The 57671-nt window shown below is 63.0% G+C and carries 48 protein-coding genes (2 of these 48 running past the window's edge); 19 read left to right on the top strand and 29 right to left on the bottom strand.

Going from position 1 to position 57671, the window contains the following annotated elements; genetic code table 11:
* Together ACP15O_RS09340 and ACP15O_RS09335 are read left to right on the top strand one after the other, a co-directional pair.
* On the top strand, nucleotides 1-2236 hold the 3' portion of the coding sequence (locus tag ACP15O_RS09340; RefSeq protein WP_425095811.1) for a xanthine dehydrogenase family protein molybdopterin-binding subunit. The gene continues 5 nt to the left of window position 1, outside the view; the window shows 2236 of its 2241 coding nt (coding positions 6-2241); its start codon lies off the left edge, out of view; it ends in the stop codon at nucleotides 2234-2236.
* Nucleotides 2237-2369: 133 nt separating this feature from the next.
* Complete coding sequence (locus ACP15O_RS09335) at nucleotides 2370-4796, top strand: Hint domain-containing protein (protein WP_425095810.1); 2427 nt, start codon at nucleotides 2370-2372, stop codon at nucleotides 4794-4796.
* A gap of 1 nt (nucleotide 4797) precedes the next feature.
* On the opposite strand, the gene ACP15O_RS09330 is transcribed toward ACP15O_RS09335, so the two are convergent.
* From ACP15O_RS09330 to ACP15O_RS09320, 3 genes are all read right to left on the bottom strand, one after another.
* Nucleotides 4798-5574 (bottom strand): gamma-glutamyl-gamma-aminobutyrate hydrolase family protein, encoded by a 777-nt coding sequence (locus ACP15O_RS09330; RefSeq protein ID WP_425095809.1) that lies wholly within the window; start codon nucleotides 5572-5574, stop codon nucleotides 4798-4800.
* Nucleotides 5575-5689: 115 nt separating this feature from the next.
* Entirely contained in the window at nucleotides 5690-6118 is a 429-nt protein-coding gene (locus ACP15O_RS09325) for a GlcG/HbpS family heme-binding protein (RefSeq protein ID WP_425095808.1), read from the bottom strand.
* Nucleotides 6119-6169: 51 nt separating this feature from the next.
* Nucleotides 6170-8326, bottom strand: coding sequence for a malate synthase G (locus tag ACP15O_RS09320; protein WP_425095807.1), 2157 nt, complete (start codon nucleotides 8324-8326; stop codon nucleotides 6170-6172).
* Between the two features lie 234 nt (nucleotides 8327-8560).
* On the opposite strand from ACP15O_RS09320, the gene pepN reads away from it, so the two are divergent.
* The 9 genes from pepN (at nucleotide 8561) to ACP15O_RS09275 (ending at nucleotide 18382) form a co-directional block, all read left to right on the top strand.
* Nucleotides 8561-11113: an aminopeptidase N gene (gene pepN / locus ACP15O_RS09315; protein ID WP_425095806.1), complete on the top strand. Its 2553-nt coding sequence runs from the start codon at nucleotides 8561-8563 to the stop codon at nucleotides 11111-11113.
* A gap of 129 nt (nucleotides 11114-11242) precedes the next feature.
* Nucleotides 11243-11686 carry a hypothetical protein gene (locus ACP15O_RS09310; protein ID WP_425095805.1) on the top strand — a complete coding sequence of 148 codons (444 nt, stop codon included), beginning with the start codon at nucleotides 11243-11245 and terminating at the stop codon, nucleotides 11684-11686.
* A gap of 24 nt (nucleotides 11687-11710) precedes the next feature.
* Nucleotides 11711-12448 carry an SDR family oxidoreductase gene (locus ACP15O_RS09305; RefSeq protein ID WP_425095804.1) on the top strand — a complete coding sequence of 246 codons (738 nt, stop codon included), beginning with the start codon at nucleotides 11711-11713 and terminating at the stop codon, nucleotides 12446-12448.
* A gap of 139 nt (nucleotides 12449-12587) precedes the next feature.
* A complete protein-coding gene (locus ACP15O_RS09300; RefSeq protein ID WP_425095803.1) occupies nucleotides 12588-13895 on the top strand; it encodes a hypothetical protein in 1308 nt (435 codons plus the stop codon).
* Between the two features lie 90 nt (nucleotides 13896-13985).
* On the top strand, nucleotides 13986-15500 hold the full coding sequence (gatB, locus tag ACP15O_RS09295; protein WP_425095802.1) for an Asp-tRNA(Asn)/Glu-tRNA(Gln) amidotransferase subunit GatB: 1515 nt from the start codon (nucleotides 13986-13988) through the stop codon (nucleotides 15498-15500).
* A gap of 14 nt (nucleotides 15501-15514) precedes the next feature.
* On the top strand, nucleotides 15515-16486 hold the full coding sequence (locus tag ACP15O_RS09290; RefSeq protein ID WP_425095801.1) for a hypothetical protein: 972 nt from the start codon (nucleotides 15515-15517) through the stop codon (nucleotides 16484-16486).
* A gap of 71 nt (nucleotides 16487-16557) precedes the next feature.
* Nucleotides 16558-17037 carry a thioesterase family protein gene (locus tag ACP15O_RS09285; protein ID WP_425095800.1) on the top strand — a complete coding sequence of 160 codons (480 nt, stop codon included), beginning with the start codon at nucleotides 16558-16560 and terminating at the stop codon, nucleotides 17035-17037.
* 66 nt (nucleotides 17038-17103) lie between these two features.
* On the top strand, nucleotides 17104-17634 hold the full coding sequence (locus ACP15O_RS09280; RefSeq protein WP_425095799.1) for a DUF4177 domain-containing protein: 531 nt from the start codon (nucleotides 17104-17106) through the stop codon (nucleotides 17632-17634).
* A gap of 124 nt (nucleotides 17635-17758) precedes the next feature.
* Entirely contained in the window at nucleotides 17759-18382 is a 624-nt protein-coding gene (locus ACP15O_RS09275) for a DnaJ domain-containing protein (RefSeq protein ID WP_425095798.1), read from the top strand.
* Here ACP15O_RS09275 and msrB read toward each other — a convergent pair whose 3' ends face one another.
* Nucleotides 18383-18856, bottom strand: a complete 474-nt coding sequence (gene msrB / locus ACP15O_RS09270; RefSeq protein WP_425095797.1) for a peptide-methionine (R)-S-oxide reductase MsrB — start codon at nucleotides 18854-18856, stop codon at nucleotides 18383-18385. It lies immediately after the preceding gene.
* 232 nt (nucleotides 18857-19088) lie between these two features.
* On the opposite strand from msrB, the gene cobS reads away from it, so the two are divergent.
* Nucleotides 19089-20060 (top strand): cobaltochelatase subunit CobS, encoded by a 972-nt coding sequence (gene cobS / locus ACP15O_RS09265; protein ID WP_425095796.1) that lies wholly within the window; start codon nucleotides 19089-19091, stop codon nucleotides 20058-20060.
* A 141-nt stretch (nucleotides 20061-20201) separates the two neighbouring features.
* On the top strand, nucleotides 20202-20588 hold the full coding sequence (locus ACP15O_RS09260; RefSeq protein WP_425095795.1) for a hypothetical protein: 387 nt from the start codon (nucleotides 20202-20204) through the stop codon (nucleotides 20586-20588).
* Between the two features lie 2 nt (nucleotides 20589-20590).
* Here ACP15O_RS09260 and ACP15O_RS09255 read toward each other — a convergent pair whose 3' ends face one another.
* A complete protein-coding gene (locus ACP15O_RS09255) occupies nucleotides 20591-21361 on the bottom strand; it encodes a hypothetical protein (RefSeq protein ID WP_425095794.1) in 771 nt (256 codons plus the stop codon).
* A 147-nt stretch (nucleotides 21362-21508) separates the two neighbouring features.
* Between ACP15O_RS09255 and cobT the strand changes: the two genes are divergently transcribed.
* The 3 genes from cobT (at nucleotide 21509) to ACP15O_RS09240 (ending at nucleotide 25617) form a co-directional block, all read left to right on the top strand.
* The gene (gene cobT, locus ACP15O_RS09250; RefSeq protein WP_425095793.1) at nucleotides 21509-23383 is read left to right on the top strand and encodes a cobaltochelatase subunit CobT; all 1875 of its coding nucleotides are present in this window, start codon (nucleotides 21509-21511) and stop codon (nucleotides 23381-23383) included.
* A gap of 23 nt (nucleotides 23384-23406) precedes the next feature.
* On the top strand, nucleotides 23407-25209 hold the full coding sequence (locus tag ACP15O_RS09245; protein WP_425095792.1) for an aminopeptidase P family protein: 1803 nt from the start codon (nucleotides 23407-23409) through the stop codon (nucleotides 25207-25209).
* A 75-nt stretch (nucleotides 25210-25284) separates the two neighbouring features.
* Nucleotides 25285-25617: a DUF427 domain-containing protein gene (locus ACP15O_RS09240; protein WP_425095791.1), complete on the top strand. Its 333-nt coding sequence runs from the start codon at nucleotides 25285-25287 to the stop codon at nucleotides 25615-25617.
* Here ACP15O_RS09240 and ACP15O_RS09235 read toward each other — a convergent pair.
* A complete protein-coding gene (locus ACP15O_RS09235; RefSeq protein WP_425095789.1) occupies nucleotides 25614-27299 on the bottom strand; it encodes a chloride channel protein in 1686 nt (561 codons plus the stop codon). The two genes, ACP15O_RS09240 and ACP15O_RS09235, sit on opposite strands and share 4 nt — an antisense overlap.
* An 85-nt stretch (nucleotides 27300-27384) precedes the next feature.
* Here ACP15O_RS09235 and ACP15O_RS09230 point away from each other — a divergent pair, with 85 nt between their 5' ends.
* On the top strand, nucleotides 27385-28758 hold the full coding sequence (locus tag ACP15O_RS09230) for an FAD-binding oxidoreductase (RefSeq protein ID WP_425095788.1): 1374 nt from the start codon (nucleotides 27385-27387) through the stop codon (nucleotides 28756-28758).
* Between the two features lie 2 nt (nucleotides 28759-28760).
* Here the strand turns inward: ACP15O_RS09230 and recN are convergent, their stop codons facing one another.
* The 14 genes from recN to ftsW all read right to left on the bottom strand — a co-directional run bounded on the left by recN (nucleotide 28761) and on the right by ftsW (nucleotide 45055).
* Nucleotides 28761-30410, bottom strand: coding sequence for a DNA repair protein RecN (recN, locus tag ACP15O_RS09225; protein ID WP_425095787.1), 1650 nt, complete (start codon nucleotides 30408-30410; stop codon nucleotides 28761-28763).
* A 24-nt stretch (nucleotides 30411-30434) separates the two neighbouring features.
* Nucleotides 30435-31283: an outer membrane protein assembly factor BamD gene (locus ACP15O_RS09220; protein WP_425095786.1), complete on the bottom strand. Its 849-nt coding sequence runs from the start codon at nucleotides 31281-31283 to the stop codon at nucleotides 30435-30437.
* A 126-nt stretch (nucleotides 31284-31409) separates the two neighbouring features.
* Nucleotides 31410-32330 (bottom strand): UDP-3-O-acyl-N-acetylglucosamine deacetylase, encoded by a 921-nt coding sequence (gene lpxC, locus ACP15O_RS09215; RefSeq protein WP_425095785.1) that lies wholly within the window; start codon nucleotides 32328-32330, stop codon nucleotides 31410-31412.
* A 208-nt stretch (nucleotides 32331-32538) separates the two neighbouring features.
* Nucleotides 32539-34188, bottom strand: coding sequence for a cell division protein FtsZ (gene ftsZ, locus ACP15O_RS09210; protein WP_425095784.1), 1650 nt, complete (start codon nucleotides 34186-34188; stop codon nucleotides 32539-32541).
* 370 nt (nucleotides 34189-34558) lie between these two features.
* A complete protein-coding gene (locus ACP15O_RS09205; RefSeq protein WP_425095783.1) occupies nucleotides 34559-35557 on the bottom strand; it encodes a calcium-binding protein in 999 nt (332 codons plus the stop codon).
* Nucleotides 35558-35716: 159 nt separating this feature from the next.
* Nucleotides 35717-37057, bottom strand: coding sequence for a cell division protein FtsA (ftsA, locus tag ACP15O_RS09200; RefSeq protein ID WP_425095782.1), 1341 nt, complete (start codon nucleotides 37055-37057; stop codon nucleotides 35717-35719).
* Between the two features lie 6 nt (nucleotides 37058-37063).
* Nucleotides 37064-37930, bottom strand: coding sequence for a cell division protein FtsQ/DivIB (locus tag ACP15O_RS09195; protein WP_425095781.1), 867 nt, complete (start codon nucleotides 37928-37930; stop codon nucleotides 37064-37066).
* Nucleotides 37918-38796, bottom strand: a complete 879-nt coding sequence (locus tag ACP15O_RS09190; RefSeq protein ID WP_425095780.1) for a D-alanine--D-alanine ligase — start codon at nucleotides 38794-38796, stop codon at nucleotides 37918-37920. Before ACP15O_RS09190 ends, ACP15O_RS09195 begins: the two co-directional genes overlap by 13 nt.
* Before the next feature lie 130 nt (nucleotides 38797-38926).
* Entirely contained in the window at nucleotides 38927-39850 is a 924-nt protein-coding gene (gene murB, locus ACP15O_RS09185) for a UDP-N-acetylmuramate dehydrogenase (RefSeq protein ID WP_425095779.1), read from the bottom strand.
* Entirely contained in the window at nucleotides 39837-40100 is a 264-nt protein-coding gene (locus ACP15O_RS09180; RefSeq protein WP_425095778.1) for a DUF2484 family protein, read from the bottom strand. The genes murB and ACP15O_RS09180 overlap by 14 nt, the downstream gene beginning before the upstream one ends.
* Entirely contained in the window at nucleotides 40097-41308 is a 1212-nt protein-coding gene (locus ACP15O_RS09175; RefSeq protein ID WP_425095777.1) for an APC family permease, read from the bottom strand. Before ACP15O_RS09175 ends, ACP15O_RS09180 begins: the two co-directional genes overlap by 4 nt.
* Nucleotides 41309-41392: 84 nt before the next feature.
* A complete protein-coding gene (murC, locus tag ACP15O_RS09170) occupies nucleotides 41393-42793 on the bottom strand; it encodes a UDP-N-acetylmuramate--L-alanine ligase (RefSeq protein WP_425095776.1) in 1401 nt (466 codons plus the stop codon).
* Between the two features lie 4 nt (nucleotides 42794-42797).
* The gene (locus ACP15O_RS09165; RefSeq protein ID WP_425095775.1) at nucleotides 42798-43892 is read right to left on the bottom strand and encodes a UDP-N-acetylglucosamine--N-acetylmuramyl-(pentapeptide) pyrophosphoryl-undecaprenol N-acetylglucosamine transferase; all 1095 of its coding nucleotides are present in this window, start codon (nucleotides 43890-43892) and stop codon (nucleotides 42798-42800) included.
* On the bottom strand, nucleotides 43889-45055 hold the full coding sequence (gene ftsW / locus ACP15O_RS09160) for a putative lipid II flippase FtsW (RefSeq protein WP_425095774.1): 1167 nt from the start codon (nucleotides 45053-45055) through the stop codon (nucleotides 43889-43891). Before ftsW ends, ACP15O_RS09165 begins: the two co-directional genes overlap by 4 nt.
* A gap of 170 nt (nucleotides 45056-45225) precedes the next feature.
* On the opposite strand from ftsW, the gene ACP15O_RS09155 reads away from it, so the two are divergent.
* Complete coding sequence (locus ACP15O_RS09155; RefSeq protein WP_425095772.1) at nucleotides 45226-46410, top strand: BaiN/RdsA family NAD(P)/FAD-dependent oxidoreductase; 1185 nt, start codon at nucleotides 45226-45228, stop codon at nucleotides 46408-46410.
* On the opposite strand, the gene murD is transcribed toward ACP15O_RS09155, so the two are convergent.
* From murD to ACP15O_RS09110, 9 genes are all read right to left on the bottom strand, one after another.
* Nucleotides 46407-47810, bottom strand: a complete 1404-nt coding sequence (gene murD / locus ACP15O_RS09150) for a UDP-N-acetylmuramoyl-L-alanine--D-glutamate ligase (protein ID WP_425095771.1) — start codon at nucleotides 47808-47810, stop codon at nucleotides 46407-46409. The genes ACP15O_RS09155 and murD overlap by 4 nt on opposite strands.
* Nucleotides 47811-47923: 113 nt before the next feature.
* Nucleotides 47924-49006 (bottom strand): phospho-N-acetylmuramoyl-pentapeptide-transferase, encoded by a 1083-nt coding sequence (mraY, locus tag ACP15O_RS09145; RefSeq protein WP_425095770.1) that lies wholly within the window; start codon nucleotides 49004-49006, stop codon nucleotides 47924-47926.
* 48 nt (nucleotides 49007-49054) lie between these two features.
* Entirely contained in the window at nucleotides 49055-50488 is a 1434-nt protein-coding gene (locus ACP15O_RS09140; protein WP_425095769.1) for a UDP-N-acetylmuramoyl-tripeptide--D-alanyl-D-alanine ligase, read from the bottom strand.
* A complete protein-coding gene (locus ACP15O_RS09135) occupies nucleotides 50485-51969 on the bottom strand; it encodes a UDP-N-acetylmuramoyl-L-alanyl-D-glutamate--2,6-diaminopimelate ligase (protein WP_425095768.1) in 1485 nt (494 codons plus the stop codon). The genes ACP15O_RS09140 and ACP15O_RS09135 overlap by 4 nt, the downstream gene beginning before the upstream one ends.
* A 17-nt stretch (nucleotides 51970-51986) precedes the next feature.
* The gene (locus ACP15O_RS09130) at nucleotides 51987-53771 is read right to left on the bottom strand and encodes a peptidoglycan D,D-transpeptidase FtsI family protein (protein ID WP_425095767.1); all 1785 of its coding nucleotides are present in this window, start codon (nucleotides 53769-53771) and stop codon (nucleotides 51987-51989) included.
* Nucleotides 53768-54115 carry a cell division protein FtsL gene (gene ftsL / locus ACP15O_RS09125; protein ID WP_425095766.1) on the bottom strand — a complete coding sequence of 116 codons (348 nt, stop codon included), beginning with the start codon at nucleotides 54113-54115 and terminating at the stop codon, nucleotides 53768-53770. The genes ACP15O_RS09130 and ftsL overlap by 4 nt, the downstream gene beginning before the upstream one ends.
* Complete coding sequence (gene rsmH / locus ACP15O_RS09120; protein ID WP_425095765.1) at nucleotides 54115-55092, bottom strand: 16S rRNA (cytosine(1402)-N(4))-methyltransferase RsmH; 978 nt, start codon at nucleotides 55090-55092, stop codon at nucleotides 54115-54117. Before rsmH ends, ftsL begins: the two co-directional genes overlap by 1 nt.
* Complete coding sequence (locus ACP15O_RS09115) at nucleotides 55092-55586, bottom strand: division/cell wall cluster transcriptional repressor MraZ (RefSeq protein ID WP_425095917.1); 495 nt, start codon at nucleotides 55584-55586, stop codon at nucleotides 55092-55094. Before ACP15O_RS09115 ends, rsmH begins: the two co-directional genes overlap by 1 nt.
* 662 nt (nucleotides 55587-56248) lie before the next feature.
* A complete protein-coding gene (locus ACP15O_RS09110; RefSeq protein ID WP_425095764.1) occupies nucleotides 56249-57319 on the bottom strand; it encodes an Mrp/NBP35 family ATP-binding protein in 1071 nt (356 codons plus the stop codon).
* A 255-nt stretch (nucleotides 57320-57574) separates the two neighbouring features.
* Between ACP15O_RS09110 and ACP15O_RS09105 the strand changes: the two genes are divergently transcribed.
* A protein-coding gene (locus tag ACP15O_RS09105) for a DUF1127 domain-containing protein (protein ID WP_425095763.1) crosses the window boundary here: on the top strand, nucleotides 57575-57671 show its beginning. It continues 122 nt past the right edge of the window; the window shows 97 of its 219 coding nt (coding positions 1-97); its start codon is at nucleotides 57575-57577; the stop codon falls past the right edge of the window.

The raw sequence follows: 57671 nt of genomic DNA, 5'->3' as shown, positions 1-57671 counted from the left end.
ACGCATTGGAAAAATCACCCGCCGCAGTTTTCTGGTCGGCTCTGCCGCAATCGCCGGGGGCGTTGCCTTTGGGGTGTATAAGATCAAGGAAACCCCGCCCAACCCGCTGACCCCGGCCCAGGGGCAGACCGCGCTGACCCCCTATATCCTGATCGACCAGTCCGGCATCCGCATCATCACCCCGCGCGCCGAAATGGGCCAGGGGGTGCATACCACTCTGGCCGCGCTGGTCGCCGAGGAACTGGACGTGGACATGGCAGACATCACCACCCTGCATGGCCCACCGGGCAAGGCCTATGCGAATGTGGCTGTGCTGGGCAGTTCTTTGCCCTTCAAGGAATACGCCAAAAGCGATTTCCAGCACGGGCTGTCCGATGCCGTCGGCCAGGTGGGCAAGCTGCTGTCGTTGCAGATCACCGGCGGCTCGACCAGCGTCGTTGACGGCTATGAGCGAATGCGCGCCGCCGGGGCCAGCGCCCGAGAAGCGCTGAAACTGGCGGCTGCTGAAAAACTGGGCATTCCCGCCGCGCGCCTGAAAACCAAGGCCGGCCATGTGATCGCCCCGGACGGAGCGCGGCTCAGCTATCTTGCGCTGGCCCCGGCTGCTGCCGGGATCGCGCCGCCTCAGGTGGCTTTGCGTCCGAAATCCGAGTGGAAACAGCTGGGCAAATCCATCCCCCGTGTGGACATGCTGGAAAAATCCACGGGCAGGGCCACGTTCGGCCTGGATGTGCGCCTGCCGGGGATGAAATTCGCCGCCCTGCGCGCCAATCCGCATCTGGACGGGGACATGCGCGGCTTTGACCCGGCGCAGGCGCGCGCCATGCCAGGGGTCGAGGGCGTGTACGATCTGGGCAATGCCATCGCCGTAGTGGCGCGCAACAGCTGGCTGGCGATGCAGGCGGCGCAGGCTATGGACGTCGATTGGGGCCCTTCTCCGCATCCGCAAACCATGGCGCAGATCGACGCCGCGCTGGACGCCGCACTGGAGGGACGGGCAAACTCGACCCTGCGCAATGACGGCGACGTCGGCAACCTGCCCGCAGGCGCCACCGAAATCACCGCCGAATACCGCCTGCCCTATCTGGCCCATGCCACGATGGAGCCGATGAACGCCACCGCCCTTTATGAGCGCGATAAGCTGACGATCTGGGCCGGCAATCAATCGCCCGTGATCGTGCAGCGCAAATGCGCGAAAATCGCCGGGCTGGATCCGGAGTCCGTGACGGTTCACACCACTTATATGGGCGGCGGTTTTGGCCGGCGCGGCGAGGTGGACTATGCCCAGGCCGCCACCCGTCTGGCGATCCAGATGCCGGGCACGCCGGTGCAGCTGATGTGGTCTCGCGAAGAGGACATGACCCATGATTTCTATCGCCCCGGCGCGGTGGCGCGTTTCCGCGGGGCGGTAAAGGACGGCAAGGCAGTGATGCTGGACGGGCAGATCGCGGCGCAGTCTGCCTCGGTTCAGGCGGGGGGACGGATGACCGGCCTGCCCGTCAGCGGCCCCGATAAGGTGCTGGTCGAGGGCGCCTTTGACCAGCCCTACAGCATCCCCAACTACCGCATTCGCGGCTATGTTGCGGATCTGGATCTGCCGATCGGGTTCTGGCGCTCGGTCGGGGCGTCGTTCAACGGGTTCTTTCACGATACGTTCATCGACGAGCTGGCCCATGCCGCCGGCCGTGACCCGCTGGAATTCCGCCTAGAGATGATGCGCGCCGAAAACCCCGACTCTGCCGCCGTTCTGGAAACCGTGCGCGACATGTCCGGCTGGACCGGCAAAACCCCCAGGGGCGTGGGGCGCGGCGTGGGGTATACCTGGTCCTTCGGCACGCCCGTCGCCGAGGTGATCGAGCTCAGGGATGAGGACGGCGAAATCCGCATCGCCCGCGCCTGGATTGCGGCGGATGTGGGCGTTTTGCTGGACCCTTCGATTGCGCAGGCGCAGCTGGAGGGCGGGATGCTCTATGGTCTGTCCGCCGCCGTGCATGGTAAAATCACCTTTGAAAACGGTGCCGCCGAGCAGCAGAATTTCCCTGATTATGACGCGATCCGCATACATAACGCGCCGAAAACCGAAACCCGGATTCTGCAACGCAAACCGCATATTTCAGGGGTCGGAGAGCCCGGCACCCCGCCCTCGATGCCTGCGCTGGCCAATGCGCTGTTCGATCTGACCGGAACCCGCGCCCGCACATTGCCGCTGATTGACCAATTCCCCCTGCTGATCTAAGCCCGTGCCGCGCCCCGCACTGCCTTGCGAAAATAGCCATTTTGCCATAAAATGACCAAAACCGCCCGATAGATGGCGGATGTCAGGTAAGCAGTAAGCGGGGCGGCACGCCCCCAAAGGCAGGAGCAGTATCATGCCCACCGGGTATTTGGTCTCATTAGGGGACAACACGCTGGACACCGGCGACGTTCTTGGCACATCCACGATCAGCTTCACCACGGCCACAACGCTGGGCAGCGGCAGCATCTCGTTCGATGGCGAGCTGTTCAGGCGCTATTGGGTGACTGACTACAACCTGACGGGCACCTATTACGAGGGCACGGACGGCAACGTCTACTTTGTCCCCGACACCGTCCCGCGCCGGATGACCGCCGGCGAGGTCGACAACCACCCCACCTATAGCAACGCCGATGGTGTGGTCGAAGGCACCGGTGGCGATGATGTCATGGATGCCTCTTACGTGGATTCCGACGGCGATCAGATCGACAGCGGCAGCGGAACGGGCGTGGACGGGATGGGCGATTCCGTCGAAGGCGGCGACGGCAACGACACCATCGACGCGGGCGCGGGCGATGACACGATCACCGGCGGCGGCGGCAGCGATTCGATCCTGGGCGGGGCGGGCAATGACCAGATCGTCGGCGACGGCGTGAACACGGCCAGCTCGACCTCGGAGTTTCTGGACTGGAGCGCCGCAGGCGCCGACGAAGAGGACGTCTCGGGCGGGTTCACCCAGACCACCGGGGTGATGGATGTCACCATCGGCTTTACCAATGACGGCAATGCCACCGGGTTTTCGATTGAGAGCACCACCTCGAACTATGTCGGCACGGGCGAGCCGTTCGATCCGAACTCCACCCTGTCGCTGACCGGATCGGGCGTGGGGGATACCTCGACCACGACAATCTCGTTCGAAACGAACGACCCCGATTCCTACGCCGATAACGTGCAGAACGTCACCTTTCGGATCAACGACATCGACGGCAGCAACAACAGCTGGCAGGATGTCATCACGATCACCGCCGTGGACGCCAATGGCAACACCGTCACCGTGTCGCTGAGCGGGACAGGCGATGACGCCCTGTCCGGCGGCACGATCACGGCAGGGCTCAGCCCGGACAGCTACTCGGATGCGGATGGCTCGGTTCTGGTGACCATTCCCGGCCCGCTGCAATCCATCACGATTGATTATGACAACGGGTTCGGCAACGGCCAGGCGCTGGCGATTTCCGACATCCATTTCGAAACCATCCCGGTTCAGCCCGGCGATGACACGATCGACGGCGGCGCGGGCGATGATCTGATCAGCGGCGAGGATGGCGACGACAGCCTGATCGGCGGCGAGGGCAGCGATACGATCTCGGGCGGGGCGGGCGATGACACCATCGCCGGCGGCGATGGGGCCGACAGCCTGAGCGGCGGCTCGGGCATGGATTTTCTGGATTACTCGACCTCGGACGCCGGGGTGAACATCGACCTGAGCACCAACACCGCCTCGGGCGGGGATGCCGACGGAGACACGCTGGCCGGCGGTCTGGACGGGATCATCGGCTCGGCCTGGGATGACACGCTGACCGGCTATGACGGTCAGGGCGCGGACTGGACGAATGAATTCTACGGCGGCGCGGGCAATGATCTTCTGGATGGCGCGGGCGGCGATGACTATCTGGACGGCGGCGCCGATGACGACACCCTGATCGGCGGCGCGGGCGCGGATACGTTGCTGGGCGGCACGGGCGATGACCTGCTGGTGCTGGGCGGCGGCGACAGCGCCGTGGGCGGCGAAGGCGACGACGTGTTCCAGATCTCGGGCGGTGGCGGCACCATCACCATTGACGGCGGCGAGGGCAGCGAAGGCGCGGGCGACACGCTGGATTTCGGCGGCACGATCGACTGGGGCTCGATCACCTATACCAGCACCGATCCGGGCAACCTGTCGGGGACGGTCACGCTGGATGACGGCACCGTCGTGAATTTTGAAAACATCGAGACCGTGGTGATCTGCTTCAAGGCGGGCACCCGGATCGACACCCCCCATGGCGCGCGCCGGATCGAGGATCTGCGCGCCGGCGATCTGGTGATCACGCGGGACAATGGCGTGCAGCCGATCCGCTGGGCCGGGCGGCGTCGGGTGCCGGGCACGGGCGAGTTTGCCCCGATCCGCTTTGCCACCGGGGCCGTGGGCAACCGGCGCCCGCTGATCGTGTCACCGCAGCACCGGATGCTGCATCAATCCTCGGCCGCAACGTTGCTGTTCGACTCGTCCGAAGTGCTGGTGGCCGCGCGGCATCTGGTCAATGGCGGCTCGATCCGGCAGGTGCAGCGCGACGAGGTGGATTATGTCCACATCCTGTTCGACCGGCACGAAATCATCTTTGCCGAGGGCACGCCCAGCGAAAGCTTCCACCCTGGGGCCTATGGTCTGAACGGTGTGATGGGCCCCGCCCGAGAAGAGCTGTTCGCGCTCTTCCCCGAGCTGCGCGCCGATCCCGACAGTTTCGGTGACACCGCCCGCCGTTGCCTGCGCGAATACGAGGCACGGCTGCTGCAACCCGCATAGGTCAGGCGGTGCGCAGGCTCCGCGCCTTTTTCTGATCGGCCCAGGCGTGCACGGCCGCGCCAAAGGCCGTGAACAACGGACGCGAGACCGGATCGTTCGCCGCGTCCCATTCGGGATGCCACTGCACCGACATGGTGAAGCCCGGCGCGCCCTCGACATAGATCGCCTCGGGGGTGCCATCGGGGGCGTAGCCGTCAATCACGATGCGCGCACCGGCGGTCTTGATCCCCTGCCCGTGCAACGTGTTGGTCATGACCTCTTGCGCACCCATCAGATGATGGAACCGGCCCCCTTCGGCAAAGCTGACCTTGTGGCGCAGGGCGAATTTTTCCTCAAGCGTGCCATCGGGCGGCATCCGGTGGTTCATCCGGCCCGGCAGATCGCGGATTTCAGGATATAACGAGCCCCCCATGGCGACGTTAACCTCTTGAAATCCTCGGCAAATCCCCAGAAACGGCTGCCCGCGCTCAACACAGGCCCGCACCAGGGGCAGCGTGATCGCATCGCGGCTGCGGTCGAAATCACCATGCGCTTCGGTGGCCGGTTCGCCATATTCCTCGGGGTGGACATTGGGGCGCCCGCCGGTCAGCAGGAACCCGTCGCAGGTATCCAGCAGTTCCTCGACCGAGACAAAACGCGGATCGGGGGCAATCAGCATCGGCAGGCAACCGGACACGCAGGACACGGCCTCGGTGTTCATTTCGCCGCCCGCATGGACGGGATAGCTGTCATTGAGCAGGTATTGATTGCCGATAATACCAACGAGAGGACGGGTCATGTTGCGCCTTTTGCTGCTTTTGCCCGCAGCTTATATGGCCCAGGAAGGTTAAAAAACAAGAAACCTGCGCATTGGCGCACACTCTGCCCGCAGATGACGCGAAACCGCGCAGAGCCTAGGCCTCGGCCACCAGCCCCATGCCTTCGATCCCGGCGATGGCCGCCAGCGCATCATTATCCGAGCTGTCCCCCGTCACCCCGACCGCCCCCAGGATCGCGCCTTTCTTATCGCGCACCAGAACGCCGCCGGGCACCGGGATGACCTGCCCGCCATAGGCCCCGTTCACGGCGGTCATGAAATAGGCCTGCGCCTCGGCGCGCGCCATCTGCGCCTTGCCCGCCATGCCCAGCATCACACAGCCATAGGCCTTGCCTTGCGCGATGGCGAAACGGCCCGGCGCGGCCCCGTCGCTGCGTTCAAAGGCAATCACGTGACCGCCCGCATCCAGCACTACCACGCTCAGCGGGTTCATATCCGCCGCCGTGCCCGTGTCCAGCGCCTTGCGGATGATGCCCCGCGCTTTCCTAAGAGAGATCCCAGCCATTTTCGTTTCCCCTACCTTATGTTCACAATGTCCACTTGCGTTCCGATACGCTTAGCCTGCGGATTTCAGTTCAAGCCTGCGCTGATGCAGGACCGGCTCGGTATAGCCCGAAGGCTGCACGCGCCCTTTGAACACCAAATCACATGCGGCCTGAAAGGCAAGCCCATTGAAATCCGGTGCCATCGGGCAATAGGCGGGATCGCCCGCGTTCTGCTGATCGACGACCTGGGCCATCTTGCGCATTGCCTCCATCACCCGTGCCTCGGTGACAACGCCATGATGCAGCCAGTTGGCCAGCGCCTGAGAGCTGATCCGGCAGGTCGCGCGGTCCTCCATCAAACCGATGTCATTGATGTCCGGCACTTTCGAGCACCCCACCCCCTGATCGACCCAGCGCACCACATAGCCCAGGATCCCCTGAGCGTTGTTTTCCACTTCGCGGGTGATTTCCGCGTCGCTGAAGTTGCGCCCCGTGGCCACCGGGATGGTCAGCAGGTCGGCCAGAGTGCCGCGCGCACCGCCGGCCTTGATCTGATCCTGACGGGCCAGCACGTCCACCGTGTGGTAATGCGTGGCGTGCAGCGTGGCGGCGGTGGGCGATGGCACCCAGGCGCAGTTCGCGCCCGACATTGGGTGACCGATCTTGGCCTCAAGCATGTCGGCCATCTTATCGGGCATGGCCCACATGCCCTTGCCGATCTGCGCGCGCCCCTGCAACCCGCAGGCCAGGCCGATGTCCACGTTGCGATCCTCGTAGGACGTGATCCAGGGGGTCGATTTCATCTCGCCCTTGGGCAGGAAGGGGCCGGCCTCCATGCTGGTGTGAATCTCGTCGCCGGTGCGGTCCAGAAAGCCCGTGTTGATAAAGGCCACCCGCGATTTGGCCGCGCGGATACATTCCTTGAGATTGACCGAGGTGCGGCGCTCTTCGTCCATGATGCCCAGTTTGACGGTGTTCTGCGGCAGGCCCAGGATGGCCTCGACCATGGAGAAAATCTCATCGGCAAAGGCGACCTCTTCGGGGCCGTGCATCTTGGGTTTGACCACATAGACCGATCCGGTGACGGAATTGCGCATCCCATCGGTTTTGCGCAGATCGTGCATGGCGATCAGCGTGGTGCACAGCGCATCCATCAGCCCCTCGCCAATCTCATGCCCGTCGCGGTCCAGAATCGCCGGATTGGTCATCAGATGCCCCACATTGCGCACCAGCATCAGGCTGCGGCATTTGACGGGCACAGGCGCGCCATCGGGGCCGGTATAGGTGAAATCGCCGTGCATTTTACGGGTGATCGTCTGCCCGCCCTTTTCAAAGGTTTCGCTCAGATCGCCCTTCATCAGGCCCAGCCAGTTGCCATAGGCCAGCACCTTATCTGGGGCATCCACGGCCGCCACGCTGTCCTCGCAGTCCATGATTGCAGAAAGAGCGGATTCCAGGTTCACGCTGGCGATGCCTGCGGGATCCGTCTCTCCGATCTGATTTTCGGGATTCACCAGGATTTCAATCCCCAGCCCGTTGTTTTTGAACAGGAACATGGCCCATTCATCCATTTCCGCATGGCCGGCATATTGCGCAGGGTTCTTCAGCGAAACCGGGGCGCCGCTGGCCTGAATCACCAGCGCATGTCCATCTGCGGTCAGCTTATCCACATCGGCCCAGGTCGCGCCGTCCAGCGGGACAGCCTGATCCAGAAACGCCTTGGCCCAGGCGATCACCCGCGCGCCGCGCGCCGCGTCATACCCCTCGCCCGCAGGCAGATCCCCCAGCGCATCCGTACCATAGAGCGCATCATACAAAGACCCCCACCGCGCATTCGCCGCATTCAACGCAAAACGCGCGTTCATGATGGGCACCACCAGCTGAGGGCCGGGGATCTGCGCGATCTCGGGGTCCACATTCTGCGTGTCGATCTGGAAATCGGGCCCCTCGGGCACCAGATAGCCGATCTTTGTCAGATAGTCCCGATAGGCGGCGGCATCATGCACCTGCCCGCGCCGCGCCTCATGCCAGGCGTCCAGTTTTTGCTGCATTTCCTCTCGTTTTTGCAGCAATTCGCGGTTTTTCGGCCCCAGCTCATGGGTCAGGCGCGACAAGCCCGCCCAGAAATCGTCAGATGAGACACCCGTGCCCGGCAAGGCGTCGCGCTCGATGAATTCCACCAGTTCCGGCGCGACATGCAGCCCGTATTTGTCGATGCGATTGGACATTCCTCTCCCCTTTTCTGGCGACGCTCGTGTTCCTGAATAGAACGGAAGTTTCCTATAGGCAACATATGTGGTCAAATCTTTTTACCAATTCTTCTCAAGCTGCTTCAAAAAATAGCGGATAATCCCCGAAGGCCGGGGCCAGGGCCCCCTGCTCCAACGGGCACCAGACAGACCATTGAAGCCCGCCGCCGATCCTCCTAACGTCGGGCGCACATCAATCAGCCCGAGGCCCCCATGAAAGACGCAGCCCCCCAAACCATCTACCTGTCCGACTATGCGCCCTTTGGCTATATCGTGGAGAAGGTCGAGCTGACGTTCCGTCTGGCCCCCAATGCCACCCGTGTGATCAGCCGCATCGCCTTTCGCCCCAATCCAGACGCCCAGACACAGGACTTTTTCCTGCATGGGGAACAGCTGCACCTGATCTGGGCCAAAATCGACGGGGCCGAGGTTTCCCCCCAACTGACCGATCAGGGCCTGCGCTGCGACGTGCCCGACGCGCCGTTCGTATGGGAATCCGAGGTTGAAATCAGCCCCGCGACGAACACCGCGCTGGAGGGGCTTTATATGTCGAACGGCATGTATTGCACCCAATGCGAGGCCGAGGGCTTTCGCAAGATCACCTATTACCCCGACCGCCCCGACGTCATGAGCGTCTTTACCGTGCGCATCGAGGGCCCCGAGCCCGTGCTGCTGTCCAACGGCAACCCCACGGCCAGCGGCGAGGGCTGGGCCGAATGGCACGATCCGTGGCCCAAACCGGCCTATCTGTTCGCGCTGGTCGCCGGCGATCTGATCGCGCATCCGGGCAGCTTCACCACCAAATCGGGCAAGGATGTCGCGCTGAACATCTATGTCCGTCCGGGGGACGAGGGCAAATGCGCCTTCGGCATGGAGGCGCTGAAAGCCTCGATGAAATGGGACGAGGATGTCTATGGCCGTGAATACGATCTGGATATTTTCAACATCGTCGCCGTGGATGATTTCAACATGGGCGCGATGGAGAACAAGGGGCTGAATATTTTCAACTCGTCCTGCGTTCTGGCCTCGCCGGACACGTCCACCGATGCGAATTTCGAACGGATCGAAGCAATCATCGCCCATGAATATTTCCACAACTGGACCGGCAACCGCATCACCTGCCGCGACTGGTTTCAGCTGTGCCTGAAAGAGGGGCTGACGGTCTATCGCGATGCGCAATTCACCGCCGATATGCGCTCGGAACCCGTGAAACGGATCGAGGACGTGATCGCCCTGCGCGCCCGCCAGTTCCGCGAAGATAACGGCCCTCTGGCCCACCCGGTACGCCCCGAAAGCTTTGTCGAGATTAACAACTTCTACACCGCCACCGTCTATGAAAAAGGCGCCGAGCTGATCGGGATGCTGAAAACGCTGGTTGGCGACGCGGACTATTACAAGGCGCTGGATCTGTACTTTGACCGTCACGATGGCGACGCCGCCACGATCGAGGATTGGCTACAGGTGTTTCAGGACGCAACGGGCCGCGATCTGACCCAATTCAAGCGCTGGTATGCGCAGGCCGGCACTCCGCGCCTGACGGTGACTGACGCATACGCCGATGGCACCTATACGCTGACGTTCCGCCAACACACGCCGCCCACCCCCGGCCAGGATGTCAAAGACCCGCGCGTCATCCCCATCGCGGTGGGCCTGCTGAACCCCAATGGCGACGAGGTGGTCCCGACCACCGTGCTGGAGATGACCGAAGCCGAGCAATCGTTCCGCTTTGAGGGGCTGGGCGCGCGCCCCGTGCCCTCGATCCTGCGGGGGTTCTCGGCCCCGGTGATCCTTGAGCGCGCAACCACGAACGAGGAACGCACCTTTCTGCTGGCGCATGACACGGACCCGTTCAATCGCTGGGAATCGGGCCGGGCCTTGGCGCGCGACGGGCTGATCCGCATGATCCGCGAAGGTGCCGCCCCCGACGATGCCTACCTGGGGGCCCTGAGCGCGCTGATGCGCGACGACAGTCTGGATCCGGCCTTCCGCGCGCTGGCCGGTGGCCTGCCCAGCCAGGACGAGCTGGCCCAGACGCTGTTCGACATGGGGGACACCCCCGATCCGCAGGCAATCTGGCAGGCGCTGGAGACCCTGAAACAGGCCAAGGCACAACACATGCAAGACCTGCTGCCGCGGCTTTATGCGCAATATCAGGTTCAGGGCAGCTATCGCCCCGACGCCGCCCAATCCGGCGCACGGGCTCTGGCCAACGCGGCGCTATCGCTGATCACCCGCCTGGACGGCGGCGCGCAGGCGCAGAAACAATATGACGCGGCCGATAATATGACACAGCAGCTGGCCGCATTCGGCTGCCTGCTGTCGGCAGGAAAGGGCCAGACGGCGACGCAGGCCTTCTATGATCAATGGCAGCAGGACCGGCTGGTGATCGACAAGTGGTTCTCGATGCAGATCGTGCAGGCGGATCCTGAAAGGGCGGTCAAGGTGGCCTCGGCGCTGACACAACACGCTGATTTCACCATGAAAAACCCCAACAGGTTCCGCGCCACGCTGGGCGCGCTGGCCATGAGCCCCGCCGCCTTCCACCAGGCCAGCGGCGCAGGCTATGCCCTGCTGGCCGACTGGCTGATCCGGCTGGACCCGCTGAACCCGCAGACAACGGCGCGGATGTGCTCGGCCTTTGAGACATGGAAACGCTATGATTCGGCGCGCCAAAGCCTGATTGCCGCCCAGCTGGACCGGATCCTGGCCCAGCCCGGTCTTAGCCGGGACACGACAGAAATGCTGGAGCGTATCCGAAAGGCGTAAACACCCCAAAACCATACGCATTCGAACTGAAGCCTTCCCGCCACAGGCCCGACAAAAAGAGCCGGGCGAGCGGTTTTTTGCGGCCTGTTAACCTTAAATTTCCATCCCATGTGGCGTCATACTTCTGTCATGAACAGAATTGCGGAATATCATTGGCGGGGGCTGGATCCTTTGCACGCGACGGGGCTGGCGGCCGTCACCCTGGCCTGGGCGGCGCTGCTGCTGGTGGCGCGTATTCTGCCCGATTGGCAGATGATCCTGCTGACCGGCGCGGTGGCACTGGGGACGGCCTGGTACTGGCGCAGTATCATGAGCCGCAAACGCTCGGGCGCGTGGATGACCGAAACCCATCTGAACATATATTACGGCAGCAAACACTGGTCCTTTCCCCTGTCGGGAATTCGGGCGGTCGGGGCGCGCTCGGCCCCGTTTTTCGCCCGCGCCCCGCATCTGGAACTGACCGGCGGGCGCCGCGTGCAATTGCCGCTGACCTGCCTGCCCATGGCCCCCGAACTGCGCCGCTGGTTCACCGGCAAATCAATCCGGGTTGACGCGAAGGTGACGCTAAGCTGATTGTCTGGCTCAAAGGAGAGCGAGATGACACAGCACACCATTGTGATTACCGGGGCCAGCACCGGCATTGGGGCTGCCTGCGCCCGTCTGGCCGCACAAGAAGGCCATGACGTCATCCTGACCTATCGCAGTGACGCGCGCGCGGCCCGGCAGGTGGCGCAGGATGTTGCGGCGCGGGGGCAAGAGGCACGGGTCTACCAGTGCGATGTCACGTCCGAGGCACAGATAGAGGCCCTGTTCGCGGATCTGCCCCAGGATTTGCCGATTCACCTGGTCAATAACGCCGGGATCGTGGGGGAGAAGGCGGCGCTTGCGGATCTGACGGCCAGGCGCTTGCAGACGATGTTTTCCGTCAATGTGATCGGCACGATCCTGACCACGCAAAAGGCCGTGGCCCATATGCGCCGCTGCGGCGTTCCGGGGCATATCGTGAATATCTCTTCTGCGGCGGCGCGGCTGGGAGCGGCCAACCAGTACATCGATTATGCCGCAACCAAAGGCGCAATCGACACGCTGACCCTGGGCCTGGCCGATGAGCTGGCGCCCGAGGGAATCCGCGTCAATTCCGTCCGGCCCGGCCTGATCGACACCGCGATCCACGCAAAGGGCGGCGATCCGGACCGGCTGGACAGACTCGGCCATAGCATCCCGTTGGGCCGCCCCGGCTCTGCCGAAGAGGTGGCCGAATCCGTGCTGTGGCTGCTGTCCGACAGGGCCTCTTATGTGACCAAAAGTTTACTCGACGTCACCGGAGGGCGCTAGCCCACCCAAAAACACCACCCAAGGGCGATTCTGCGCAATCAATACACGCTTTTACCCGAAAACCTGCCCGACTTGGCCATGTTTCGGCCCAAAACTCTTGGTTGTTTAGGGATGCACACACCTGGACACCCGATTTGGAATGAAAAGCCTGTTAAAAACCCCAGCCCGCCTGAACCTGGGCTCTGCGCGTCTGTTTCGACGCCCCCCCCGCCTGGATCGCACCGGCGGCGAAACTCAGGCAGCGCAGCCGCTGCCGCTGCCGCCCCCCGGACCGATGCCGATCCGCCTGCAACGCGCGCTGGACATCCCCGTGACCACCACCAGCAAGGAACAATCGCGGCGCGAATATGTGATCTCGCGCGGGCAATTTCTGGCCCGTCAGGACATGTGGGAAGAGCTGGGCCAGGAACTGCGCCATCACGATCGCAAACGCGCCCGGACCGCCGCAGACATGCCGCTGGCCGATCTGCTATCCTATGGCGCGCGCGCCGATGTGGTCGAGCCCCTGATCCGTCAGATCAAGGCCGGCCGCATCAACCCCGCAGATGTCGAAGACCTGCCCGCGCTGGCCCATCTGGAATACGCGCTGGAGGATTGCCCCAAGGATTACGGCGTTGCTCTGGTGGTGTTGCAGGCTTTGCAGGATCTGGCCTGGGCCTTTCATGGGATCGAGCCGAAATCCGAACCCTCGAAGCCACGCGCCAAGGCATTTCACGCCCTGATGAGCAGCGCAGCCGAGATTCTGGACAGATTCGATGCGTTCGAGCAGAACAGCCCTGCTCTGGCCGCGGCGCGCTGCGCGCTGCTGCCCGCGCAGCAAACGCCACAAACCCGTGTGGTGGACGATTACGAAGACCTGATTGATCTGGACCCGCACAACCCCAGCCACATGCGCGCCTTTGGCCGGTATATGCTGCCGCGCTGGTTCGGCTCGTATCAGCAGCTAGAGGTGCAGGCCCGCCGAATGACCGCCCTGACCGAAGATGTCTGGGGGGCCGGCGGCTATACCTGGACCTGTCTGGATGCCCTGCGGCTGGATGCTCAGGTGCTGGACCTGATGGACCCCGATCTGTTCATCGAAGGGATGCACCACATTCTGCAACGGCGGGACGATCAGCATACGGCGAACCTTTTTGCGGCGTTTTGCGCGGTAACGATGCATAACGCGCGCCTTCGCAGCTCTGAGCACCAGCCGCAGATCGACGCCCTGCGCGCCGCCTTCGACTGGATCCTGAACGAACACCTGCGCGAGGTGCACCCCCTGGTCTGGGCCCTGGCCGAGCGGGATTCGATGACCGAAGAAGACCTGGTGTATAACGAACAGCTGGCCGAAAAAGGCAAAGGCAGCGCCTTTCGCCGCATCGCCCGGCATTTTGAAACCGATATCCGGAACGGCGCGCGTGTCGTTTTCGGTGAAAAAGGCCCCCAAATCCTGCCTCGGGCCTGACGCCTGGGGGGCAAAGGGCACTGCACCCCTTGCCCCTTTGGCACCCCTGTCCTAGAACGCACAGAAATGCTGCGACAAAGGGCGGATACGATGCTGGACCTGACATATGAGACCCCGAAACCCAAGGTGATTGCCGGCGCCAAACACGATTGGGAGCTGGTGATCGGCATGGAGGTCCATGCGCAGGTCAGCTCGAATGCGAAACTGTTCTCGGGGGCGTCCACCAAATTCGGCGCGGAACCGAACGCAAATGTCGCCTTTGTGGACGCGGCCATGCCCGGCATGTTGCCCGTGATCAACGAATTCTGCGTCGAACAGGCCGTGCGCACCGGGCTGGGCCTGAAGGCCGAAATCAACCTGAAATCCGCCTTCGACCGGAAAAACTATTTCTACCCGGATTTGCCGCAGGGCTATCAGATTTCGCAGCTCTATCACCCCATCGTGGGCGAGGGCGAGATTCTGGTGGACATGGGCCCCGGCGTCGCGCGTCTGGTACGTGTGGAACGCATCCACCTGGAACAGGACGCGGGCAAATCCGTGCATGACATGGATCCCAACATGTCCTTCGTGGACCTGAACCGCACCGGCGTCGCCCTGATGGAGATCGTCAGCCGCCCCGACATCCGCGGCCCCGAAGAGGCCGCCGCCTATGTCACCAAGCTGCGCCAGATCCTGCGCTATCTGGGCACCTGCGATGGCAATATGCAAAACGGCAGCCTGCGCGCGGATGTGAACGTGTCCATCTGCCGCCCCGGCCAGTACGAAAAATACATGGAAACGCAGGATTTCAGCCACTTGGGCACGCGCTGCGAGATCAAGAACATGAACTCGATGCGGTTCATCCAGGCCGCGATCGAGGTCGAGGCACGCCGCCAGATCTCCATCGTCGAGGCCGGCGGTGAAGTGGTGCAGGAAACCCGCCTGTACGACCCCGACAAGAACGAGACCCGCTCGATGCGGTCCAAGGAAGATGCGCATGATTACCGCTACTTCCCCGATCCCGATCTGCTGCCGCTGGAGATCGAACAGGGCTGGGTGGATGACATCGCCGCCAGCCTGCCCGAATTGCCCGACGCGAAAAAAGCCCGCTTCATGGAGGGTTTCGGCCTGTCCGAATATGACGCCAGCGTGCTGACCGCCGAAGTGCCCAATGCCGCCTTCTTTGAAGAGGTCGCAGCCACCGCAGGCGATGGCAAACTGGCCGCGAACTGGGTTATCAACGAACTGTTCGGCCGCCTGAAAAAGGAAGATCACGACATCACCGAAAGCCCGGTTTCCCCCGCGCAGCTGGCTGGAATCGTGAAGCTGATCAAGGCCGGGGACATCAGCGGCAAGATCGCCAAGGAACTGTTCGAGATCGTCTATACCGAAGGCGGCGACCCCGCTCAGATCGTCGAAGAGCGCGGCATGAAACAGGTCACCGACACCGGCGCGATCGAGGCCGCCGTGGATGAGGTGATCGCCGCCAACCCCGCTCAGGTCGAAAAAGCTCAGCAAAATCCGAAACTTGCAGGCTGGTTTGTCGGCCAGGTCATGAAGGCGACGGGCGGCAAGGCCAACCCGGCGGCGGTGAACCAGCTGGTCAAACAGAAGCTGGGCCTGTAAGGGCGAATACGCAGATGGGCCAGGATCTGAAGATCATTCTGCATCTTGGCCCGCATAAAACGGGCTCGACCTCGATCCAAAAAAACCTCTTTGCACACAAAGAGACGCTGGCCCGTCATGGGATTCATTTTCTGGGGTCTTCCGGGCCGTATCCGCATCTCGATTCGGCCTTCATGACAGACCCGACCCGGAACTATCGGAACCGGCGGGCGGGCCTGTCCCTGTCCGACATTCAGGCGCGCGACGCGCAGGTCCGCGACAAGCTGTTCACGCAACTGGCCGGGCTTAGCGGTACGGCCATTCTGTCCAGCGAATTTCTGTGCCTTCTGGACCCCAAAGAGCTGGCACGCATTCACCGGGCCCTGGCCCAATATGGCCAGGTCCACGCGCTGTATTATTACCGTGAACTGCTGCCCTGGATTGCCTCGAACAGTCAGCAGATGGCCAAGGTCGGGCGGTTTTTTCGCCCCTCAACCTACGAAGCATCCGTGCGGCGCATCCACGCGTTTCCTCTGCGAATCGCCTCTGAATTCGGCACCCAGCACAGCCATTTTCTGAAATTCGAACATGCCACCAAACAAGGCATGTGCAACAGTCTGCTGCGTGCATTCGGGCTGGTGGATTTCGACACGCTGGGCCTGAGCGAAACCCATGAAAATGAATCGCTCTCGGATCGGGCTGTGCGGGCTATGTACCTGTATAACATCAAAAATCCGATTGGGTCCGGGCGGCGTCAGCCTCAGAAGATCGCTCAGATTTGCGCCTTGCCGGGGCAGAAATACCAAATCGACGGATTGCGCCATCATCAGATCCGCGACTATGCGCGCAAACGCGCCGAAGTGGCGCAAAAACTGGGGTTTGAGCTGATCCCCGCGCAGGACATTCCGCGCGCCGCAAAACTGGATGCACAGAACGCCCGCCAGATTGCGCCCTATCTGCCCATGGGGGAACGGTTGAAGGCGCTGGTGAAATCGCTGCGCCGCTAATGTGGCTCTGGCCTTGGCCCGCGCGCTTGTCTACGCTGCCCCTGACTCAGCACCTATGGGAGAGGGAATTCATGCAGCATCAGGCCCCGTTCATGTCCTCGGAAATGGAAGTTCTGCCCGAATGGATCGACTATAACGGCCATCTGAACATGGCCTATTACAACGTGTTGTTTGATCGCGGCGTGGATGAGGCGTTTATTCTGATGGGCTTTGGCCCCGATTATGCGGCCACGCGCAAACACACCACCTATACCGCTGATTTCCGCCTGCGCTACCTGCGCGAGCTGCATGTCGGTGACAAGGTGCGCGTCGGGTTTCAGTTGCTGGACAGTGACGCCAAGAAATTCCACTTTGCCCAGTGGCTGTATCACGCGGATGGCTGGCTGTCCGCCACGGGCGAAGGCGTGACGCTGCATATCGACATGAGCGGCCCGCGGGTCGCCCCCTACCCCGCCGATGTGGCCGACAAGGTGCAGACCATGCTGGAGGCGCACAAAGACTGCCCCACCCCCGATTTCGTCGGCCTGCCCCTGGGAATCCGCAAAGCATGACTTCGGCTTTTGCCTTTTTGCAAACTGCTGATATTGTTGGGGGGATTTCGAGCACGGACATAAATAATGCCGACATACGAGTACAGGGTCGTTCCTGCCCCGGTCAAAGGACAGAAAGCCAAGGGCGTGCGCGGGCACGAGGCCCGGTTTGCCCATGCGCTACAGGTGCTGATGAACCAGATGGCCGAGGATGGTTGGGAATATCAGCGCGCCGAAACCCTGCCCGCCGAAGAGCGCCACGGCCTGACCAACACCAGCACCGTCTATCGCAATGTGCTGGTGTTCCGCCGTCCTGCGCAGGCCGGATTGGAACCGTTCCGGCCGCGTCTTCTGGATGCGCCCGCAGCCCCGGCTGAGCTGCCCGCCCCTGCGACCCCCTCTGCACGGCCCTCGGCGCAGGACAAAGAGACACCCGACGAAACCCCCGGCAGCTTCTTTGCCACCGCCAGCGACAATGGTGTCGAGGATACCGGGGATCTGGATGCCCCCGTGTCCAGCGTATTAAGCGCACGCGCCCAGCGGCTGAAAACGGCCCAGGCGCCACAAACCGCTCTTTCTGCGGACCGCATGAAATCAGACACGAATACAGACAGTTAAACTTTTCTCTCCGCAGCATTCCCCGCCAGACCCGAGCTTTTTTCACAGAAATTTTTCCCTTCTGCCCCTTCAACTCGGCGTCAAAAAGTCTACACTCCACCGTCCGAGTCGAAGAGGTGACCCCATGGCTAAATCCGATCCCTTTGGGTTCGACATGTCCGTTTCGTCGGCCAAGAAGAAAAACCCGCGCGGACGGCGTGGGATGTCTGGCGAATTCGAGACGTCTCAGCGTGTGTGCGAACACGAAGGCTGTAACGAGGCCGGAAAATACCGCGCGCCCAAGGCGCCCGATGTTCTGGATGAATTCTACTGGTTCTGTAAGGATCACGTCCGCGAATATAACCAGAAATGGAGCTTCTTCGACGGCACGACCGAGGCCGAGCTGAACGCGCAGATGTCCAAGGATAAGGTCTGGGAACGTCAGACCCGCCCCATGGGCGACCCCGAGGCCCGCGCCTGGGCCCGTCTGGGCATCGAAGACCCCCATCAGGTGCTGGGCGAAAACGCCACCAAGAACCCCGGCAAGGCCAACACCGGCGGGCGCCGCCTGCCCCCGACCGAGCGCCGCGCCATCGACATCCTTGAGGCGCAGGACAGCTGGTCCAAGGCGGAAATCCGCAAGGCCTATAAGAAGCTGATCAAGGTGCTGCACCCCGACATGAACGGCGGAGACCGCAGCCAGGAAGAGCAGCTGCAAGAGGTCATGTGGGCCTGGGATCAGATCAAGGACAGCCGCAGCTTCAAGTGATCAGGCCGGTTTGAGCACCGGTTTGAACACCAGCGAAACGCCGTTCAGGCAATGGCGTTTCCCCGTCGGGCGTGGACCGTCATTGAAAATATGCCCCAGGTGGCTGCCGCAGCGGCGGCAATGGCATTCTGTCCGCACGCGCAGCAATTTGCGGTCGGGCTTGGTGCCAATCGCCTGCGGCAGGGCCTTCCAGAAACTGGGCCAGCCGGTGCCGCTATCGTATTTATGCTGCGACGCATAAAGCGGCAGATCACAGCCGCGGCAATGGTAAACCCCTTTGTCATATAGCTTATCCAGAGGCGAGCTGCCCGCCCGCTCGGTCCCCTCCTGGCGCATGACCTTGTATTGCAGAGGCGTCAGCATGGCCCGCCATTGCGCATCGGTGCGGGTGATTTCAAAGGTCTGGCTATCTGCCAGCGCAGGGCGAATAGCGCCGGACGCCAGCCCCGCCAGGATCATCATACGTCGGTTCATTGCGGGCCCTCCCATCGTGCGCCTCTCACCACTATGCCAGAGCCCTCCGCCCATGGGGACTGCGCAATATTTCACGTCTGCTCACGTCTGAGTGACCCCGCCGCCAGCCCCGGACAGTTAGACGCGGGGGAAATCCATCGTGCCCCTTGCCCTCGGGTCGTTTATGTTGCACCACTCGGGGGTCCGGGCAATCCGGCCCGAATTTCAGCACGTAGGCAAAGGCAACGGCACCATGGAAATGACCGCAAAACCCACCGAGGACATCTCGGTTCGTGATGTGTTTGGCATCGACACGGATATGACAGTGAAGGGCTTTGCCGAGCGCACCGAGCGTGTGCCCGAGGTGGACCCGACCTACAAATTCGATCCCGATACCACGCTGGCCATCCTGGCCGGGTTTTCGCGCAATCGGCGGGTGATGGTGCAGGGCTACCACGGCACCGGCAAATCCACCCATATCGAACAAGTCGCCGCGCGTCTGAACTGGCCCTGTGTGCGGGTGAACCTGGACAGCCACATCAGCCGGATCGACCTGATCGGCAAGGACGCGATCAAACTGCGCGACGGCAAACAGGTGACCGAATTCCACGAGGGCATCCTGCCCTGGGCGCTGCGCAACCCCACCGCCATCGTGTTCGATGAATATGACGCCGGCCGCGCCGACGTGATGTTCGTGATCCAGCGCGTGCTGGAGGCCGACGGCAAGCTGACCCTGCTGGACCAGAACGAGGTGATCACGCCAAACCCCTATTTCCGCCTGTTCGCCACCGCGAACACTGTGGGTCTGGGCGACACGACCGGGCTGTATCACGGGGTGCAGCAGATCAACCAGGCGCAGATGGACCGCTGGTCTTTGGTGGCCACGCTGAACTATCTGTCGCATGACGCCGAAACGGCGATCGTGCTGGCCAAGAACCCGCATTACAATACCGACAAGGGCCGCAAGACCATCAGCCAGATGGTGACCCTGGCGGATCTGACCCGGACGGCCTTTATGAATGGCGATCTGTCCACGGTCATGAGCCCCCGAACCGTGATCAACTGGGCCCAGAACGCCGAGATTTTCCGCAATGTCGGCTATGCTTTCCGCCTGTCCTTCCTGAACAAATGCGACGAGCTGGAGCGCCAGACCGTGGCCGAGTTCTATCAGCGCTGCTTTGACGAGGAACTGCCCGAAAGCGCCGCCTCGATGGCGATGAAATAGGCCACTCCTCCATTTATTTCCTGCGACGGCGCCCCTGCGGGCGCCGTTTTGCGTTCCGTTAACGCTATTTCAAAAGGATAGGAGAAACACTCGGGACTTGATCGTTCACTTTTTGACCGTAAAGTCTAAAATATGGGCAGCTTGAAAACTCTTGTTCTGGGGACTGCTTTGGGCGGAATGCTCTCCGCTCCGGTTGCGCTGGCCCAATCGTCTGTGAACGAGGATCAGCTGCGGTTCTTTGCCACCTGCGCGGGCCGGCTGTCGGCCCAGATGGAATTTCAGTGGATGTTCGACGGGGCCGCCTCGGAGCAGACCCAAAAACAGCGCGCCGGTGTGGTGGATATTCTTGAGGCGATGATCCCAAATGGGCGCGGGCACGAGGTTCTTTCCTGGCGGATCAGGGCCAAACAGGCGCAGGCGGTGCTGCTGTCGCGCGGCACCTTCAGCCCCGACCCCCGACAGGCACAAATGGCGCAGCGCCTGGCCCTCCGCCAGATCGGAGAGTGCCGCTCGGCCCTGCTAAGCTGACCTTAGAAACAGCGCGCGTCAGACGCCAAAGAGCGCAGCCCGAAATCCGCCCCCTGGGGCACCACCTGCCGCAGCCCCGTCTCGGCATTCACCCTGGACGCAACCTCGGCCAGATCCGTGTGATCAGCATGTAGAATTTTCACGGCCCCATAAACAACCGGGCTGGCCGGCAGGCGGCAATTGTAATTCGCGGGCAGCACATGCAGCCGCGCCTGACTGTCCCATAGCGCCTGCGCCAAGGGCCATTGATCTCCGCCGCCGGGAATGCCCATCTCTTGCACCTCTAACCAGCGCCGGGCGATGCGACGCGCCGCCTCTGTACCGGCGAAAAACAGCACGCCGCCATTCCATTCGGGGAACGCCTCGGGCGTGGGGCGGGTCAGGCCTGGGGCGGGCTCTAGCCCCAGAAAGCCGCGCTGATCATGGATCGCGGACAGCACCCCCAGGCAATCGAACCGCGACAACACCCCCCAGGCCGAGGCCAGCGACCCGGCCACATAGGTGTCATTATCCAGATAGAGAAACGGCTGCCCCGCCTCGGCCTCGGCCCGTATGGCGCGCAGTTTCATCAAAGGATCGTGCCAGTCACTGGCACGCGGCCGATCGGGCTGAATACACAATCGGACCGGCAACCCAGCGATCAGCGGGGCAAAATCGGCCACGGTATGCACGATCACCTCGGCCTTAGGGTGGTGCCCCCGCAACGAGCGCACAGATTGCGCCAGCTGATCGGCATATTTTCGCGCGCCATAGGCGCAGTACACAACTTTCATCCGATTCTCCTGCCCTTTGCCTACGCGAAAACCGGCCCCACGCAAACCTGACGTCATCCCCCTGGGCCACGCACGCGCCCTATGGTCAATCCCGGCCTTGCGGATTAGGGTGCAGGCAATTGTTCATGTAACCTTTGGCCGCCCGCGATGAAGAAGTCTGACAACCCCGCCGATCCGTTCAAAAAAGCCCTGGCCGATGCCACCAAGGTCATGGCGGACGATCCGGACCTGAACGTGAATTATTCGGTCGATCCTTCGGGGATTGCCGGCGATACCATGCGCCTGCCGCAGGTGACACGCCGGATGACACGGGATGAGGTGCTGCTGGCCCGTGGCACGGCAGACGCGCTGGCGATGCAGCGCAAATATCACGATGATGGCGTGCACGCCCGCTATGCGCCGCCCGGCGACATGGCCCGCAACATCTATGAGGCGATGGAAACCGCCCGCTGCGAGGCCATGGGCGCGCGCGACATGCCCGGCACCGCTGGCAACATTGACGCCAAGATCGAAACCGAGGCCCGGCGTCTGGGCTATGACCAGATCACTCAGGCGGCCGATGCGCCTCTGGATGTGGCGGCGGGCTATATGATCCGGCATCTGGCGACGGGGCGCGATCTGCCCCATGCGGCACAGAATGTCATGCAGCTGTGGGAAGGTTTCATTCAGAATCAGGCCGGCGGCACGCTGGAGGATTTGCAGGAAAAACTGTCCAACCAGGCTGAATTCGCCAAATTCGCCCGTCGGATCATCGAGGATCTGGGCTATGGCGATCAGCTGGGTGACGATCCCGACCAGCCCGACGAAGAGGATCAGGACGACGCCGCCGACGATCAGGACGACCAAGAAGAGCCCGATTCCGCAGGCCAGGACGATCAGGACGATCAAGAGGCCGACGCCGACCCCGAGCAGTCTCAGGATGAAACGCAAGACAGTTCAGAGGCGCAGGTCACCATGGACGACATGGCCGAGGACGAAATGTCCGAAGAGGCCGAACTGCCCGAAGGCGACGCCCCGCTGGAACCGCCGCCGCCAGCGCCCCTGTCGGATGCAGACCCGAACTATTCCGCCTATGTCACGGATTTCGATGAGGAAATCCTGGCAGAAGAGCTGGCCGAACCGGCCGAGCTGGAACGGCTGCGCGCCTATCTGGATCAACAGCTGGAACCGCTGAAAGGCGCTGTGGGGCGCCTGGCCAACAAATTGCAGCGCCGCTTGCAGGCGCAGCAGAATCGCTCGTGGTTGTTTGACATGGAAGAGGGCATTCTGGACGCGGGACGCCTGGCCCGTGTGGTCGCCAGCCCCACCACGCCGCTGTCCTTCAAGGTGGAAAAAGACACCGAATTCCGTGACACGGTGGTGACTTTGCTGCTGGATAACTCGGGGTCCATGCGCGGGCGGCCGATTTCCATCGCGGCGATCTGCGCCGATGTTCTGGCCCGCACGCTGGAACGCTGCGACGTGAAAGTCGAGGTTCTGGGCTTTACCACGCGGGCCTGGAAGGGCGGGCAGAGCCGCGAAAAATGGCTGGCCGAGGGACGCCCCCAGCAGCCGGGCCGCCTGAACGATCTGCGCCACATCATCTATAAAAAGGCCGACACTCCGATGCGGCGCACACGCGCCAATCTGGGCCTGATGATGAAAGAGGGCCTGCTGAAGGAAAACATCGACGGCGAGGCCCTGGAGTGGGCGCACCGGCGGATGCTGGCCCGGCCCGAACAGCGCAAAATCCTGATGGTGATTTCAGACGGGGCCCCGGTGGATGACAGCACCCTGTCCGTTAACCCCGCGAATTATCTGGAAAAACATCTGCGTGACGTGATCGAGATGGTCGAAAAGAAAAAGCTGGTGGAACTGATCGCCATCGGTATCGGCCATGACGTGACGCGCTATTATCAGCACGCGGTGACGATCACGGATGTGGAGCAGCTGGCCGGGGCCATGACCGAGCAACTGGCCAGCCTGTTCGATCAGGATCCGCGCGCCAAGGCCCGGATGATCGGGATTAAACGCGCCAGCTAGGCCCGCCCTCGGAAAGGTGTGACATGTTTCAAAGCTTTCAGGAAACGTCGGATCCCTCGCAAGGCCCCGCGCGTCTGGCGCGGCTGCGCGCACAGATGCAGGCCGAGGGGCTGGCCGGGTTTCTGATCCCGCGCGCCGACGCCCACCAAGGCGAATATGTTGCCCCGCGCGATGACCGGCTTAGCTGGCTGACGGGGTTTACCGGCTCGGCCGGGTTCTGCGCGGCGCTGCTGGATCACGCCGGTGTGTTCATCGACGGGCGCTATCGCACGCAAGTGAAATCCCAGGTCGATCTGAGCCATTTCACCCCCGTGCCCTGGCCCGAAACGCGGCTGGGGGACTGGCTGGCTCAGCATCTGCCGCAGGGGGGAACCGTTGGGTTCGATCCCTGGCTTCATACCGCCGACGCCATCGAAGAGCTGGAGCGCACGCTGTTCGATACCGAGATCACCCTGCGCCCCGTCGCCAATCAGCTGGATCGGATCTGGCCCGATCAGCCAGCCCCACCCGTGGGGCAGATCATCGCCTATCCTACTGAATTGGCGGGGGAAACCCATGAAGAAAAACGCACAGGCCTGGCCGGTCGTCTGGCGCGGGCCGGGCACCGGGCGGCGGTTCTGACGCTGCCGGATTCGATTGCCTGGCTGCTGAACATTCGCGGCGCGGACATTCCGCGCAATCCGGTGCCGCACGCCTTTGCCATTCTGCATGACAGCGCGCATCTGTCGCTGTTTGTGGATGCGGCCAAGCTGGACCAGACCGCGCGCGCCCATCTGGGCGCCGACATCACGATCCGCCCCCCCGAGGCCTTTGCGGCCGCGCTGCGCTCGCTTAGTGGGCCGGTGCGGGTGGATCGGACCAGCGCGCCCTTGCAGGTCAGCCTGGAGCTGGAAGAGGCCGGCGTGCCCATCGCCTGGGCGCAGGATCCGTGCATCCTGCCCAAAGCCTGCAAATCCAAAGCCGAGATCGCCGCCACCCGCGAGGCCCATCTGACCGATGCGGCCGCCATGTGCGAATTCCTGACATGGTACGATGCGCAACCCCCTGGCAGCATTACGGAAATTGACGTTGTAACCGCGCTTGAAGAATACCGCCGCGCCACCAATGCCCTGCGCGATATCAGCTTTGACACGATCGCCGGCACCGGGCCGAACGGTGCCGTGATCCACTATCGCGTGACCGAAAGCACCAATCAGACGCTTAGCGCGGGTCAGCTGCTGGTGCTGGACAGCGGCGGGCAGTATCTGAACGGAACCACCGATATCACGCGTACCCTGCCCGTGGGCGATGTGGATCATCCCCCCAGGGCCTGCTTTACCCGCGTGTTGCAGGGGATGATCGGCATATCGCGGCTGCGATTCCCGCAAGGCGTGGCCGGGCGCGATCTGGATGCGGTGGCCCGCGCGCCGCTGTGGATGGACGGGCTGGATTATGACCACGGCACGGGCCACGGCGTGGGCGTTTACCTGTGCGTGCACGAGGGGCCTCAGCGCCTGTCGCGCCTGTCGGGGATACCGCTGCAACCGGGGATGATTCTGTCGAATGAACCGGGATATTACCGCGAGGGCGCCTTTGGCATCCGTATTGAAAACCTGATCGTAGTGCAGAACGCCCCTGCCCTGCCCCGCGCGGATGCGCGCGACATGTACAGCTTTGAGACGCTGACCTGGGTGCCGATTGACCGCCGCCTGATCGTGACGGACATGCTGTCGCGCGATGAAATCGCCTGGATCGACGCCTATCACGCTGCGTGCCGCGACAAAATCGGCCCTCGGTTAACCGAGACCGCTCGGGTATGGTTGCGCGACGCGACGCGGCCGCTGTGAGTGGCGGTGACATCACCATGTCACAATCGGCAGCCACTACGCGCAAAACACAGGGAGATCTGAATGGGGAACACGATGACAATTCATAAGGCAGGCGGCACTTGGGTGGTGCGCGCTGGCGGCGCGGTTTTGGGGGAAACAGGCAACGCGCTGGAACTGAACGAGGACGGCCTGGACCCGGTCATCTATTTCCCGCGCAACGATATTGCCATGGCCTTTCTGGATAAGACCGAAAAGCGTACGCATTGCCCGCTGAAGGGGGACGCCACGCATTATTCCATCGTCACGAAATCCACCACGCTGACCGATGCCGCCTGGAGCTACGAGACCCCCACCCCCGAGGCCGAGCGGATCAAGGATCACCTGGCCTTCTACAACTCCGACATGCTGACCGTCGAGCGTCTTTAACTATGCTCCTCGGCTGCGGTCGCGGCCAGGGCCCGGTTAAAGGCTTTCAGCGCATCCACATGAAACAAGGCGCCCCGGATCTGGGGCGCTTCGTCTTTTTGCAGGGCCACCACGGGCAGATAGGGCGTACCGGCCTTATCGAACAGCGGCATGGCCTGTTCCAGCGTGGCGTTCAGATCCAGATAAATGCCATCTTCGACCATCTCGGCGCAGCGCTCGGGATCGGCGCTGCCGGGGTCTCCGGGTTTGCGCATCAGCGTCACAGCGCGGAACATCGCCAGCAGATAGGCCTGCGGCCCGGCGGCCAGATGTATCCCCCGCCGCTCCAGCTGCGTCAGAAAGAACGAGCGATCCACAAGGCGCGAGGCCAGCGCCGTGGACAGCGACACCGCCACCATCACCGCCAGCCCCGTCTGCCAGTCGCCCGTCAGTTCGAACACGATCATGGTGGTGGATATTGGTGCGCCCAGCACGGCGGCGGCAACGGCGCCCATCCCGGCCAGCGCGTATAGGGTATGCGCGCCCGATACCTCGGGGAAGACGGCCGTGGCGATCAGCCCAAAGGCCAGCCCCGTCAGCGCCCCCACCATCAGCGCGGGCGAGAACATCCCGCCCCCCATCCGGCCCGCCATGGTGATCGCCACCGCGATGACCTTGAGAATGGCAAAGACGATCGCCTCGTGCCACAACAACTGCCCGGTCAGCGCCGCCGAGGTGGTCTCATACCCCACCCCGATGATATGCGGGAACGCGATGGCCAGCAGCCCCAGCAAGGCCCCCGACACCGCCGGCCGCAGCCAGCGCGGCATCCCCGTGCCCGTCTGAATCTGGTTGGCCGCGTCCTCGACGATGAAAACGGTGCGCATCAGGGCAAAGGCCACCACCCCGCACAGCAGCCCCAGCAGCAAAAAGGCCGGCAGCTCGACATAGAATTCCAGCGTATTGCCGGGGGGCAGCAGAAATTCCGTGACGCCTCCGAATTCCAGCCGGTTGATGATCGTGCCCGCCACGCTGGCGATCACGATGGGGGCAAAGGCATGGACCGCGAAATGGCGCAGCACCACCTCCAGCGCGAACAGCGCCCCGGCGATGGGCGCGTTGAAACTGGCGGAAACGGCCGCCGCCACCGCGCAGCCCAGCAGATCGCGCCCAGTGATCCCATCGGCATGGATGCGTTCGCTGACCCAGGACGAAATCACCGAGGCCATATGCACCACCGGCCCCTCGCGCCCTGTGGACCCGCCCGTGGACAGCGTCACCAGCGACGCAAAGGCCGAGGCAATCCCCGCCTTGCCCTCGACCCGGCCGTCACGCATGGCCGCGCCCTCGATCACATCGGCCACCGAACGCACCCGTCCGTCCGGCGTGAACAGGTGCAGCACGATGCCCGTCACCAGCCCGCCCACAATCGGAATGCCCAAAATCCAGTACCAGGGCAGCGTCTGCGCAAAGCTGTGCAGATGCGCCACATCCTGCGTGCCATAAAGCCACGCCTGAAGCGCATCAATCCCCTTGCGGAAAAACAGCGCGGCAAACCCCGCACCGATTCCGATGGCCAGAGCAATCAGCCAGAATTGAAACTGGCTGGGCCCCTGGCGGCGCATCAAGGCAAAGGCCTCGGCCACGGATTGCCCGGCCTGGGCGGCCACGCTGGCCAGAACTTTGCCCAATTGTAACGCCATCACCGAACCTCTGGCGGGCTGTGGAATTCGCTTTTCCGGCCCGCGCGCTTAGCCTAAGTTGCCCAGCACAATCCGGAGGAAAACCATGGCCATCCAGACCGCGCTTGAGGAGCTATCTAACTTACTAGGACAACGGCTTAGCCTGTCCAAGTCCGATCTGGAACAACATGGCGCATCCGAGACGCATTTTCCCCTGACACCCCCCGATGGGGTGGCCTATCCGCAAAGCGCCGAAGAAGTGAGCGAAATCGTCAAGATCTGCGCGCGCCACGGCTGCCCCATTGTGGCCTGGGGGGCTGGCACCTCGCTCGAAGGGCAGGCGCAGGCGTTTTCGGGGGGGATTTCGGTGGATTTCCGGAACATGAACAAAATCCTGCGCCTCTCGCCCGAGGACATGGACGTCGCCGTTCAGCCCGGCATCACCCGCGAAGAGCTGAACACCGAACTGCGCGCCACGGGGCTGTTTTTTCCGGTGGATCCGGGGGCGAATGCGTCCCTTGGGGGGATGGCCTCGACGCGGGCCAGCGGCACCACGGCGGTGCGTTACGGCACGATGCGCGACAATGTGCTGGGGCTACAGGTGGTAACGGCCGACGGGCGGATCATCCGCACCGGCACCCGCGCGCGTAAATCCAGCGCCGGCTACGATCTGACCGGCCTGTTCGTCGGCGCCGAGGGCACGCTTGGCCTGATCACCGAGCTAACCCTGCGCCTGCGCGGCCAGCCCGAGGCCATCACCGCCGCCGTCTGCGCCTTTGACCGGATTGAGGACGCGGTGAATGCGGTGATCGACACGATTCAGATGGGCATTCCCATGGCGCGGATCGAATTCGTGGATGCGGCCACCGCAGCGGCCTTTAACAGCTATTCTGGCTCCAACATGCCCGAATCCCCGCATCTGATGGTGGAATTCCACGGGTCTGAGGCCGGGGTCGAGGAACAGGCCGAAACCTTTGGCGACATCGTGGCCGATCACGGCGGCAAAGGCTTTGAATGGGCCACCAAACCCGAGGATCGCACCGCGCTGTGGACGATGCGCCATCATGCGCATTGGGCGGTCATGGCCTCGAAACCCGGAGCGCGCTCGATCGTGACGGACATCTGCGTGCCGATCTCGCGTCTGGCCGAGGCGGTCAATGAAACCCGCGCCGAGATCGCCGCCTCGCCGATCACTGGCCCCATTCTGGGCCATGTGGGAGATGGAAATTTCCACTCTATCCTATTGTTCGATCAGGATAATCCCGCCGAAGTCTCGGCCGCCGAGGATCTGTCGCATCGCATGGTGGAACGGGCGTTGGCAATGGGCGGCACCGCCACGGGCGAACACGGGATCGGCGTGGGTAAGCTGAAATATATGGAGGCCGAACATGGTCAGGCCTGGGACGTCATGGGGCAGCTGAAACGCGCGATGGACCCGCAGAACATCATGAATCCCGGCAAAATGGTGCGCGGAAACTGAAACTACCCGCCCAGCAGGGATTTGGCCGCGCCGCGCGCCTCTTCGGTGATCGTGTCGCCCGATACCATGCGCGCGATTTCATCCACGCGTTGCTCGGCTGTCAGCGGCACCACAGTCGAGGTGGTCATCCCCCCCTCGACCCGTTTTTCCACCCGCCAGTGATGCGCGCCCAAGGCGGCCACCTGGGGCGAGTGCGTCACCACCAGCACCTGCCCGCCATCCGCCAGCGCGGCCAGCCTGCGTCCCACGGCATCCGCCGTCGCGCCGCCGACCCCGCGGTCGATTTCATCGAAAATCAGGGTCACGCCGTCCTGATGCTGGCTTAGACAGACCTTCAGCGCCAGCAGGAAACGGCTTAGCTCGCCCCCCGAGGCGATCTTGGCCAGCGGGCCGGCCGGCGCGCCGGGGTTGGTGGCGACGGTGAAATCCACCTGATCGGTGCCCTCAGGGCCAGGCTCGGCCGAGGCAAAGCGGGTCTGGAACACCGCGCGCTCCATTTTCAGCGGGGCCAGTTCGGCGGCAACGGCACGGTCCAGACGCTGCGCGGCCTCGGTGCGGGCCGTGAACAGCGCGGCGGCGGCGGCGGTATAGGTGGTTTCGGCCTGGCTGACCTCGGAGCGCAGGCGGGCCAGATCCGCATCCCCCTGATCCAGCGCATTCAGCCGTCCGCGCAGTTCCTCGGCCAGCGCGCCCAGATCGTCCGGCAGCACCGAGTGTTTGCGCGCAGCGGCCCGGATCGCGAACAGGCGCTCTTCGACCTCTTCCAATTCATGCGGGTTGAAATGCAGCCCATCCAGCGCAGTTTCCACCCCCGCCGTGGCGTCGGACAATTCAGCAAAAGCCCGGCCCAGAGCATCAATCGCCCCGTCCAGAACGCCCTCGGCCTTGTCTGACACGCCTTCCAGCCAGCGCAGCGCATCGCCCATCGCGCCCTCGGCCCCGTCATTGCCCAATGCCTGCAAAGCCTTGGCCACATCGTCGCGAATACGTTCAGCGCCCTGCATCATGCGGCGCTTGGTGTCCAGCTCGGTTTCCTCGCCGGGGGCCGGGGCCAGCTTGTCCAGCTCGTCCACCGCATGGCGCAGGAAATCCTCTTCCTCGCGCACGGCAGCCAGGGCGGTTTCGGCGGCGGCCAGGGCCTTGCGCGTGGCAGACCAGTCGCGCCAGGCGCGGCGCACGGCATCCTGTTTGCCCGGATAGGCCCCGAACGTGTCCAGCAGCAGGCGGTGGCCCTTGGGGTCCAGCAGGCCGCGATCGTCATGCTGGCCGTGCAGTTCCAGCAGCGTATCCGAAAGCGCCCGCAGCACCTCGCCCGAGCAGCGCCGGTCATTGACCCAGGCGGTTTTGCGCCCGTCCTTGCGATTCACCCGGCGCAGGATCAGTTCATCCCCGCCGGGCAGGCCCGCCTCGTCCAGAACGGCGTGCGCCGGATGGCCCATGGGCAGATCGAACACGGCCAGCACCTCGCCCTGATCGGCGCCCGCGCGCACCAGTTCCGCCCGCCCCCGCCAGCCCAGAACAAAGCCCAGACTGTCCAGCAGAATGGACTTACCCGCTCCGGTTTCCCCGGTCAGCACGTTCAGACCGGGCTGGAATTCCAGATCCAGCCGGTCGATGATCAACATGTCTCGGATTTCAACGCTGCGCAGCATTCGCCCATCCCATGGCGTACCGGATCAGAGCCATTCGCCCTTGATCATCTGACGATAGACCTTGCTGAGCCAATTGTTGCCCTTGGCCTTCATTTCCAGCCCACGCCCGGCCAGCAGTTTATAGCTGTCCTGATACCATTCGGTGGATTGGAAGTTATGGCCCAGAATGGCACCCGCGGTCTGGGCCTCGTCGGTCAGACCCAGCGCCAGATAGGATTCGACCAGACGGTGCAGGGCTTCGGCCGTGTGGCTGGTGGTCTGGAAATCCTCGACCACGACACGGAAACGATTGATCGCCGAGGAGAAGTGATCGCGCTTCAGATAGAACCGCCCCACCTCCATTTCCTTGCCGGCCAGATGGTCGAAGGCCAGATCGAATTTCAGAATCGCCGAGCGCGCATATTCGCTGTCCGGGTAGCGCTCGATCACCGTGCGCAGCGCCTGCAACGCCTGGAAGGTCAGGCCCTGATCGCGGCCCACCTCGTCAATCTGATCGTAATAGCTGAGCGCCAGCAGATACTGCGCATAGGCCGCATCGTCCGAGGTGGGATAGAAGTCAATATAACGCTGCGCAGCGGCACGGCTGTTTTCGTAATCCTGATCCTGATGATAGGCATAGGCCTGCATGATCAGCGCGCGTTTGGCCCAGTCGGAATAGGGGTACAGGCGCTCGATCTCAGAGAAGTAGAAGGCCCCGCGCGACGGGCGGTTGCGCTCCAGCTCATATTCGCCCCGGCCGAAAATCTGCTCGGCCGTGTAGTTTTCCAGAGGGATGCCCCCCTGATCGGCTCGGTTGCCTTCGCCGCAACCAGCCAGAACCGCAGTGGCCAAAGCCAAACCGAAGACCCATTTTCGGGAACCGCCGCCTGTCATGCCGTCTTTACCTTCTGTGGACTGCGCCGGGGCTTGGACCCCGCTTTGCTCAGATCGGTCCTATCACAGAATTTTCCGGTGCAAAACGTCTTTGGTGGATTTCGGCGTTCGGATGCCTGAACACGATTACGCGACAGCGGGCATCTCGTTCACATGAGCGCCCACACCAGGCAGGCGAGCCACTTTGCCCGCATCGCATTCCACCATACGGAAGGCCGCCGGATCGGCGAACAGCGCGCGCAGCAGATCGTTCGTCAGCGCGTGACCGGCGCGAAAGCCGGTGTAATGCCCCAGAATCGGCGCGCCAGCCAGGTACAGATCCCCCAGCGCGTCCAGCATTTTGTGGCGCACGGGTTCATCCACATGGCGCAAACCACCCGGCGAGAGGATCTGATCGCCCTCGACAACCACCGCGTTTTCCAGCGTCCCGCCCAGGGCCAGCCCGTTCGCGTGCATGTAATCCACATCCGCTTTGCGGCAGAAGGTGCGGCTGTCGCACAGCTCGCGCACGAACGAGCCATTGGCCAGGCGCAGGCTTTTGTCCTGCACACCGATCGCGGCGTCTTCGAAATCAATGTGGAAATCCATGGTCAGGTCATGGCCGGGCTCCAGCCGGGCCCAGGCCTCGCCTTTGCGAACGTCGATGGGCTTGAGCACCTCAATGGCGCGCACACGGGCGTTCTGCGCGGTCAGGCCTTTCAGCAGAATGGCCCGCACAAACGGGGCCGAGCTGCCATCCAGAATAGGCACTTCGGGGCCGTCCAGTTCGATCAGGGCATTGTGAATCCCGCACCCTGCCAGCGCGGCCATCACATGTTCAACAGTCGAAACCGTGATACCGGCGGCGTTTTCCAGCCGGGTGCACAGGGGCGATTGATTCACCGCATCCCAGCGCGCCGGGATCAGCGCATCCGCGTACAGAACATCCGTCCGCTTGAACCAGATCCCATAATCCGCCGAGGCCGGGCGCACCGTCATCCGTGCGGGTTTGCCCGAATGCAGGCCGACTCCGGAAAAGGTCACCGCTGATTTCAAGGTATGTTGCAAACTGATCCCCAACGCCTTTACGGCTTTCTGTCTTGCTTGGGCACATAGTTAAGCTGCGGGTAACAAAGGCTCAACTCAATCTTTGTAACGATATGAAACATGCCAATCCGCCGAAGGCGTGATTCTGCCTATCCCCTGGCTATTGCTTTGTTTTCAAAAAGGAAAAGCCGCCCAAAGGGGCGGCCTTTCAATCGTCTTTTCGTCAGATTTAATTCGCCTGACGTCGCAGGAATGCCGGAATTTCGATCCGGTCCTGCTCGGGATTTTCACTGGGCTGAGGCTCGCCCGCCTGAACCGAGGGCTGCTGACGCAGGGCGGCCTGGGGCGCGCCCTGATGGCTGGCCTCGGCGCCGTGGCCGGTCATCCGGTTGATCAGCGAGTTGATGCCGAAACGCGGGCGTTCGGCCTCGGGCTGCGGCGCGGCGGCCGGGCGTTCCGCAACCGGAGCCGCCGGACGCGCCGCTGCGGCGGGCGCTTTGTGCACGGCCGCTTGCAGACGGGCCAGCGCCTCGGGCGAGGGCGTGCCCGCAGCCGGGGCCTTGGGCGCAACGAAGCTTTCGGTCGGGTCTTCGGCCACATCGGGCTGGGGCTGGAACTCGGCCACTTGCGGGCGATACACCGGCGGTGGCAAATCGTCCGAGGCAGCATATTCGTCCTCATAGATTTCCTCTGGCGCCTGGGGGGCGGCAGCAGCCGGAGCCTGAACCGGGGCCGGTGTCTCCAGCTCTTGGAACAGGGTCGGCTCAGCGGGTTCGGCGGCGACAGGCGCAGCCGGGGCCTCGGCCACAACCGGGGCCGGTGCAGGGGCCGGGGCGGGCTCTTCTGCGGTGACGGTTTGCGTCAGCGGCGCAGCCATCGAGCGGCGCGGCACCGGGATTTCCGACACTGTTTCCGAGGCATCAATCCCCGTCGCCACGACGCTGACGCGCATCATGCCTTCCATATCGGTATCCAGGGTCGAGCCGACGATGATATTCGCGTCCGGGTCCACCTCTTCGCGGATGCGGTTGGCGGCTTCGTCCAGTTCGAACAGAGTCAGATCGTGCCCGCCGGTGATGTTGATCAGAACACCCTTGGCGCCGTTCAGGCTGATTTCGTCCAGCAGCGGGTTGGCGATGGCTTTCTCGGCGGCCTGGATGGCGCGATCTTCGCCCTCGGCCTCGCCGGTGCCCATCATCGCCTTGCCCATCTCATCCATGACCGAGCGCACATCCGCAAAGTCCAGGTTGATCAGGCCGGGCTTGACCATCAGATCGGTCACACCCTTGACGCCCTGGTACAGAACGTCGTCGGCCATGGCGAAGGCCTCGGTGAAGGTGGTTTTTTCATTGGCCAGGCGGAATAGGTTCTGGTTGGGAATGATGATCAGGGTATCGACCATCTTTTGCAGAGTCTCCACGCCTTCCTCGGCCTGGCGCATCCGTTTGGCGCCTTCGAACTGGAAGGGTTTGGTGACAACACCGACGGTCAGAACACCCAGCTCACGCGCGGCCTGTGCGATGATCGGCGCGGCCCCCGTTCCGGTGCCCCCGCCCATGCCCGCAGTGATAAAGCACATATGCGCGCCGGCCAGATGATCGACGATCTGTTCGATGCTTTCTTCGGCCGCGGCCGAGCCAACCGAGGGGCGCGCGCCCGCGCCCAGACCTTCGGTGACCTTCACGCCCAGCTGCACGCGGCTTTGCGATTTGCTTTGTTGCAGGGCCTGCGCATCCGTGTTGGCCACAACGAAATCCACGCCAGCCAGCTGTTTTTCGATCATGTTATTGACGGCATTGCCGCCGGCCCCGCCCACACCGAACACGGTGATACGAGGTTTCAATTCTTCCTGACCGGGCACCGAAAGGTTCAATGTCATTGATCTGTCCGCCTGATGTTGTCCTGCCTTGAGCAGGTGGTTTTTCTGCCTATTAACCCCCATTGTTACCCACAAGCGCGGGTATCGTCACGCAAAAAACGCAAATTAACCACAAAATATAGGGCTTTGCGCCGGTGTACTTGCGGGATTTCGCCGATTTCACCAGATTTGGCAGGCGCGCGCCCAGGCAACACAACAGGCCGAGCGGCCACATCACAGGGCCGCAGCGTCTTTGGAGTTTGTTTGGCGCAGTGCTCGATCGCCCATGGGTCCGGCGTAGATCGCCGGTTGTCACCAGATTACAACGCGCCACGCGGCGCGTCACCCCCCAAAGTTTCCATCTGCTACGGGGAATGACGCGGGGCCTAAATCAGACAAACATCAAATCATTGATGTCATACACACCATCGACAATCAGCGTATCCCCGTTTCCGAAATCCAAATAGAGCCCGCTGACAGTCACCCCATTGACCACATGGTTGATTACAGTCGAAGAACTGACAGGGCTGAGATTCAGAGCCAGATCAATCACATCCACGCCGACCTCGTAGCCCAGCAAAACATCCGCGCCGTCACCGTGATTAAAGATGATCTCGTCCGTGTCGCCATCGGCAAAGAGATACAGCAGGTCATTCCCCGCCCCGCCCTCAAGCGTATCGGCACCCGCCCCCGCATTCAGCGTATCATCGCCCGCGTCGCCCAGCACCAGATCATTGCCATCCTCGCCATCGACATAGTCATCGCCCGTCCCGCCATAAACAAAGTCATCCCCGGCCCCGCCGTAAACGCGGTCATTATCGGCATCGCCATAGACGTAATCGCTGCCCTGGCCGCCATAGACCGTGTCGTCTCCGTCATCGCCCGACACCATGTCATTGCCCAGACCACCACTGACAATATCTGCGCCGTCCCCGCCAAAAAGCCAATCAAAGCCCGAGCCACCATCCACATAATCATTGCCCGCGCCGCCAAATACGGTGTCATTGTCAGATCCGGCAAAAACGACGTCATGACCCGTGCCCGCATCAATCCAATCGAAACCGTCGTCGCCTTCGATCCAATCATGGCCTTCACCGCCATAGATCGTGTCCTGATCGTCTCCGCCTTCCAGCGTGTCATTGCCGTCTTCGCCCCGCAGCAGATCATTCCCAGATCCGCCCAGGACCCAATCGTCCCCCGCATTGCCATTGAGCGTATCCGCGCCGCCGTTCCCCAACAGCGTGTCATTCCCGCCCAGCCCCGCATAGGTGTTATTTCCAGACCCACCTTCCCAGTAATCATTCCCCGAGGTGCCCTCGTAATCTAAAAATGTCAGAAAGGAATTTTGAACAGTGCCATTTTGAACAGTGCCAAAGATCGAAGTGCTCATCCGAGCCTCCTTGTAAGAAATAGAAGTTGCGAAATTATTCCATCTTGAAAGTGGTCAGACCTTAGCAAATGAACCAGCTCTGTCAGGTCAGGAATTCCCAACCCAAAAGGCCGTCTCCACAAGGGAAACGGCCTGTTTGACGGGTTTTACCTGTCAGTTTTACCAGTTATCGCGGAACCATTTCACCGCGCGGCGCAGGGATCTGGCGGGGTAGCGCTCGACCGGCAGATCGAAGTCCCACCATTCGTCCTGTGGATAGGCCGCGAACAGGCACAGGCCCACTGCGCTGGCAAATCCGGGGCCCGTCGCCGCCTGAGGCAGCCCGTGCACCCGCAGCGGACGCCCCAGCCGTACCTGATGGCCCAAAATCTTGGTCGCCAGCCCGTCCAGGCCGGGGATCTGGCTGCCGCCCCCCGTCAGCACGATCTGCTGGCTGGGCAGGTGATCAAAACCCGCCGCATCCAGACGGGCGCGCACCTCTTCCAGGATTTCCTCGACCCGCGGGCGCATGATGCCGATCAGCTCGGCGCGGCTGACGGTGCGGCGGTCATGTTCCCAATCGCCGGTGTCGCCTTCCAGGTCGATCATCTCGCGGTCGTCCATGCCGGTGGCGACGACGCCGCCATAGAAGGTCTTGATCCGTTCGGCATTGGTAAAGGGCACCGACAGCCCCATCGAGATGTCCCCCGTGACGTGATCGCCGCCCATACGCACGGTATCGGCATAGATCATGTGTTTTTTCATGAAAATCGACAGGCTGGTCGCCCCGCCGCCCAGATCAATACAGGCCGCGCCCAGTTCCTGCTCATCCTCGACCAGCGCGGAAATCCCCGCCACATAGGCCGAGCTGGCAATCCCCGCCAGCTCCAGATCGCAGCGTTTGACGCAATGGGCCAGGTTCTGGATCGCGGTCGCGTCCACCGTCAGCATATGCATGTCCGCCGACAGGGTCTGGCCGATCTGCCCGCGCGGATCCGACAGCCCCGAGCGGTGATCCAACGCGAAATTCACCGGCTGCGCGTGCAGGACCTCGCGGCCCGTCGCAGCCCCGTAATCGGGCACATCACAAGCGGCCAGCACGCGGCTGATGTCCTGCTCGCTGACCAGATTGCCCTCGACATCAATCGCGCCCGCCAATCCATAGCTGCGCGGGTCGGCCCCTGCGAAACAGGCGATCACGTGATCGACCCGGATATTCGCCATTTTCTGAGCCGCCTGCACCGCCGTGCGGATGGCGCGCTCGGTTTCCTGCATCGCGTCGATCTCGCCAAAGCGCACCCCGCGCGAACGGGTGGTTGCCGCGCCGATAACGCGGAACCCGGCCTGCCCGGCCATCGGGCCAACGCCCTCGGCATCCTGGAGCTTGTCGCCACCATCAAAACGCAGCACCAGACAGCCGATTTTCGAGCTGCCCACATCCAGAATTGCTATGACGCCCCGTTGCATGGCCGCTTTGCGCATGTTCCGCATCGCGCGTTGGGTTTCATAAAGCTCGGTCATGTTCCGTCAGTCTCCTGCACTGATCTTCTTGATCCGCCACCATTCCTCCACCGCGTCCGGATTCATCCGGATGGTGGGCCGTGCTGCGATACGCATATCCACATGCGCCAGATCGCGCGCCATCATGTCCTGGCTCTGGTTCAGTACCAGCACCCGCTCAAGGGCCTGCACCGGGTTGTCCACCGGCAACAAAACGCGTTGCCCGCGATCCAGCACCAGATCCCAGCGCCGCTGCCCCATCCGCACCAGCCCCCGCACCCGAGGCGCCAGCCCCCCCGTAGAGTGCAGGATCTCCAGCGCTTCGGGCACGGCTTTCTCGGCGCCCTGCCCGGCGATGATCGGCATGTTCTTGTGGGCCAGACGGCCCTGGGCCTCGCCTACGTAATTGCCATCCACGTCCAGCAGCACCAGCCCCTGCCCCGAGCGCCACAGCACCACCGGCACCCGTTCCTTCAGGTCCACCTGTAGGATGCCGCCGGGTTTGATCCGCACGCTGGCATCGGCCACGGCGGGCAATTCCAGGATCGTTGCGCGGATGTCCTCAAGCGTCAGATCGAACGAGCTGACGGGGAAATCAATCGCCACAATCTCGCGGATGTCCTCGGTGATCTGGGGGCCCGCGCCATCGACGGCCATCAGCTTGACCATAAACTCGGGGCGCGATTCAATCTTGTGGCGGATGTCGCCAAGCGCCAGGCGGATCTCATCCACGCGGTCCTCGTCAGACAGGTAGATCGTGGCCCCACCCAGCGCCAGGGCAAAGGGCAGCCCCACCCGGATCAGCCCGCGCACCAGCGGGGTCAGCATCATCCGCTGCATCCGATACGCCAGACGCGAGGGCGCGGGATCGGCTTTGGGCATCACCTGTTGCACGAGGCATCCTCCACCATCCAGCGGCACAGCGCGCCAAAGCCGATCCCGGCCTTTTCGGCCTGTTCGGGCGACAGCGATGTGGGCGTCATGCCCGGTTGCGTATTGGTTTCCAGCAGGATCAGCCCGTCCAGACCGCGGGCTTCGTCCCAGCGGAAATCGGTCCGGCTGACCCCCCGGCAGCCCAAGGCCCGATGCGCGCGCAGGGCATAATCCAGGCAGGCGTCAAAAATCTGCGGCGGGATGTCGGCGGGCACCACGTGATGCGATCCGCCCTCGGCATATTTGGCGTGATAGTCATACCAGCCGTCCACCACAATATCGGTGACGGTCAGCGCGCGGTCCCCCATCACGGTGGTCGTCAGCTCGCGCCCTGGCACGTATTGTTCCACCATCAGCGTGTCGGGCATGTCCTCGTTCAGGCTGGGGGGGGCGTTGGCGGCCTCTTGGACGATATAGACACCCACGGACGAGCCCTCATTATAGGGTTTGACCACATAGGGAGGCTCCATCACATGGCGCGCCTCGACCTCGGGTTTTTCGGCCAGAACACTGTGCGCCACGGGCAGCCCTGCGGCGCGGTACACCTGTTTCGTGCGTTCCTTATCCATCGCCAAAGACGAGGCCAGAACCCCCGAATGCGTATAAGGCAGGCCCAGCCATTCCAGCAGGCCCTGCACACAGCCATCCTCGCCCCAGCGCCCATGCAGGGCGTTGAACACGACATCGGGTTTGATTTCAGACAGTTGCGCAGGCAGATCGCGGCCGGCATCGACCTCGATCACCTGGAATCCCTCATCCCGCAAAGCAGCGGCGCATTCACGCCCAGAGGACAGGGACACCTCGCGCTCAGCCGAGGGACCGCCCATCAATACCGCCACTTTCGGGGTTGCCCTGCTCGACATACCCACACTGTGCCTCAATTTTCGGGCTGATTTCAGCCCATTATTTGCTCTGATGGCCCGTCTTTGCGGGCCTGAAACGGGGGTTTAGCGCCCCTTAATCCGCAGCCGGCTCACCGATGCGCATGATTTCCCACTCTAGCGTGATCCCCTGAGAATCGTAAACCTTTTTTCGTACCTCTTCGCCCAATCCTTCCAGGTCTGCCGCCGTGGCCGCCCCCGTATTGATCAGGAAATTCGAGTGTTTCTGGCTCATTTGCGCGCCCCCGCGCGTAGCCCCGCGCATCCCGGCGTTGTCGATCACTTTCCACGCCTTCAGATCGTGCACATCATCGGCGCGCCCGGTGCTGGAAAACCCCGCCGGATTGCGAAACGTGCTGCCCGCGCTGCGATCGCGGGTGGGCTGAGTTTCATCGCGTTTTTGCAATTGCGCCTGCATCCGGTCCGCCAGTTCCTGCGGATCGCCCGAGGGGCCCTCGAAGGTGGCCTCGAATATCACCATGCCGTCGGGCAAGTCCGCCTGGCGGTACTGGAATTGCAGATCCTCGGCGCTTAGCGTCACGATCTGGCCGCTGCGCGTCACGGCCCGCGCCTGCACGAACACATCCGCCACATAAGAACCATAGCAGCCCGCGTTCATCCGCACCGCCCCGCCGACACTGCCGGGGATCGTACGCAGAAAGGTCAGATCCACCCCTGCCTCGGCCGCTTTGCGCGCCACATGCGCATCCAGCGCGGCGGTGCCGGCGGTCACGCGGTTGCCCTGCACGCTGATCCCGTTAAAGCCCCGCCCAAGGCGGATCACCACGGCCCGCAACCCGCCATCGCGCACGATCAGGTTCGAGCCAACCCCCATCGGAAACACCGGAACCTCAGGGTCCAAAGAGGCCAGAAACGCCTGCAAATCCTCAACATCGGCGGGCTGGAACAGCCAGTCAGCCGGCCCGCCCACACGCAGCCAGGTCAGCTCGGACAGGGGTTTGCCGGGGGTCAGACGACCACGCACCTCAGGCATCTGCATCTTTGGTCTTTCCTTTTCGCTTGATCCAGCGGAACAGATAAATCACCGGCCAGCGCAAAACGGACATGGCGGCCACCAGGATCAGCAACCCGATCCAGGGACCATGCAGATAAACCACCGCGCCCAGAATGGGAATGCCCACCGCGATCAGACCATAGGCAAAGGGCCAGTGATGGCGCCTGCTGGGCACCATGGCCCCCAGATTGGCCACCACGAACCACACCAAAGCCAGGATCAGCGACCAACTCATCCCATCCCCCAAAGGCTGACAATCAACGCCGCCCCGGCCAGAATCACGCCCAGCACAGGCACATAGGTGGGCACACGGAAAGGCGCGTCGGGCTCGGCCCGCTTGACGGCGATCAGCGCCAGATTGACCAGCACGAACACAGCCAGCAACAGGGTCGAGGTCATCTCGGCCAGTGACGCGATCGGCAGGTTGACGGCGGCAAAAATCACGATCCCGCCCAGCAAAGCAGTGGCCAGAACCGGCGTGCCGAACCGCGGATGCGCATGATGAAACGGCCGCAAGATCCCATAACGCTTGCCCAGCCCGAACAGCACCCGGCTGGCCATGACGATCTGCGCCAACACCCCGTTCAGCGCCGCCACCACCGCGATCAGCGCGAAATAACTGCCTCCCCTCGCGCTATGAGCCTCCCATACCAGAACCAGTGGCCGCTCCGAGGCCGCCAACTCCTCCAGCGGCACCGCCCGGATCGCGGCAAAGCTGACCAGCGCATAAATCACGCTGGTGATCAGCAGCGATAACAAGATCGCCCGCGGCATGGTCCGGGTGGGGTTTTCCACCTCCTCGGCCATGTTCACGATATCCTCGAAACCGATAAAGGCAAAGAAAGCCAGAACCGCCGCCGCCCCGATCCCCGACCAGACAGGCACATCGGGGATGGTGAAATCCGATGACGCCTCGGCCCCGAAACCGGCCCACACAACAAGCCCCAGCCCAGCCAGCTCGATCACCGTGAACACCGCCGCCAGGGCCATGCTCTCCAGGACCCCCAGAATGGCCACAAGGGTCAGCGCCGCCCCCACCGCGATGATCGCCCAGGCGCCCGGCACATCCAGAACCGAGGTCAGATACCCCACCCCGCCCCGCAACACAGCCGCCGCCGATACAGTGCCCGCCATGACAATGGCCAGCCCCACGATCAGCGCAATCAACGGAATATCGAACCCGCGGGCCACATAGGCCGCCTCGCCCGCCGCTTCGGGAATGCGGGTGGAAAACTCAGAATAGCTCAGCGCCGTCGGAGCCGCGATCGCCCCCGCCACCATAAACGCCAAAGGCGACCAGATCCCCGCCTGATCAGCCACCGCCCCCACCAGCACATAAATGCCCGCGCCCACCATGACACCGACACCATAGGCCGTCAGCAGCCCCAATCCGATCCGACGCTTCAAATCCTCGCCCACACTGCGCCCTTCTTTCTGATCCAAATACTCATCTGCACAGCCGCGCCGCATCCGCAACGCCGCACAGTCACCCTAACACAGCCAGACCAGACGCAACTTTGCGCCAGATCAGCCCTGCCCCAGACGTGCGGGCAACCCATGCGCCCAGGCGCTGATCGTCCCCGCGCCCAGACAGACAACCATATCGCCCGGCCTGGCCTCGGCGCGTACCAGCGCCTCCAGATCCGCCTCCGAGGCAATGGCCAGCGCGTGCCGGTGCCCATGCTGGACCAGCCCGGCCACCAGATCGTCCCGGCTGGCGCCCTCGATGGGGTGCTCACCGGCGGCGAAGACCTCGGCGATGCCCACCACATCGGCATCGTTGAAACAGGCGCAGAAATCCTCGAACAGGGAATGCAGGCGGCTATAACGATGCGGCTGATGCACCGCGATCACGCGGCCCTCGGTGGCTTGGCGCGCGGCTTTCAGCACGGCGGCGATTTCCACCGGATGGTGGCCGTAATCGTCGATGATGGTCACGCCGCCCACCTCGCCCACCTTAGTGAAACGCCGGTTCACGCCCTTGAATGCCGCAAGCGCCGCGCGGATTTCCTCGGCTTTCATGCCCAGATGGCGGGCCACGGCCACAGCGGCCAGCGCGTTCGACACGTTATGATCGCCGGGCATGGGCAGGGTGCAGCCCTCGATGACGATACCCTCGGCCTGCAACAGAATGTCGAAATGCGCCACGCCCTTTTTGTAGGTCAGGTTCGCGGCGCGCACATCCGCCTGCGCGTTAAAGCCAAAGGTGACGACGCGCCGGTCGGTGATCTTACCGACCAAAGCCTGCACCTCGGGATGATCGGTGCAGCAGACGGCCAGCCCGTAGAAGGGAATGTTGGACACGAAATCCAGAAAGCCCCGGCGCAGGTTTTCGATCGTGCCCCAATGCTCCATATGTTCGGGGTCGATATTGGTGACGATGGCAATGGTGGCGGGCAGACGATTGAAAGTGCCGTCGGACTCATCCGCCTCGACCACCATCCATTCGCCCTCGCCCATCCGGGCATTGCTACCATAGGCATGGATGATGCCGCCATTGATCACGGTCGGGTCCACATGGCCCGCATCCAGCAGGGTGGCCACCATCGTGGTGGTGGTGGTTTTGCCATGCGTGCCCGCAACGGCGATGTTGGATTTCAGGCGCATCAGCTCGGCCAACATTTCGGCGCGGCGCACGACGGGCAGGCCCAGGCGGCGGGCCTCGTCCAGTTCAGGATTGCCCGGTTTGATCGCGGAGGAGATCACGATGACCTCGGCCCCCTTCAGATTATCCGCGCGCTGGCCCTCGAAAATGGTGGCGCCCATCCCGGCCAGGCGATCCGTGATCTTGCTGGTTTTCAGATCGCTGCCCTGAACGGTGTAACCATGGTTCAGCAGCACCTCGGCGATGCCGGACATGCCGATCCCGCCGATGCCCACGAAATGAATGGGGCCCACATCGGTGGGCAGCTTGGTTGCTGCGTTCATGTTGTCAGTCCTTCTTTGCCAGCGTCATCACCATCTGCACCAGCTCTTCTGTCGCTTCGGGTTTGCCGCAGCTAAGCGCGGCACCCGCCATCATCTGCGCGCCTTGCGGGTTGGTCAGCACGGTGGCTATTTGCTCTGCCAGCGTGGAAATCTCAAGCCGGTTTTCCGGGATCAGGATGGCCGCGCCTGCCTCCACCAGACCACGAGCATTGGCGGTTTGGTGGTCCCCCGTGGCTGCGGCAAAGGGCACCAGAATGGACGGGCGCCCGATCACCGAAATATCCGCCACGCTGGACGCGCCGGAACGCGAGATCACCAGCTGCGCCTCGCTCATGCGGGTGGGGACGTCGTGGAAAAACGGCTGCACATCGGCGGCGATGCCATGCTCAGCGTAGAATTGGGTGACGCGGTCGAAATCCTCGTCGCGGGCCTGATGCGAAACGCGCACATATTGCAACAGCGCATCGGGCAGCGCGGCAATCGCGCCGGGCACCACATCCGACAGGATGCGCGCGCCCTGACTGCCGCCCATCACCAGGATCGACATGGGGTACTCGCCAGGGCTGATATAGCCCGCGCCCGCCCGGTCATGCACGGCCTTGCGCACCGGATTGCCGGTGTGAACCCCTTCAACACCCTCGGGCAGGTCGGTGGGCCAGGTGCCGCAGGCCACCGCATCCACACGGGGGGCGAAAATCTGGTTCACCCGGCCCAGAATGCCGTTCTGTTCATGGATCATGCGCGGCAGTTTCAGCAAGGTCGCCGCCCCGATCGCGGGAATGGACGGATAGCCGCCAAAGCCCACCACAACGGCGGGCCGGTCGCGGCGCATCCGCATCATCATGCCCAGCACGCCGCCCAGAATGCGGAACGGTACGGCCGCCTTGGCCAGCAGCCCTCCGCGTGCGAAGGTGGCGCTGGAGACCTGTTCGATTTCAACCGAATGCGGGAAGCCACCCGTATAGCGAGCGCCACGCGCATCGGTGGACAGTTTGACCCGCCAGCCACGGCGCAGCATTGCCTCGGCCAGGGCCTGCGCAGGGAACATGTGGCCGCCGGTTCCCCCGGCAGCAATCACCAGCAAAGGCTGCGTGGTCATTTGAATTTTCCTCGTAGAATATCGCCGATCTCGCCTTGCGGACGGGTCCGGGTAAAGGCCAGCAGCATCCCCACGGCAATCCCCCCCGCAATCAGGGACGAGCCCCCATAGCTGACGAAAGGCAGGGTCATGCCCTTGGCGGGTAGCAGGCGCACGGCCACGCCCATATTGATCATCGCCTGCACGCCGAACATCGCGGCCAGACCAGTGCCGGCCAGACGGATGAACGGGTCTCGTTCCTTCATCAGGCGGAAGAAGCTGCGCACCACAACCACCGAATAGAGCGCGATGATGCACAGCACCAGAACCAGGCCGTATTCCTCGGCGGCGACGGCGATGATGAAATCGGTATGCGCGTCGGGCAGAGACCATTTCACCGCACCCTCGCCCACGCCGACGCCGAAAAAGCCGCCCTCTTGGATGGCATTGGTGGCATAGCCCAGCTGCGTGCGCGGATCCAGATCGGGCGACAGAAAGCCATCAATCCGGCGGGCAAAATGTTCGGAATTATTATAGGCAAACGTGCCCGCCAGCACGACCATCCCGGCCATGCCCACCAGCAGCAAAATCGGCGCACCGGCGACGAAATACATCACGCCCCAGCCGAACAGCACCAGGCTGGCCTGTCCGAAATCGGGCTGCAACGCCAGAATGGTGACGATCACGATCATCAGCCCAAAGGACCACAGCCGCCCCGGAGGGCCGTGAATTTCCTGCGCTGCCGCCATCAGCCAGGCGGCCACAATCACGAAAGCGGGCTTCAGAAACTCGGACGGCTGCACGCTGGCAAAGCCCAGCGAATACCACCGCGTCGCGCCCTTGCCGAAATCCGTGCCAAAGAACGGCAGCCCCAGCAGCGCGACAAAGGCCACAACGAACCCCAGCACCGCCAGACGGCGCACCATCACCGGCCCCATCATCGAGGCAATCAGCATCACGACCAAAGCGACTCCGCCAAAAAAGGCCTGGCGCTGCACATAGTGGAAGGGCAGAAACCCGTTCTTCTCGGCCAGCGGCGGCGAGGCGGCAAAGCCCAGCAGCAGCCCCACGGCAAACAGGATTAGGATGCAGGACATCGACCATTTGTCGATCGTCCGCCACCATTTGGGAAGAACTGGCTCACCGTCGCGAACGGGAACCGAACCATAGACCATCTCTGTCATGGGATACCGCCGTTTTGCCTCTGAATAACGCCCCTTTGCGGGGTCTGTTCTTGTCAGTGTACCGAATCGTACCCCTCGGGGCCAGAGATAAAAGCCCCACACACCCGGCCGATCAGCAAGCCCTTGCCAAATCCCTTGCCAATCGGGCGCGCTTCAGGCAGGCGAGGCATATGAACTATGATACGCTGATCCTTGGCGCAGGAGCCGCCGGCCTGATGTGCGCCGCCCATGCAGGGGGGCGCTGCCTTGTGCTGGACCATGCCAAGGCCCCAGCAGAGAAGATCCGGATTTCGGGCGGCGGGCGCTGCAATTTTACCAATATGTACGCCGATCCGGGCAATTTCCTGTCCGCGAACCCGCATTTCGTCAAATCCGCGCTGGCACGCTATACCCAGTGGGATTTCATCGAGCTGGTCAGCCGCCACGGCATCGCCTGGCATGAAAAAACGCTGGGGCAGCTGTTCTGCGATGGCTCGGCCAAACAGATCGTGGCCATGCTGCTGGCCGAAGCCGCCAAGGCCGACGCCACCGTCTGGCTGGAGGCTGAAATTGCCGAGGTAACGCGCGACGAAAGCGGTTTCCGCGTTGTCACCCAAAACAACGGCCGCCGCAAAACCGTAACCGCGCATAATCTGGTGGTGGCGACGGGCGGCAAATCCATCCCCAAGATGGGCGCGACCGGGCTGGCCTATGACATTGCCCGACAGTTTGGCCTGGCGGTGACGGACACGCGCCCCGGCCTGGTGCCTCTGACTTTCCCGCCCCAGCGGTTTACGGGGCTGGCGGGGGTGTCTTTGCCGGTGCGCACGGCGGCAAATGGCACCAGTTTTGACGAAAACATGCTGTTCACCCACCGCGGGATCTCGGGGCCTGCGGTGCTGCAAATCTCCTCTTACTGGCACGAGGGGCAGGATATTTGCGTGAACCTGCTGCCCGGTGCCGATGCGTTCGACACACTACGCGCCCTGCGCCAGACGGCGGGCCGGAAAAACCTGTCCACCATGCTGGGCCAGATCCTGCCCACCCGTCTGGCCGATCACCTGAGTACGGAATGGGCGCTGACCGGCAATCTGGCCGATCAGAGCGATAAATCCCTGCGCGCCCTGGCGGATCGCATTCACAACTGGGGGCTAACCCCCGCCGGTTCCGAAGGCTACCGCACCGCCGAGGTCACGCTGGGCGGGATCGACACGGAGGGGCTGAACTCAGCGACGATGGAGTCCAAATCCGTCCCCGGCCTCTATTTCATCGGCGAATCCGTGGACGTGACCGGCTGGCTGGGCGGTTTCAATTTCCAATGGGCCTGGTCCTCGGGCTGGGCCGCAGGTCAGGCGATCCGGGCGCGCACCGCCTAAACGTCCAGCGCGCCCAGAACGCAGGATGCGAAATCCTCGCCGCGCTGTTCGAAATTGTCATACTGGTCAAAACTGGCCGCCGCCGGGGCCAACAAAACCGTATCGCCGGGATCTGCCTCGGCCATCGCGCGAGCAACGGCGGTCTGCATATCGGTGCACACCTCGGCCTCGATCCCGTCCAGCTGCATCGCGAAATGCGCGGCCTCACGCCCGATGACGTAGGCCTTTTTCACATTGCCCGCCGCCTGTTGCAGCCGCTCCAGCCCGCCTTCTTTTTCCAGCCCGCCGCAAATCCAGCGGATGTTCTGAAACGCCTGCAAAGCCTTGGCCGCGCTGTCCACATTGGTGGCCTTGGAATCGTTCACATAGCGCACCCCGCCCGCCTCGGCGATGGTCTGGCTGCGATGCGGCAACCCCTGGAAGGTGTGAAACGCATCTTCGATCAGGCGCGGTGCCAGATTCAACGCCCGGCAAGCCGCATAGGCCGCGCAGGCATTCTGATGATTATGCGCCCCCGGCAAGCCGGTGATCGAGCGCAAATCAATCGCGCCCACCTGACGCCCCTTGCGATACTCGCTCAGGAATCCCTTGCGCGCCCAGACCTGCCAGCCCGGCCCGGTCAGCTTGCGGTCCACAGACACCTGAATAACCCGCGCATCCCCCGGCCCTTCGGACAGCTGATTGGCCAGATACTGCCCCTCGGGTTCATCCACACCGATAATGGCCCGATCCGGCCCGCCCTCGGCAAAGAGCCGCCGCTTGGCCGCGAAATATCCCCCCATGCCGCCATGGCGATCCAGATGATCGGGGCTCAGGTTGGTGAACACCGCCACATCCGGCGTCAAAGCCCGCGCCAGATCGGTCTGATAGCTGGACAGCTCCAATACCACCACCCCCCCATCGCCGGGCGGATCAATATCCAACACCCCGCGCCCGATATTGCCCGCCAATTGCACCGGATGCCCCGCTTCGCTCAAGACATGATGGATCAACGCCGAGGTCGTCGATTTCCCATTCGATCCCGTCACCGCAATCACCCGAGGCGGCGTGTCGAACTCATCCCAGGCCCCACTGGCAACCGAGCGAAAAAACAACCCAATATCATTATCCACCGGCACCCCGACCGCCCAGGCAGCACACACCACCCTGTTCGGCTCAGGATACAGATGCGGAATGCCAGGGCTAACGATCAGGCTGGCGATGCCCTCGAACGCCCCCTGCTTTTTCAGATCACGGATCGCAAATCCCTCATCTTCGGCCGCCACGCGCGCCGCCGGATTATCGTCCCAGCACACGGCCTCCGCCCCGCCTGCCTTCAAAGCCCGCGCCGTCGCCAGCCCGGATCGCCCCAGCCCCAGAACCGCCACCTGCTGACCTACGAATCCCCTGACCGGAATCATGCCACTCTCCCACGCCCAACGCTGCCCGCCTCACGCAGGCTCAGCCCGTTTCTTTCTGACCCAAATACTCACTGCACACCAGAACCACCCGCCCGGCGCCGCAATTGAAACGCTTAGCGCACCTTCAGCGTCGCCAGCCCGATCATCGCCAGGATCAACGCAATGATCCAGAACCGGATCACGATCTGAGGCTCCGCCCACCCTTTTTTCTCATAATGGTGATGGATCGGCGCCATCAGGAACACGCGCTTTCCGGTGCGCTTGAAATACAGCACCTGAATGATCACAGACAAAGCCTCGACCACGAACAGGCCGCCCACAATCGCCAGAACGATCTCGTGTTTGGTGGCCACGGCAATCGCCCCCAAAGCTCCGCCCAGGGCCAGCGATCCGGTGTCGCCCATGAATACGGCCGCCGGCGGCGCGTTATACCACAGGAACCCCAGGCCTCCGCCCACCAGACCGGCCACGAAAATCAGAATTTCCCCCGTGCCCGGCACGTAATGCACGTCCAGATACTCGGTGAAATCCACACGGCCCACCGCATAGGCAATCACCCCCAGCGTGGCGCTGGCAATCATCACTGGCATGATCGCCAGCCCATCCAGCCCATCCGTCAGGTTCACCGCATTGGCCGAGCCGACAATCACGATCATCGCAAAGGGAATAAAGATATAGCCCAGGTTGATCAGCGTATCCTTGAACACCGGCAGGGCCAGTTTGTATTGCAGCGCCTCGGGGTGATACAGCGTCGCCCAGTATCCTGCGATGCCCGAGATTAAAAAGCCCAGCAGCAAACGCACCCGGCCCGGCACGCCTGCCGTATTTTGCTTGCTGACCTTGGCGAAATCATCGGCAAAGCCGATCAGGCCAAAGGCCATGGTCACGAACAGCACCAGCCACACGAACGGATTGTCCAGCCGCGCCCATAGCAGCGTGGACACCACCAAGGCCGACAGGATCAGCAGCCCGCCCATGGTGGGGGTGCCGGCCTTGACGAAGTGGCCCTCGGGGCCGTCATCGCGGATCGGCTGGCCTTTGCCCTGCTTGCGGCGCAACACGTTGATCAGAGGCTGACCGAAGATAAAACCGAAGATCAGCGCCGTCATGAATGCCCCGCCCGAGCGGAAGGTAATATAGCGAAACAGGTTGAAGAAATCGCCACCATCCGACAGCTCGGTCAGCCAATAGAGCATGTATTCAGTCCTTCCAGTCCGGCGCCGAGATCGCCTTCGGCCCTTGCTTTATTCAGGTTGGGGGGTCCCTTGGCGCAGTTTCTTGATGGCGTCAACAACAAGGGACACTTTGCTGCCCTTTGACCCCTTCACCAGCACCACGTCACCGGCATCAATCAGCCGATGAGCGCGTTTGGCCATCGGGCCGGCCTCTTCGGTCCAGTCGCCGCGTTTGGACATGGGCAGTTTCGCCCAGAGCTTATTCATCCGCGGGCCGACACAATGGATAATGTCAATCGCGCCCAGATAGGGCAGATCGGCGATGGCCTCGTGCAGGTCCATCTCATCGGGGCCCAGTTCCAGCATATCGCCCAGAATGGCCACCCGCCGCCCCCGCGCCACGCGGCCCACCCCATCCACCGGATGGGCGGCGGCCAGCACCTCCAGCGCGGCGGCCAGAGAGGTGGGATTGGCGTTGAACGCGTCGTCGATCAGCTCGATCGCCTGTTCCTCGATCACCTTGTCCAGCTGGATGCGTTCACGAAAACCGCGCCCTGCGGGGGGCAGCCATTGCGCGATGTCGCTGGCCGCCATGGTCGTGTCCATCCCCAGCGCCTGAGCGACAGCCATCACCCCCATCGCATTCACCGCAAAGTGCCGCCCGGCGGCCATCACCTTGAACAGCACCGGCCGGCGCCAGGCGCGGCCCTGCGCCACGGTCACATCGTCCACCAGTTTGACATCCGTCAGCCGGTGATGGTTCCGCCGCGCCTGGCCAAAGGTGATCAGCCGGGCCCCGTGCTGACGGGCGGTGTTTTCCAAAATGGCACTGGTGGGCAGATCGCCATTGACCACAGCCACGCCGCCGGGTTCCAGCCCCTCAAAGATACTGGCCTTTTCATGGGCGATGCCGTCCAGGTTCTCGAATGCCTCCAGATGGGCGGCGGCAACGGTGGTGATCATCGCCACATGCGGGCGCGCCAGACGGGCCAGGGGGGCGATCTCTCCGGGGTTGCTCATGCCGATCTCGATCACCGCATAATCCGTGTCCGCCGGCATCCGCGCCAGCGTCAGCGGCACGCCCCAGTGATTGTTATAGCTGGCCTCGGCGGCGTGGGTCTTCCCCTGCCCCGCCAGCACCGTGCGCAGCATTTCCTTGGTCGAGGTTTTGCCAACCGAGCCGGTCACCGCCACCACCCGCGCCTTAGTGCGCAGACGGGCGGCGCGGGCCAGATCCTCCAGCCCGGTCAGCACGTCGCGCACGATCAGCAAGGGCGCATCTGCGGCCACGCCTTCAGGCACCCGGCTGGCCAGAGCCGCCCCGGCGCCTTTCTCCAGCGCTTGTGCAACGAAATCATGGCCATCGCGGGCGGCCTTCAGCGCGACGAACAGATCGCCCGGTTGCAGCGTCCGGGTGTCGATCGAGACCCCCCCGACAGCCCAATCCCCAACAGCGCGCCCGCCGGTTGCGGCGGCGGCCTCGGCAGCAGTCCACAGGCTCATGCCAATCCCCCGTCCAGCGCCATCACGGCCATGCTGGCCTGTTCCACATCGTCAAAAGGCAGCACATCTTCGCCCACGATCTGCCCCCGTTCATGGCCCTTACCGGCAATCAGCAGGGCATCGCCCGGCCCCAAAGCATCCACCCCGCGCAGGATGGCCTCGGCGCGGTCGCCCACCTCTTGGGCTCCGGGGCAGCCCATCAAGACCGCCTGACGGATCGCAGCGGGATCTTCAGAGCGGGGGTTATCGTCGGTCACGATCACCAGATCGGCATTCTCCGCCGCCGCCTGCCCCATCAGAGGCCGCTTTGTCGTATCCCGGTCCCCGCCCGCGCCGATGATGGCAATCAGCCGCCCCATCACATGCGGACGCATCGCGCGCAGCGCCGTGGCCACCGCATCGGGCGTATGGGCGTAATCCACGAAAACCGAGGCCCCGTTCGCCCGCGTCGCCGCCAGCTGCATCCGCCCGCGCACCGTTTTCAGCAAGGGCAGCGTTTCGAACACCTGCGCCGGTTCCTCGCCGCAGCCAATGGCCAGCCCGGCGGCCAGCAACACGTTTTCCGCCTGGAACCCGCCGATCAGGGACAGGTTCATCAGGTAGATCTCATCCTCATAGGAAAAGCGGATCAGCTGTCCGGTGGCCTCATAACGCTGACCCAGCAGGCGCAGACGGGCCTGCGCCCCCTGCCCGACCGAGATCACCGCCTGCCCGCGCGAGGCCGCGATCCGCGCCATATCGGCCCCGCGCGGATCGTCGATGTTGATCACGGCAACGCCGCCCTCGGACAGGACACGATCGAACAGGCCGGCCTTGGCGTTGAAATAGTCGTCAAATGTCGCGTGATAATCCAGGTGATCCTGGGTGAAATTGGTAAAGCCCGCCGCCTTCAGATGCACCCCGTCCAGCCGGCGCTGCGACAGCCCGTGGCTGGAGGCCTCCATCGCGGCGTGGGTGACCCCGGCAAAGGCGCAATCGGACAGAACCCGGTGCAGGGTGATCGGTTCGGGCGTGGTGTGCTGCAAAGGCGCCTGATAGGCCCCCTCTACCCCCGTCGTGCCCAGATTCACCGCGTCATAGCCCAGCTCAGACCAGATCATCCGCGTGAACGTCGCGACCGAGGTCTTGCCATTCGTGCCCGTCACCGCCGTCATCACCGGTGGCTGCGCGCCGAACCACAATGCCGCCGTATAGGCCAAGGTCTGACGCGGATCCTCGGCCAGGACAAGAGCCACATCTGCGCCCTCTAACGCGGCCGCTGCGATCTGCGCGCCCGCGGCGTCCGTCAGAATGGCCGCGGCCTTCTGGGCGATGGCGGTGGGGATGAAACTGGCCCCGTGGACCTTGGTTCCGGGCAGCGCCGCGAACAGGAAACCCTCGCGCAGCTCGCGGCTGTCCACGGCCAGCCCGGTGATCCTGGCCTCGCGCCCCCCCAAAGCTGTCAGGCCCAGTTCCGAAAGCGATTTGATCTGCCCTGACATCTTGCGCCTCTTCTGGCTTAGTTCGACGTCAGCGTTATATCAGCCGCCGCCCCATGTTCAATCGCGGGCCGCAACCCCAGCAAGGGCGCGATCCGCCGGATCATCTCGGCCGCGACGGGCACCGCCGTCCAGCCTGCGGTACGGCGCGGTTTGGCACCCGTGGTTTCCACCGGCTCGTCCAGCGTGACCACCAGCACGTATTTCGGATCGCTGGCCGGGAACATCGAGGCAAAGGTGGCGATCACCTTGTCATCATAATAGCCGCCGCCGTTTTCCTTGGGCTTATCCGCCGTGCCGGTCTTGCCGCCCACTTCGTACCCTGCGACCTCGCCAAAGCTGGCGGTGCCCTCGGTAACAACCTTGCGTAGCATCACGCGAGAGGCCGCCGCCGCCTGAGCCGACATCACACGCGCCCCCCGCTGCGGCTGGTTGCGCTTCAGGATCGTGGGCTTCACGCGGGTTCCGCCATTGGCAATCGCCGCATAGCCCGCCGCCAGATGCAACGGTGTGGCCGACAGGCCGTGGCCATAGGAAATGGTCATGGTTGACAGTTCGGACCAGCTGGGCGGCAACAGGGGTTTGCCGGTATTGGCCTCTACGATCTCCAAGGGGGTAGGCTCGAAAAACCCAAGATTTTCAAGGAACTTCTTCTGCCGTGCAATGCCAATCATCTGCGCAATCCGGGCCGTCCCGATATTCGAGGATTTTACGATCACCTTGGTCACGGTCAATTTCGAGCCGTAATTGTGGAAGTCGCGAATGCGATGTTTGCCCCAGCGCAGGGGGCCGCGCGTGTCGATCTCGGTGGTGGGATTGATCAGGCCCAGCTCCATCCCCTGAGCCGCCGCGAAAATCTTGAAGGTTGAGCCCAGCTCGTACACACCTTGCACGGCACGATTGAACAAAGCGCTATCCGCCGCGTGCCCTTTGGTGGGCGGACGCGGGCGATCGTTGGGGTCGAAATCGGGCAGCGACACCAGCGAGATCACCTCGCCCGTGTGCACATCCATCAGCACGGCGGCCGCGCCCTTGGCATTCATCAGCGCCATGCCGCCGGCCAGAACACGCTCGGCCGCGTCCTGAACCGCCAGGTCCAAAGACAGCTGCAACGGCGTGTCCGCACGGGCCGGATCGCGCAGCTCTTTTTCGAATTTACGTTCGACACCGGCGACACCGATTACCTCGGCGGCGTTCACATCCTCCAGGCCGAAACTGGCGCCGCCCAGAACATGCGCGGCCAGTTTGCCATTCGGATAAAGCCGCATCTCACGCGGGCCAAACAGCAGCCCCGGCTCGCCAATATCGTGCACGGCCTGCTTCTGTTCTGGGCTCAGCTTCTTGCGCAGCCAGATGAATTTGCGCTTGCCGGTGAAATCCTTGACCAGCCGGGCCTCGTCCATTTCGGGGAAAATCGAGGCCAGCTCGCGCGCGGCGCGTTCGGGCTCCAGCATGTGTTTGAGATCGGCATAGAGCGAGTGCGTTTCGATATTCGTCGCCAGAATGCGGCCCTGACGGTCCACAATATCGGCCCGCTGCGCCCGGATCTGCGCCCCGGCGGCCACGGCGCGCGGCTCGGACGGTTCGCTGGCGGCCAGGTGCCCCATGCGGAACCCGATCACGCCGTAAGCACAGACAAAAGTCAGCGCCAGCAGCATCAGCCGGCTTTCGGCGCGCAGGCGGGCGCGATCACGCATCGCCTCGTGGCGCAGGCGGATGTTCTCTCGTTCGATCGCGTCGGGGTTTTCACCCTTGGTGCGGGCCTCAAGAATGCGGGCCAGAGGACGGAGCGGCGTGCGGATCATTGCGTCCCCCGAACCGAGGAAATCTCGACCGCGTCGGGCAGAGAATCCAGCGTGGTATCTGCCGGATAGGCCACCTGATCCACGCGCCCGAACTGTTCGGGGGCAAAGGTCATCAGCTCTAGCTTTTCATAGTTCAGCACGGCCAGTTCGCGCAAACGCTCGGGCCGGTTCAGATAGGCCCATTCAGCGCGCAGCATCCCCAGACGCGCCCGCGCGGCGGCGATCTGACTGTGCAGCTTTTCCGCCCGATCCAGGGCGGCCTGCGTCTGATAATTTTCCCGATACGCCCAGAAGGCCAGACCAATCACCGCCATCGCGGTCAGGACATAAAGTACGCTGCGCATTACCTTTTTCCTTTCCTCAGCATCGGCATCCCCAGTTTTTTGCGGTCCGTCACCCCGGCCCGAGCATCGGTGCGAATGCCCACCCGCAGCTTGGCGCTGCGCGAACGCGGGTTCTCGGCCAATTCCTGATCGTCCGGGCCGATGGCCTTGCGCGTCACCTGTTCAAACTGCGCGGGTTCGGCCTGCACCTCGGGCGCATAGCGGTTTCCGCCCGCGCTGCCCGCCCGCCCCTGAAAGAAGCGTTTGACCATGCGGTCCTCGATCGAATGGAACGTCACAACGGCCAGTTTTCCGCCGGGTTTGAGCGCGCGTTCGGCGGCCTCCAGCCCTCCGATCAGCTCGTCATATTCGGCATTCACCGCGATGCGGAGCGCCTGAAAACTGCGAGTCGCGGGGTGCGACTGGCCGGGCTTTTTACGCGGCAGCAGGCGTTCGATCAGACCGGCCAGTTGCAGCGTTGTGGTAAAGGGCTGCGCATCGCGATCCTGCACGATGGCGCGGGCGATGCGGCGACTGGCGCGCTCCTCGCCAAAGGTGAACAGGATGTCGGCCAGCTCGGTTTCCGAGGCGGTGTTCACGATGTCAGCGGCCGTGGGGCCGGACTGGCTCATCCGCATGTCCAGCGGGCCGTCTTTCATGAAGGAAAACCCACGCTCGGCCAGGTCCAGCTGCATCGAGCTGACGCCCAGATCCAGCACCACCCCGTCCAGATCGCTGGCATATTCGTCCAGCTTGGAAAACACGCCCTGCACCAGTTCCAGCCGGTCGCCATATTCGCCGATCCAGGGCGCGGCCATTTCAAACGCCAATGGGTCACGATCCACGCCGATCACCTTGTCCGCACCAGCAGCCAGCAGCCCGCGCGTATAGCCGCCCGCGCCGAACGTGCCGTCCAACCATACCCCCGAGACAGGCGCGACCGCTTTCAGAAGCGGCCGCAGAAGAACAGGAATATGAGGATTGTCAGCGTCCGACATCACTCATCCTCCAACGCGTCCAGCAGGGCCAGCGGATCCGCGCCGGGGCCCATTTCCTCGATCCAGTCCTCGGCGAATTGCGCGTTTTCCTCGTCGAAGGTTTCGGGTTTCCAGATTTCGAAGGTTTCGCCCATGCCGGCGAAATAGGCGGTGCCGTCCAGCGCGATCTTATCGCGCAACATCTGCGGCAGAACGAACCGGCCATCGCTGTCCAGCTCGGTGGTGCGGGCCAGATTCAGGATCATCCGCTCCATGATCTTGCGGCGCTTCGAGCCGCGGGGAAGCGCGCGGATTTCCTCGGCCAGGGCCTTGAATCCGTCAAACGTGTAGACAATCAGTTGTTTTTGCGAGGCGTGACCATACACGATCACCATGCGGGGACGGCCAGAGGTTGCGGCCAGCGGGTCGCCTTCGGACAATTCATGACGAAAATCGGAAGGGATCGACACGCGTCCCTTTCCGTCCACCTTGAAGGTGTGTTCGCCTATGAACATGCCGGCCAATGCGGCGCTCCTTTACCTGTCCCTGCCCGTTGCTGGGCCTATTTACGGAAAACGGCGAATTGAGCTGCTGCCACTGCCCAATTCGCCGCCCTCGTCCCGCTATGCGGGGTGTGTCCAGCTGCGCGCGCCACCTGGGGGGATGTCTGCTCGCCCGCGCGCCGGATCTCTTGGTTCGATGAAAGCGGAGCCTGTATGAAACCTGCTTTTTATTATTTGGTTCGGGGTCTTGCGCCCCTGCGCCCGTTCTCATTCGATGAACTAGGGATGCCATGGGAATTCATGGAAATCAACAGGAAATCCTGGGCACACCATATAATGCCAGGCAAAGTGGCTGCGTTCTAGGCACTGCATTTCAGAGTTATCCACAGGCTTAGGCGCATAAATTGACGATTGAAAGACAGCCCTCGCTACATCTTGTGTCAGAAAAGGTGCCGTAAAAAAATCCCGCGCTCTCCCATTATTTTCCAAGAGGACGCCGCATCAGAGGCACTGAGCCAAAAGGAGTTTCCCAAAAATCCGGGGGATTCATCTGAAATCACGCGAAAATCGCGCCCAAGTGATTCGGTTTGAGCCCCATCAGCCCAGCCCGATCCAACCACGGGACCGCCCGGTCCCGTGAATTCCCAAAGTTCCCGTGATTTCCCAGAAAGGCTTTAGGCCATGCCGCCCTGGATCAGGCGCTCGGCGATGCGGGCATAGGCCTGCGCCATCAGCCCGTCCCCGGCCGCAACGGGTGTCCCCGCGTCTCCGGCCAGCCGGGTTTCCAGATCAATCGGCAATTCGGCCAACAAGGGCACCCCCAATGCGCGCGCCTCCTCAGCGACACCGCCATGGCCAAAGATATGCTCTTCATGTCCGCATTTGGGACAGTGATAGACCGACATGTTTTCGATCAGCCCCAGAACCGGCGTTTTCAGCGTGTTAAACATGTCGATTGCCTTGCGCGCATCAATCAGCGCCACATCCTGCGGGGTCGAGACCACCACCGCCCCCGTCAGCAGGGTTTTCTGACACAAGGTCAGCTGGATATCGCCCGTGCCCGGCGGCAAGTCGATGATCAGCACGTCCAGCTGCCCCCACTGAACCTGCCCCAGCATCTGCTGCAACGCCCCCATCAACATGGGGCCACGCCAGATCACGGCTTTCTCCGGATCCATCATCATGCCAATGGACATCAAAGTAACGCCATGGGCGTGCAGGGGCTCGATTGTTTTGCCATCGGGGCTGGCAGGGCGCTTGGTGGTGCCCATCATACGCTGCTGCGAAGGCCCGTATATATCGGCATCCAGCAGCCCTACTTTGCGCCCCGCCTTCGCCAGCGCCACCGCCAGGTTTGAGGACACGGTAGATTTGCCCACGCCGCCCTTACCCGAACCGACTACCAGAATTTTATCCACACCCGCCGGCTTGGTGGGTCCGGCCTGAGGCTTGGGATGCCCCCCGATTTTCAGGCTGGGCGCGGGCTTTTGCTGTGCCGGGCCATGCGCCGTCAGCGCCACACGCACCGAAGAAACCCCCGGCAGGGCCTTTACCGCCGCCTCGATCGCCGCCTGGGCCGGCTCTATCTGACGGGCCGCATCCGGGCTGGGCGCCTCAATCACAAAGCTGACCTGCCCCTGATCCACCACCAAGGCACGCAGCACATCACGCGACAACAGCGTCCCGCCTCCGGGCAATTCGATTCGGGACAAAGCTTGCTCGACCTGCTGGCGGGTGACGGACATAGAGGGCTCCTTGGGGGGATCTTGCGGAAATTTCGCGCTAATAGGTGCCGTTTTTTGAGACCAAAGCAAGGGCGATCCCCCTAAGACCCACGAAAACTGCCTGAAATTGCATCCAGAATGCATGTTTACGATAGGTCAACAATACTTATGCACTTCACGCATAGCTGCAATGCAGCATAGACCATTGTGCAATTGCAGCAATTCCCCCATCTTAGTCTCAACACAGCAAGACGCGAACAGACGAAAGTTATCAAAATGGCATACGCATCGGACATCCGCACCGAAAATGGTGGCATCGCTGATCGTTTCGCCGCCCTGACAAAGAAGATGGGCGCGCGTTTCGCCCGGTACA

Source organism: Youngimonas ophiurae (nom. illeg.) (assembly GCF_049803795.1).
Lineage (GTDB): Bacteria > Pseudomonadota > Alphaproteobacteria > Rhodobacterales > Rhodobacteraceae > Thalassobius.
Note: the sequence above shows the minus strand (reverse complement) of the source record. Positions and strands in the feature narration are given on the sequence as shown.

Coding starts and splice junctions, on each gene's coding strand:
- ACP15O_RS09335 (WP_425095810.1), top strand. CDS start 2,370: ATGCCCACCGGGTATTTGGTCTCATTAGGGGACAACACGCTGGACACC.
- ACP15O_RS09330 (WP_425095809.1), bottom strand. CDS start 5,574: ATGACCCGTCCTCTCGTTGGTATTATCGGCAATCAATACCTGCTCAAT.
- ACP15O_RS09325 (WP_425095808.1), bottom strand. CDS start 6,118: ATGGCTGGGATCTCTCTTAGGAAAGCGCGGGGCATCATCCGCAAGGCG.
- ACP15O_RS09320 (WP_425095807.1), bottom strand. CDS start 8,326: ATGTCCAATCGCATCGACAAATACGGGCTGCATGTCGCGCCGGAACTG.
- pepN (WP_425095806.1), top strand. CDS start 8,561: ATGAAAGACGCAGCCCCCCAAACCATCTACCTGTCCGACTATGCGCCC.
- ACP15O_RS09310 (WP_425095805.1), top strand. CDS start 11,243: ATGAACAGAATTGCGGAATATCATTGGCGGGGGCTGGATCCTTTGCAC.
- ACP15O_RS09305 (WP_425095804.1), top strand. CDS start 11,711: ATGACACAGCACACCATTGTGATTACCGGGGCCAGCACCGGCATTGGG.
- ACP15O_RS09300 (WP_425095803.1), top strand. CDS start 12,588: ATGAAAAGCCTGTTAAAAACCCCAGCCCGCCTGAACCTGGGCTCTGCG.
- gatB (WP_425095802.1), top strand. CDS start 13,986: ATGCTGGACCTGACATATGAGACCCCGAAACCCAAGGTGATTGCCGGC.
- ACP15O_RS09290 (WP_425095801.1), top strand. CDS start 15,515: ATGGGCCAGGATCTGAAGATCATTCTGCATCTTGGCCCGCATAAAACG.
- ACP15O_RS09285 (WP_425095800.1), top strand. CDS start 16,558: ATGCAGCATCAGGCCCCGTTCATGTCCTCGGAAATGGAAGTTCTGCCC.
- ACP15O_RS09280 (WP_425095799.1), top strand. CDS start 17,104: ATGCCGACATACGAGTACAGGGTCGTTCCTGCCCCGGTCAAAGGACAG.
- ACP15O_RS09275 (WP_425095798.1), top strand. CDS start 17,759: ATGGCTAAATCCGATCCCTTTGGGTTCGACATGTCCGTTTCGTCGGCC.
- msrB (WP_425095797.1), bottom strand. CDS start 18,856: ATGAACCGACGTATGATGATCCTGGCGGGGCTGGCGTCCGGCGCTATT.
- cobS (WP_425095796.1), top strand. CDS start 19,089: ATGGAAATGACCGCAAAACCCACCGAGGACATCTCGGTTCGTGATGTG.
- ACP15O_RS09255 (WP_425095794.1), bottom strand. CDS start 21,361: ATGAAAGTTGTGTACTGCGCCTATGGCGCGCGAAAATATGCCGATCAG.
- cobT (WP_425095793.1), top strand. CDS start 21,509: ATGAAGAAGTCTGACAACCCCGCCGATCCGTTCAAAAAAGCCCTGGCC.
- ACP15O_RS09245 (WP_425095792.1), top strand. CDS start 23,407: ATGTTTCAAAGCTTTCAGGAAACGTCGGATCCCTCGCAAGGCCCCGCG.
- ACP15O_RS09240 (WP_425095791.1), top strand. CDS start 25,285: ATGACAATTCATAAGGCAGGCGGCACTTGGGTGGTGCGCGCTGGCGGC.
- ACP15O_RS09235 (WP_425095789.1), bottom strand. CDS start 27,299: ATGGCGTTACAATTGGGCAAAGTTCTGGCCAGCGTGGCCGCCCAGGCC.
- ACP15O_RS09230 (WP_425095788.1), top strand. CDS start 27,385: ATGGCCATCCAGACCGCGCTTGAGGAGCTATCTAACTTACTAGGACAA.
- recN (WP_425095787.1), bottom strand. CDS start 30,410: ATGCTGCGCAGCGTTGAAATCCGAGACATGTTGATCATCGACCGGCTG.
- ACP15O_RS09220 (WP_425095786.1), bottom strand. CDS start 31,283: ATGACAGGCGGCGGTTCCCGAAAATGGGTCTTCGGTTTGGCTTTGGCC.
- ftsZ (WP_425095784.1), bottom strand. CDS start 34,188: ATGACATTGAACCTTTCGGTGCCCGGTCAGGAAGAATTGAAACCTCGT.
- ACP15O_RS09205 (WP_425095783.1), bottom strand. CDS start 35,557: ATGAGCACTTCGATCTTTGGCACTGTTCAAAATGGCACTGTTCAAAAT.
- ftsA (WP_425095782.1), bottom strand. CDS start 37,057: ATGACCGAGCTTTATGAAACCCAACGCGCGATGCGGAACATGCGCAAA.
- ACP15O_RS09190 (WP_425095780.1), bottom strand. CDS start 38,796: ATGGGCGGTCCCTCGGCTGAGCGCGAGGTGTCCCTGTCCTCTGGGCGT.
- murB (WP_425095779.1), bottom strand. CDS start 39,850: ATGCAGATGCCTGAGGTGCGTGGTCGTCTGACCCCCGGCAAACCCCTG.
- ACP15O_RS09180 (WP_425095778.1), bottom strand. CDS start 40,100: ATGAGTTGGTCGCTGATCCTGGCTTTGGTGTGGTTCGTGGTGGCCAAT.
- murC (WP_425095776.1), bottom strand. CDS start 42,793: ATGAACGCAGCAACCAAGCTGCCCACCGATGTGGGCCCCATTCATTTC.
- ACP15O_RS09165 (WP_425095775.1), bottom strand. CDS start 43,892: ATGACCACGCAGCCTTTGCTGGTGATTGCTGCCGGGGGAACCGGCGGC.
- ftsW (WP_425095774.1), bottom strand. CDS start 45,055: ATGACAGAGATGGTCTATGGTTCGGTTCCCGTTCGCGACGGTGAGCCA.
- ACP15O_RS09155 (WP_425095772.1), top strand. CDS start 45,226: ATGAACTATGATACGCTGATCCTTGGCGCAGGAGCCGCCGGCCTGATG.
- murD (WP_425095771.1), bottom strand. CDS start 47,810: ATGATTCCGGTCAGGGGATTCGTAGGTCAGCAGGTGGCGGTTCTGGGG.
- mraY (WP_425095770.1), bottom strand. CDS start 49,006: ATGCTCTATTGGCTGACCGAGCTGTCGGATGGTGGCGATTTCTTCAAC.
- ACP15O_RS09140 (WP_425095769.1), bottom strand. CDS start 50,488: ATGAGCCTGTGGACTGCTGCCGAGGCCGCCGCCGCAACCGGCGGGCGC.
- ACP15O_RS09135 (WP_425095768.1), bottom strand. CDS start 51,969: ATGTCAGGGCAGATCAAATCGCTTTCGGAACTGGGCCTGACAGCTTTG.
- ACP15O_RS09130 (WP_425095767.1), bottom strand. CDS start 53,771: ATGATCCGCACGCCGCTCCGTCCTCTGGCCCGCATTCTTGAGGCCCGC.
- ftsL (WP_425095766.1), bottom strand. CDS start 54,115: ATGCGCAGCGTACTTTATGTCCTGACCGCGATGGCGGTGATTGGTCTG.
- rsmH (WP_425095765.1), bottom strand. CDS start 55,092: ATGTCGGACGCTGACAATCCTCATATTCCTGTTCTTCTGCGGCCGCTT.
- ACP15O_RS09115 (WP_425095917.1), bottom strand. CDS start 55,586: ATGTTCATAGGCGAACACACCTTCAAGGTGGACGGAAAGGGACGCGTG.
- ACP15O_RS09110 (WP_425095764.1), bottom strand. CDS start 57,319: ATGTCCGTCACCCGCCAGCAGGTCGAGCAAGCTTTGTCCCGAATCGAA.